This is a genomic window from Micromonospora sp. NPDC047670 (genome assembly GCF_043204915.1).
Taxonomy (GTDB): Bacteria; Actinomycetota; Actinomycetes; order Mycobacteriales; family Micromonosporaceae; genus Micromonospora.
This window is the reverse complement of record NZ_JBIDDA010000004.1, coordinates 1-55282: the sequence shown is the minus strand read 5'-3', so window position 1 is coordinate 55282 and position 55282 is coordinate 1. Positions and strand designations below refer to the sequence as shown.

Here is a 55282-nt window from a genome sequence, read left to right as displayed (position 1 = left end):
GTGATCATTTACGGCAGGCCGTCAGCCTGTGCGGCGCCCCCCTCTTCCGGGGCGGGCGAGCCGGCGCGCGGCGAGCTTCGCCGCCCGGATTTCCCGGGCCGGGCGGGGCGGGTTACCGTTCGTTCAGGTGAAGCCGCGGAGCCGGTGAAAGGGATGCGCTGATGAGCTCTCGTGTTCGGGTCGTCGTCGCCAAGCCGGGCCTGGACGGCCACGACCGTGGCGCCAAGGTCGTCGCGCGTGCCCTCCGGGACGCCGGTATGGAGGTCATCTACACCGGCCTGCACCAGACCCCGGAGCAGATCGTGGAGACCGCGATCCAGGAGGACGCCGACGCGGTCGGGCTCTCCGTGCTGTCCGGGGCGCACATGACGCTGTTCCGGCGGGTGGTGGAACTCCTCGGTGAGCGGGACGCCCGCGACATCGTCGTGTTCGGCGGCGGCATCATCCCCGACGCCGACATCCCCGAGCTCCAGAAGCTCGGCGTCGCCAAGATCTTCACGCCGGGTGCCACCACCGCGTCGATCGTGGAGTGGGTGCGGGAGAACGTCGCCCAGCCGGTCGCCTGACCCGCCGGTGGCCGTCGGCCGGCAGCCCGCGATGCGGGCGTCGGTCGCACCCGGCACGTGTACGCCGGCGGCACGCGCGCGATGCTCGGCGCCGGCGGCGCGCGGCCCCGCGATGCGGGCGGGTGTCCGCGGCCGGTGGCTGTTCCGGGAGACGGGGGAGGGGCCGGACGCACCCCTCACACGTCCGGCCCCTCTATGCACGATGCCCCGCCGCCACCCCTCGACCGACAGGGCATCGGCCGTCTCCCGTCGCCGCGCTGCATCAGCGCTCCGACACCTGACTCAACGACGCCTCGGCGCAGGGGTTACGCGGCCCGGGCAACATCGCCCGGACGGCTGACGTCGGGGCCGGAGTCGCGGAAAGGCAGCGCGGCGCCGCCGGTTGTGCATTACCGCACACCGCGCACCCGCTCGGTTGCCGCCGGTGTCCACCTCGCTAGGCTGCGCCCAATGGCCTGTGTCAAGTGATGACAGGCGTCAAACTGTTTTCCATAACGCTGGTGGCGGCGCGACGGCGCGCCGCGGAGACGGGACGGGACGCGCAAACGTGGACCTGTACGAGTACCAGGGGCGGGACCTGTTCGAGCGGCACGGCTTGCCCGTGCTCGCCGGCGGCGTCGCCACGACCCCGGAGGAGGCCCGCGCGATCGCCGAACGCCTCGGCGGTCGGGTGGTCGTCAAGGCGCAGGTGAAGGTCGGCGGCCGGGGCAAGGCCGGCGGCGTGAAGCTGGCCGAGGGCGCGGAGGAGACGGTGGCCCGTGCCACCGACATCCTCGGCATGGACATCAAGGGTCACACCGTCCACAAGGTCATGATCACGGTGACCGCGGACGTGGCCGAGGAGTACTACTTCTCCTACCTGCTCGACCGGGCGAACCGCACCTTCCTCTGCATCGCCAGCGTCGCGGGCGGTATGGACATCGAGCAGGTCGCCGCCGACACCCCGGAGAAGGTGGTGAAGGCCCCGATCGACGCCAACACCGGCGTCGACGAGGCCAAGGCGCGCGAGATCGTCGCCGCCGCCGGCTTCCCGGCCGAGGTCGCCGACCAGGTCGTCGAGGCGGCCGTGGGCCTGTGGAAGGCCTTCGTCGCCGAGGACGCCACGCTGGTCGAGGTGAATCCGCTGGCCAAGACCGGCGAGGGCAAGCTGCTGCTGCTCGACGCCAAGATCACCTTGGACGAGAACGCCGCGTTCCGGCACCCGGACCACGAGGCGCTGGTCGACCAGGCCGCGGTGGACCCGCTGGAGCAGGCCGCCAAGGAGAAGGACCTCAACTACGTCAAGCTCGACGGCGAGGTCGGCATCATCGGCAACGGCGCCGGTCTGGTCATGTCGACCCTGGACGTGGTCGCGTACGCCGGTGAGCGGCACGGCGGCGTCAAGCCGGCCAACTTCCTCGACATCGGCGGCGGCGCGAGCGCCGCGGTGATGGCGAACGGGCTGGAGATCGTCCTCTCCGACCCGTCGGTCAAGAGCGTCTTCGTCAACGTCTTCGGCGGCATCACCGCCTGCGACGAGGTCGCCAACGGCATCGTGCAGGCGCTGGCCCTGCTCGAGCAGCGCGGCGAGAAGGTCACCAAGCCGCTGGTCGTCCGCCTCGACGGCAACAACGCCGAGGCCGGCCGGGCGATCCTCGACGGCGCGAACAACCCGCTGGTCCAGCGGGTGGACACGATGGATGGCGCGGCCGAGCGGGCCGCCGAGCTGGCGGCTGCGGGGGTCTGACAATGGCTATCTGGCTGACCAAGGACTCGAAGGTCATCGTCCAGGGGATGACCGGTTCCGAGGGTTCCAAGCACACCCGGCGGATGCTCGCCGCGGGCACCAACGTCGTCGGCGGCGTCAACCCGCGCAAGGCGGGCCAGACCGTCGACTTCGACGGCACCGAGCTGCCGGTCTTCGCCAGCGTCGCGGACGCGATGGCGCAGACCGGTGCCGACGTGACCGTGATCTTCGTGCCGCCGCAGTTCACCAAGGGCGCGGTCGTCGAGGCGATCGACGCCGGGATCGACCTGGCCGTGGTGATCACCGAGGGTGTGCCGGTGCACGACACCGCCGCGTTCTGGGCGTACAACGTCGCCAAGGGCGAGCGGACCCGGATCATCGGGCCGAACTGCCCGGGCATCGCCTCGCCGGGCGCCTCCAACGCCGGCATCATCCCGGCCGACATCACCGGCTCCGGCCGGATCGGCCTGGTCAGCAAGAGCGGCACGCTGACCTACCAGATGATGTACGAGCTGCGCGACATCGGCTTCTCGACCTGTGTCGGCATCGGCGGTGACCCGATCATCGGCACCACCCACATCGACGCGCTCGCCGCGTTCGAGGCGGACCCGGACACCGACGCGATCGTCATGATCGGTGAGATCGGCGGCGACGCCGAGGAGCGGGCCGCCGAGTTCATCAAGGCGAACGTGACGAAGCCGGTGGTCGGCTACATCGCCGGCTTCACCGCGCCCCCCGGCAAGACCATGGGGCACGCCGGCGCGATCATCTCCGGCTCCGCCGGCACGGCCGAGGCCAAGAAGAGCGCGCTGGAGGCCGTCGGCGTCAAGGTCGGCAAGACCCCGACCGAGACCGCCAAGCTGATGCGGGAGATCATGTCCGCGGGCTGATCCCGACGTACGACCGGAGGGCCGACCGTTCGCGGTCGGCCCTCAGTCGTTGTAGACCGGGTAGTTGCCGCCGGCCCAGAGGATCCCGCTGCCGATGATGTTGAGCACGCCGAACGCGATCGCCAGCCAGCCGAGCACCGGCGACTTGCCGAAGCGCTTGGCGTCCCGGATCGACAGGTAGCCGAAGACGACCCCCAGGATGCCGCAGCAGAGCAGGCCGAGGACGATGCCCAGGACGCCCCACAGCGTGGTGCGGTCCTGGCCGGCCGCGGGTGGCGGCGGCGGGGGCGGCGGGTACGGAGCGTTCACGGCTTCCCTCCGGGCGTCGGTGCCGCGACTTGGGTCGCGTCCCTGCGCCGAGGCTAGACCGGATCGGGGGCGGGAGACGGTGGATCACGGAACTCGCCGCCGCTCGGGGGCGGTATCGGACTGCCGCCGGGCGCGCGGCATGCCAGAGTAGACCCGATGTCCTCCGTCACCCCTGATCAGCCGAGCCGTCCCGGCGTCGAGGCCGGCACCGACGCCCGGCCGGACACGCCCGCCGGGCGGGGCCGGCGGGTGCCCGCGCCGCGCGGTGGCGAGGCGCCCCGCAGCCGCGCGCCGCTCGCCGTCGCCGCCGGGGTCGCCGCCGGATGGGCGGCGCTCACCTCGTGGCTGCCGGTCGTGGTCGTGCTGGGGCTGTTCCAGCTCAGCGAGGACGCCGCCACCGTGTCGGGAGCGCTCCACGCCGGGCTGGCCGGCTGGCTGCTCGGGCACGGCGTCCCGCTGGAGACCGGCGCCGGCCCGCTCGGGCTGGCCCCGCTGGCACTGACCGCGTTGGTGGTCTGGCGGCTGACCCGCGCGGGCGTGCACACCAGCCGGGCGATCGGCGCGCGCGGTGGGCGGTCGCCCCGGCAGGCGCTCCTCGCCGCCGGCGCGGTCGGCATCGCGTACGCGCTGCTCGGGCTGCTCGCCGCGGTGCTGGTCGGCGCGGGCGGCCTCGCGGTGTCGCCGGTCCGCGCCGGGGTCACCTGTGCGGTCCTCGGCACGCTCGGGGCCCTGGTCGGCTCGGCCCGGACCACCCGCGTCTCCGGCCTGCTCGTCGCGCGGTCCCCGGAGCCGCTGCGCGACGGGATCCGCACGGGGCTGGTCGCCGGCCTGCTGCTGCTCGGCGCGGGCGGCGGGGCGGCGGGGCTCGCCGTGGCGACCGGGGGCGGGGACGCCGCCGACCTGATCGGGGCCTACCGCACCGGGGTCGCCGGGCAGGCCGGGATCACCCTGGTCAGCCTCGCCTACGCGCCCAACGCCACGGTCTGGTCGGCCAGCTATCTGCTCGGCCCGGGTTTCGCCGTCGGCACCGACACGGCGGTCCGCACCAGCGAGGTCTCCGTCGGCGCGCTGCCGGCCGTGCCGCTGCTGGCGGGGCTGCCGCGCGGTCCGGTCGACGGGCTCGGCGCCGGTCTGCTCGCGGTGCCGGTCCTCGCCGGGATGGCGGCGGGCTGGCTGCTGGCACGCCGGCTGCTCCGGCTCGCCGCCGACGACCGGGCGCCGCTGCGCTGGGGCCCGCTGCTCGGGTCGGCGGCACTCGCCGGCCCGGTGGCCGGCGTGCTGCTGGGCGCCGCCGCGGCCGCCTCCGCCGGGTCCCTCGGCGGAGGCCGACTCGCCGAGATGGGACCGGTCGCCTGGCAGGTGGGCGGGGTGGCGACCGCCGTCATCGCGGTGGGCGCGCTGCTGGGTGCCGCCGCGACCCGGGTGCTCGCCCGCCCCGCCCCCCGCTGACCTCCGCGCGTGTCCAACGCGCCGGCTCGATCCCTCTCGCACGCCGAAGGGGCGCCCCGGACGAGCCGGGACGCCCCTTCGCGCGGTGCCGCTCAGGGCTGGTAGGCGACTCCGGCGACCAGCAGGATGATCTGGAGCAGGCCCAGCACGGCGCCGATGCCGCCGCAGATCAGGCCGGCGAGGGCCTGACCCTGGTTGTCGGCCAGCCCCTGGGCGGCCTTCTGCCTGCCCATCCAGCCGGTCACCACCGCGCCGATGCCGAGCGGGATTGCGAGGTAGCAGCAGACCAGCGGGATCGACGCGATGCCGAGGATCATCGACACCAGGCCGAGGGTGTTCTGCTGCTGCCCCGGCCCCTTGCCGGCGAACCCGGCGTTCGGGTACATGGGCGGTGGGTACGCCTGCTGGCCGTACGGATCCTGGTACGGCTGCTGGCCGTACGGCTGGGCGGACGTCGGCTGGCCGTACGGCTGGGCGGACGTCGGCTGGCCGTACGGCTGGGCGGACGGCGGCTGGCCGTAGGGCTGACCCGAGGTCGGGGGCTGGCCGTACGGCTGCCCCGAGGTCGGCTGGCCGTAGGGGTTCTGCGGTGCGGCGTACGGGTCGTTCGGCTGCCCGGAGGTGGGCTGCTGACCGTACGGCGCCGCCGGCGGTGGCGCGTACGGGTCGTGGGGCGGCGCGGTCGGATCCTGGTGCGGCTGCTGACCGTAGGGATCCTGACCGGGGTAACCGGGCTGCATGCGAACTCCTCGTCAGTTCTGTCAGTAGGTGCTGGCCGAGCTGCTACCGCCCACCATCCCGGCGAGGCCACCGAGCAGGCAGCACACCAGAACGATCACATACCAGCTGATGCCGACGATCAGCGCCCACTTGGACCACTTCTTCGACTCGGCGGCGGCGGCCTGGGCTCCGGCGTAGTCGCCCTGCTGGAGCAGCGGGTTCACCTTGGAGGCGTTGATGATGGCCGGAATCGCCAGCGGCCAGAAGAGGAAGATGGCGACGATCGACATCGTCATGTTGTTGTTGATCGGGGGTTGCTGCGGCTGGTATCCGGGCTGCATCTCGGCGTACTCCTCATTCCACTCGGCACCCCTGGGGCGCCGGATCACTGACGGGTGCGGGCCGGACGGGCTGCCGGTCCCGAGCGACCGGCAGCGTACCCGGTTCCGACCAGTCACGTCGTCGGTGAATGTCGCGCTGCCCAGCGATTGGACCCGCCGACCTGCCCGATAGGGTGGCAGGGTGACCGAGCCCGCGTCCGTCGCCCGCATCGTCGTCCTCGTCTCCGGCTCCGGGAGCAACCTGCAAGCACTGCTCGACGCCTGCGCCGATCCGGCGTACGGGGCCCGGGTGGTCGCCGTCGGCGCGGACCGGGACGGCATCGCCGGGCTGGACCGGGCCGCCGCGGCGGGCGTGCCGACCTTCGTCGAGCGCGTCGCCGACCACCCCACCCGCGAGGACTGGGACGCCGCGCTGACCGCCCGCGTCGCCGAGCACCGGCCCGACCTGGTCATCTCCGCCGGTTTCCTCAAGCTTGTCGGCCCGCGCTTCCTGGCGGCCTTCGGCGACCGCTACCTGAACACCCACAACACGTTGCTGCCGGCGTTCCCCGGCATCCACGGCCCGCGCGACGCCCTCGCCTACGGCGTGAAGGTCACCGGGGCCACGCTCTTCTTCGTCGACGCCGGCATGGACACCGGCCCGATCGTCGCGCAGGTCGCCGTGCCCGTACGCGACGACGACGACGTGGAGACGCTCACCGAGCGCATCAAGGAAGCCGAGCGGCACCAGCTCGTCGAGCAGGTGGGCCGCCTGGTCCGCGAAGGTTGGACGATCACCGGAAGAAAGGTCACGGTCCCGTGAGTTCCACTCAGGACGAACGCCGCCCGATCAGGCGGGCGCTGGTCAGCGTCTACGACAAGACCGGCCTGGTCGAGCTGGCCCGGGCCCTGCACGCGGCCGGGGTGGAGCTCGTCTCGACCGGCAGCACGGCCGCCACCATCGCCGACGCCGGGGTGCCGGTGACCCCGGTGGAGACGGTGACCGGCTTCCCGGAGATCCTCGACGGGCGGGTCAAGACGCTGCACCCGAAGGTGCACGGCGGACTCCTGGCCGACCTGCGCAAGGACTCGCACGCCGCCCAGCTCGACGAGCACGGCATCGCGGGGATCGACCTGCTGGTCTCCAACCTCTACCCGTTCCAGGCCACGGTCGCCTCCGGCGCCGGCGTCGAGGAGTGCGTCGAGCAGATCGACATCGGCGGGCCGGCCATGGTCCGGGCGGCCGCCAAGAACCACGCCTCGGTCGCCGTGGTGACCGATCCGGCCGCGTACCCGGCCCTGCTCGCCGCGCTCGACGAGGGCGGCTTCACGCTGGCCCAGCGCCGCGTGCTGGCCGCCCGGGCGTTCGCCGTCATCGCCGAGTACGACGTGGCGGTGGCCGAGTGGTGCGCCACCACGCTGGCGCCCGAGCAGGACGGCTGGCCGGGCTTCGCCGGGCTGTCGCTGCGCCGGCAGGCGGTGCTGCGCTACGGCGAGAACCCCCACCAGGCCGCGGCCCTCTACGCCGACCCGTCCAGCCCGGCCGGGCTCGCCCAGGCCGAGCAGCTGCACGGCAAGGAGATGTCCTACAACAACTACGTCGACGCGGACGCCGCGTGGCGGGCGGCCAACGACTTCGCCGACCAGCCGGCGGTGGCGATCATCAAGCACGCCAACCCGTGCGGCATCGCGGTCGGCGCCGACGTGGCCGAGGCGCACCGCAGGGCGCACGCCTGCGACCCGGTGTCCGCGTACGGCGGGGTCATCGCGGTCAACCGCCCGGTGAGCGTGGAGATGGCGCGGCAGGTGGCCGAGATCTTCACCGAGGTCGTGGTCGCCCCCGGCTACGACGACGGCGCGGTGGAGATCCTGCAGGGCAAGAAGAACGTCCGGCTGCTGCGCGCGCCCGCCTTCGACCCGCTGCCGGCCGAGTGGCGGCAGGTCACCGGCGGCGTGCTGGTCCAGCTGGCCGACCGGATCGACGCCGACGGCGACGACCCGGCCAACTGGCGGCTGGCCACCGGCGAGGCGGCCGACGAGGAGACGCTGCGCGACCTGGCCTTCGCCTGGCGGGCGGTCCGCGCGGTGAAGAGCAACGCGATCCTGCTGGCGAAGGGCGGCGCGACCGTCGGCGTCGGGATGGGCCAGGTCAACCGGGTCGACTCCGCGCAGCTCGCGGTGAGCCGCGCCGGGGCGGAGCGCGCCCGCGGCTCGGTCTGCGCCTCGGACGCGTTCTTCCCGTTCGCCGACGGCCCGAAGATCCTCATCGACGCGGGTGTCCGCGCGATCGTCCAGCCGGGCGGCTCGATCCGCGACGAGGAGGTGATCGCCGCCTGCAAGGAGGCCGGCGTCACCATGTACCTGACCGGCACCCGCCACTTCTTCCACTGACCCCCCACCCTCCCGCCCCCCGCCCCCTGACTCCTGTCGATCTTGCACTCTGTGCCCTGGCGCACCGGCTCGAAGCGGGCAATTCGGGGGCACAAAGTGCAAGATCGCGGGAACGGGTGGGGGCGCGGGGGTGGGGTGGGTCAGGGGAGCGGGCGGAGTTCGGCGAAGTGGCACGCCGAGGGGTGCGGGTCCGCCGCGCGGGGCACCGCGTGGGGCTCCTGGGTGGCGCAGACCTCCTGGGCCTTCCAGCAGCGGGTGCGGAAGTGGCAGCCGCTCGGCGGGTCGGCCGGGCTCGGCACGTCGCCGGTGAGCCGGATCATGGTGCGCTGGTCGCGGGCCTCCGGGTCCGGCACGGGCACGGCGGAGAGCAGCGCCTGGGTGTACGGGTGGGTCGCCCGCTCGTAGATCTCGTCCTCGGTGCCGAGTTCCACGATCTTGCCCAGGTACATCACCGCGACGCGGTCGGAGATGTGCCGGACCACGGAGAGGTCGTGGGCGATGAAGATGTACGACAGGCCGAACTCGTCCTGGAGCTTCTCCAGCAGGTTGATCACCTGGGCCTGGATCGACACGTCCAGCGCCGAGACGGGCTCGTCGCAGACGATGATCTCGGGCCGCAGGGCGAGCGCCCGGGCGATGCCGATGCGCTGCCGCTGACCGCCGGAGAACTGGTGCGGGTACCGGTTGATGTGCTCAGGGTTCAGGCCGACCACGTCGAGCAGTTCCCGCACCCGCTGCCGCCGGCTGCCCTTCGGCGCGGCGTCGGGGTGGATCTCGAACGGCTCGCCGATGATGTCGCCGACCGTCATCCGCGGGTTCAGCGAGGTGTACGGGTCCTGCATGACCATCTGCATGTTGCGGCGCAGCCGACGCAGCTCGGCGCCGGAGGCCCTGAACAGGTCCCGACCCTCCAGCGTGGCCCGGCCCGCGGTCGGCGTCTCCAGCCGCATCAGCAGCCGCGCCAGGGTGGACTTGCCGCAGCCGGACTCGCCGACCACCCCGAGGGTCTCCCCGCGGCGCAGCTCGAAGCTGACCCCGTCGACGGCCTTGACCGCGCCCGTCTGCTTCTGGAACAGCACGCCCTGCCGGATCGGGAAGTGCTTGACGAGGTTGTCGACGGCGAGGATCGTCTCGCCCCGGACCTTGGCCGGGCTAGCGGGCGCTGTCATCACGGACCTCCTGCGCGAAGTGGCACGCGCTGGTCCGGCCGTCGCCGAGGACCAGGTCGTGCGGCACCACGTCCACGCAGACCTGCTGCACGTACGGGCACCGGGGGTGGAAGGGGCAGCCGGACGGGATCCGCATCAGGTTCGGCGGCAGCCCCTTGATGGTGGAGAGCTGCTGACCCCGCACGTCCATCCGCGGGATCGACTCCAGCAACCCCTTGGTGTACGGGTGGGCCGGCGCCCGGTACAGCGAGCGGACGTCGGCGTGCTCGACGATGCGGCCGGCGTACATGACGGCGATCCGGTCCGCGACGCCGGCGACCACGCCGAGGTCGTGGGTGATCAGGATCATCGCCATGTTGAGGTCGCGGCGCAGGTCGGCCAGCAGATCCATGATCTGGGCCTGCACGGTGACGTCCAGCGCCGTGGTGGGCTCGTCGGCGATCAGGACCTTCGGGTTCATGGCCAGCGCCATCGCGATCATCACGCGCTGGCGCATGCCGCCGGAGAACTGGTGCGGGTAGTCGCCGAGCCGGTTGGCGGCGGCCGGGATCCTCACCAGGTCCATCAGCTCGACGGCCCGCCGCCGGGCGTCCGCCTTGGACATGCCCTCGCGCTGGCGCAGCGTCTCGCCGATCTGCCAGCCAACCGGGAAGACGGGATTCAGCGCGGAGAGGGCGTCCTGGAAGATCATTGCGATCTCCTTGCCCCGTACCTGCCGGCGCTGCTCCTCGGGCAGCTTCAACAGATCGCGACCCTGGTAGAGGATCTGGCCGGAGCGGATCACCGCCGGGGGAGTGTCGAGGATGCCCATGATCGCCTGGGCGGTGACCGACTTGCCGGAGCCGGACTCGCCGAGCACGGCGAGGGTCTCGCCGGGATCCAGGTGGTACGAGACCCCGTTGATCACCCTGGCCACGCCCTCGCCGGTGCGGAACTCGATGTGCAGGTCCCGCACGTCCAGCAGGTGCCCGCCCTCGGGCGTCGGGGAGGCCGGCGTCGGTCGGACGGCGGACTGGCTCACTGCGCTCGCCTTTCGCCCGCGACTGCGGGGCTCACCGTGCTCGCTCCTCGCGTTCGCACGTGTTCCTGCCTTTCGTTGACGCCTGCCGGGCCCGCTACGTTCGCTCGCATCGGTCACCGCAGCTTCGGATCGAACGCGTCGCGGATCGCGTCGCCGAGCATGATGAACGCCAGCACGGTCAGCGCGAGGAAGGTCGAGGGGACGACCAGGGGGGTGGCCGACTCCCGCATGTGCACCCGGCCGGCGTCGATGTCGATCCCCCAGGAGATGGTCGGCGCCTTCAGGCCGATGCCGAGGAAGGAGAGCGTCGCCTCGGCGGCGATGAACGAGCCGAGCGCGATGGTCAGCACCACGATCGCCGGGGCGAGCGCGTTCGGCAGGATGTGCCGCAGCATGATCCGGCCGTCGCCGGCGCCCAGCATCCGGGCCGCCGCCACGTAGTCCTGCTCCTTAGCGGTGATCACCGAGGAGCGGATGACGCGGGCGGCGGTGGTCCAGCCGAGGATCGCCAGCACGAAGATCACCGCGCCGATCCGGACCGCGGAGCTGTCGCTGTTCACCCGCTTCAGCAGCACGATCGCGGCGAGCAGCAGCGGGATGCCGAGCACGATGTCGATCACCCGCGAGAGCACCGCGTCGACCCAGCGGCCGAAGTAGCCGGCCAGCATGCCGACGACGAGCGCGATCAGACCGGTGAGCAGCGCGGAGAGCGCGCCGACCAGCAGCGACGCGCGGGCGCCGTGCACCGCCCGGGAGTACGTGTCGCAGCCCTGGAAGTCGTACCCGAAGATCGCCCCGCCGGACGGGCCGGCGTGCTGGCGGGCCAGCACGCAGTCGCGGGGGTCGTTCGCGGTGAACAGGCCGGGGGCGGCGGCCATGGCGGCGACCAGCACCACCAGCAGGAGGCTGATCCAGAAGATCGGGTTGCGGCGCAGGTCGCGCCAGGCGTCGCCGGCCAGGCTGCGCGGCTTCTGCGCCACGCCGACCTGGTTCGGCGCGCCCGGCTCACCGGACGGCCCCCGCCGCGCGGCCTGGTTCTCGCTCGCGGCGACGGTTTCGAAGTCGCTCATGCCCGCACCTCGCCGCGCTCGGCGCCGGCGCGAAACACTGAGCTGCCGATTCGTTCGCTGCGCTGGTTCGGCGCACCCCGTCGCTGCGCTCCGGGGCACGCCGAGCCGCGAAACACTGAGCTACCGATTCGTTCGCTGCGCTGGTTCGGCGCACCCCGTCGCTGCGCTCCGGGGCACGCCGAGCCGCGAAACACTGAGCTACCGATTCGTTCGCTGCGCTCACTCATAGCGGATCCTCGGGTCGAGTACGGCGTACAGGACGTCCACCACCAGGTTGGAGACGAGGTAGACCACGACGAGCACGCTGACGATGCCCACCACCAGCGGGCCGTCCTCCGTGCGGATGCCGCGGAAGAGGTTGAAGCCGACACCGGGGATGTTGAACACGCCCTCGGTGATGATCGCGCCGCTCATCAGGTTGCCCAGCTCGACGCCGAGGAAGGTCACCACCGGGATGAGCGAGTTGCGCAGCACGTGGACGCTGACGATCCGCCGCTTGACGAGGCCCTTCGAGCGGGCGGTGCGGACGTAGTCGGCGCGCAGGTTCTCCGCCACCGAGGTCCGGGTCAGCCGCAGCGCGGTGGCCAGCGAGAGGGAGCCCAGCACGATGCCGGGCAGCAACAGCGCGTACAGGTCGGGGTCGGCCCCGGCGGTGGGCGGGAAGAGTTGCCACTTGACGCCGAGGAGGAACTGCGCGAGCGGAGCGAGCACGATGGTTGGGATGCCGAGCACCAGCAGGGTCAGCAGCAGCGTCGAGTTGTCGAAGATGCTGGCCCGTCGGATGCCGGCGAGCACGCCCGCGGTCACCCCGAAGACGATCGTGACGGCCATGGCGATCAGTGCCAGCTTGACCGTCACCGGCCACGCGGCGGCGAGGATGTCGCCGATGGAGCGACCGGTCAGCGACTGCCCGAGGTCGCCCTGGAGCAGGTTCTTGATGTAGTCGAAGTAGCGGTAGAAGAAGCCGCCGACCCCGGTCTGGTCGAGGTGGAACTTTTCGGTCAGGTATGCCCGCTGTGCGGCTGTGACCGGGCGCTCGCCGGCGAGCGCCTGGATCGGGTCGCCCTGGCCGGCGAACATCAGCGCGTAGACGATCAGCGTGGTCCCGAAGAACGCGAGGACCATCTGGAGCAGACGCCGCAGGATGAAGCGGAACATACTTGGCAGTCTCTCTGAAAAAGTGCGAAGGGGATGGCGGGTCGGGCCACCGTCCGCCGATGGCCCGACCCGACGCGCCGTGTTACTTGACGGCCTCGATCTTCAGCAGGTCGACACGGTCGAAGAGATCCATCTCCACGTTGGTGACCTTGGTCGAGTGGCCGAAGTTGTTCTGGCCGTACCGCAGCGGGATGACCGGCAGGTCCTGCGCCAGCAGGTCCTCCGCCGCCTGGTACTTCTTGATCGCCTCGTCCTCGTTCGCGGCGCTGGCGCCCTCGGCGAGCAGCTTGTCGAAGGCCGGGTTGCGGTAGCCGTAGTAGTTCGACGAGCCGTTGCTGCTGTACAGCGGGCCGAGGTAGTTCTCCATGGACGGGTAGTCCATGACCCAGCCCATCCGGAACAGGCCGACCGGCTGCTTGGCCTTGAGCTTGGTCAACAGGTCCGCGAACTTCGGCTCGGCGGTGCCGACGCAGTCCACGCCCAGGTTGGCCTTGAGCTGGTTGCAGGTCGCGTCGATCCAGTCCTTGTGGCCGCCGTCGCCGTTGTAGGACAGCTCGATCTTCGCCGGGCCGCCCGCGGCCTGGTACAGCGCCTTGGCCTTGGCCGGGTCGAACTCGCCGGCCGCGCCGATGGTGTTCTCGCGGTAGCCCGCGACGACCGGCGAGACGAACGAGCGGGCCGGCTGCTGCGAGTCCTTGAAGATCGACTTGGTGATCTCGTCCCGGTCGATCGCCATCGAGATGGCCTTGCGCACGTCCGGGTTGCTGAATTCCTTCTGGAACGTCGGGAAGGCCAGCACCTGGAGCGACGAGGCGGGGCTCTGCTGGAACCGGTCGCCGAGGTCCGTGGCGGCCGTGGAGAGGTTCTCGGTCGGGATGGTCTTGATGACGTCCAGGTTGTCCGACAGCACGTCCGCGTACGCGGCGGTCGGCTGCTGGTAGATCCGGAACTCGACGCCGGCCACCTTCGGCTTCTCGCCGGGGAAGGCGTCGTACTTCTCGACCTCGACCTTGGCGTCGTGCTGCCAGGTGCCCTTCATCTTGAACGGGCCCTGGCCGACCGGCGCCTGCTCGTACCCCTCGGCCAGCACGCCGGGCGCGGAGAACGCGGCCTTCGGCATGGGGTAGAAGGCGGTGTAGCCGAGCATGGTCTTGAACTCGCTGTACGGCTCGGACAGCGTGACGGTGAAGGTCAGGTCGTCGACCTTCTTCAGGCCGGCGAGCGTCTTCGCCTTCGGTGTCTCGCCCTGCAGGTCCTCGTAGCCGGCGATCTTCTCGAAGAAGTAGCTGGAGTTCTGCCCGTTCGGGGCGTAGGCGCCGTAGTTCCAGGCGTCGATGTAGTTGTCGGCGGTGACCTGCTCGCCGTTGTGGAAGGTGTAGCCGCCCTTGAGCTTGACCGTCCAGGTCGTGTTGTCCTCGGACGTCACCGACTCGGCCGCCACCTCGTACGGCTTGTTGGCCTCGTCGTAGTCGACCAGGGGGCTGAACAGGGCGGCGAGCACCTGCGAGCCGCTCGTCTCGTTGGTGTTGGTCGGCACCAGGTGCTGCGGCTCGGCGATCTCGATCCGCACGGCCGCGTCGGGGTTGCTCTCGCCGGATCCGCCGTCGCCGCCCGAGCCGCAGGCCACCAGGCCCAGGGTCACCGCGAGCGGGAGGGCCGTCCAGGCAGCGAGCCTACGAACACGCATGTAGCCTCCTCATCTCCTCACGCTGCGCAGTCAGACCCGGCGCTGGGTTTACGCTGCGCAACGTTGGGCAACGGTAGGTCGCGGGTCGGCGTTCGACAACGAGCGCGTTGCGAACCGATAACGGAGCCGCCACGGGGGTCTTGCCGCGACGGGTGCTCCCTGCTATGGCTCTCGGGCCCTTCGATGCCGCCTGGCATGCGGGTTCTCCCGGCGCCACGGAGGCTGTCCTGCGCGTTGCGCCCACCCCGTACCGTGTCGTGCCCCGCGTCCGTGGGCTTCCCGCGTGAGTCGCGGCGTCCGGATCCGGGTGTGACCGAACCGGCAGAACATAACTCACAGTGATTAACGGCACGTCACTCTTCGTGATCGAGCGACGGGCTGGCGCAGGTCCCCGGATCACCGGGCGCCGACCGTGAGACGATCTGGGCGTGACGGCGACGCTTCTGGACGGCAAGGCGACCGCGGCCGAGATCAAGGACGAGCTGCGGACGCGGGTCAAGGCACTGGCGGAACGCGGCATCACCCCCGGGCTGGGCACCGTCCTGGTCGGTGCGGACCCCGGCTCGCAGGCGTACGTCAACGGCAAGCACCGCGACTGCGCCGAGGTGGGCATCGCCTCGATCCGCCGGGAGTTGCCGGCCGACGCGACCCAGGAGCAGGTCGACGCCGTGCTCGCCGACCTCAACGCCGACCCGGCCTGCCACGGCTACATCGTCCAGCTGCCGCTGCCGGGCCACCTCGACACCCAGCGGGTGCTGGAGCTGATCGACCCCGACAAGGACGCCGACGGCCTGCACCCGGTCAACCTGGGCCGGCTCGTCCTCGGCTACGACGGCCCACTGCCCTGCACCCCGCGCGGCATCGTCGAGCTGCTCCGCCGGCACGACGTGGCGCTGCGCGGGGCCAAGGTCGCCGTGGTCGGCCGGGGCAACACCGTCGGCCGCCCGCTCGGCCTGCTGCTCACCCGGCGCAGCGAGAACGCCACCGTCACCCTGTGCCACACCGGCACCCTCGACCTGGCCGCGCACACCCGGGCCGCCGACATCGTCATCGTTGCCGCCGGCGTGCCGGGGCTGCTCACCGCCGACATGATCACGCCGGGCGCGGTGGTGGTCGACGTCGGCATCACCCGTGTCATCGGCCCGGACGGCAAGGGCCGCTACACCGGCGACGTCGCCCCCGAGGCCGCCGAGGTCGCCGGCAAGCTCGTGCCGATGCCGGGCGGGGTCGGCCCGATGACCCGGGCGATGCTGCTGACCAACGTCGTGGAGCGCGCCGAGCGCGACTGACCACCCGTCACCGCCGCCCGGAGCCGGACGGCGGTGACGTTCGCCCCATCCCGGCGATGGCCGCCGCCCCTGACCGGATCGGTGCCAGGATGACTGATACCGTCCGGAAAACCGACTGGTAGCAGGGAGTGGGACGACCATGGGTAAGAAGGTCACTGTCGTCGGGGCCGGCTTCTACGGCTCCACCACCGCGCAGCGCCTGGCCGAGTACGACGTCTTCGACACCGTCGTGATCACCGACATCGTGGAGGGCAAGCCCGCGGGTCTCGCCCTGGACCTCAACCAGTCGCGGGCGATCGAGGGCTTCGAGACCAAGGTGGTCGGCGTGACCACGGGCCCGAACGGCGAGGGCTACGAGGCGATCGAGGGCTCGGACGTCGTGGTGATCACCGCCGGCCTGCCGCGCAAGCCGGGCATGAGCCGGATGGACCTGCTGGAGACGAACGCCAAGATCGTCCGTCAGGTCTCCGAGAACGTGGCCAAGTACGCCCCGAACGCCGTCGTCATCGTCGTGTCCAACCCGCTGGACGAGATGACCGCGCTGGCCCAGCTCGCCACGCAGTTCCCGAAGAACCGGGTGCTCGGCCAGGCCGGCATGCTGGACACCGCCCGGTTCACCAACTTCGTGGCCGAGGCGCTGAGCGTACCGGTGAAGTCGGTCAAGACCCTGACCCTCGGCTCGCACGGCGACACGATGGTGCCGGTGCCGTCGAAGAGCACGGTCGACGGCAAGCCGCTGCGTGAGGCGATGCCGGCCGAGCAGATCGAGGAGCTGGTCGTCAAGACCCGCAACGGCGGCGCCGAGGTGGTCGCGCTGCTCAAGACCGGCTCGGCGTACTACGCCCCGTCCGCCGCCGCCGCCCGCATGGCCAAGGCCGTCGCGGAGGACTCCGGCGAGGTCATGCCGGTCTGCGCCTGGGTCGACGGTGAGTACGGCATCTCCGGCGTCTACCTGGGCGTCGAGGCCGAGATCGGCGCCGAGGGCGTCAAGCGGGTCGTCGAGACCGACCTGGACGCCGACGAGCTGGCCAGCCTGAAGGAGGCCGCCGAGGCCGTCCGCGCCAAGCAGGCCGACGTCGCCAACATGTGATCCGCCATCCGTCGAGGGGGGCACGCCGGTCCGCCGGCGTGCCCCCCTCGACGTTGCGCCCTACAGCGCCACGAACGCCTCGCCCAGGTGCGGGGTGGCGAGCAGCGCGGGTCCGCGCGCGACCAGTTCGCGCAACAGCGCAACCCGTGACGCGCGCGCCGCCGCGGCGTCCTCCTCGTGGGCGTACGCCAGCTCGGGGTCGACCAGCTGCACGGCGTGCACCAGCAGGTCGCCGGTGACCAGCAGCCGCTCGTCGCCGACCTCGAGCAGCACCGACTGGTGGCCGGGCGTGTGGCCGGGTGTCGACAGCAGTCGTACCGCCGGGTCGATCCTCTCCTCGCCGTCGAGGACCCGGAGCTGGCCGGCGGCGCGCAACGGCGCGACCAGGCCGGCCGACAGCCCCGGGTTGAGGTGTCCCACGGCGGCCAGCTCGGCCCGCTGGAGCAGGTAGTCGGCGTTCGGGAAGTAGGGCGTGCCCGGCGAGCCGGTGACCGCCCACCCGACGTGGTCGGTGTGCAGGTGGGTCAGCACCACCGTGCGCACGTCGGCCGGATCGATGCCGGCGGCGGCGAGTTCGGCCGGCAGCCGCCCCGGGACCGGCGCCCAGCTCGACGCGGGGGAGCCGGCCGGGCCGATCCCGGCGTCGACCAGGGTCACCGGCCCGTCCCCGGCGCGGATCGCGAAGCTGCGGAACGGCAGCCACCACCGCCCGTCGGCGGTCACCGTGGCCGGATCCCGCCGGTCGGCCGCGCGCCAGTGCTCCGCGGTGGCGGCCGGGAACGCCTCCTCGCGGGGTTGGAAGAACGACCCCTCGCCGTCGGTGAGCGCGGTGACCGTGATAGACCCGAGGGTGCGGCGCGGTGGCATCCGGCGATGGTGCCAGCGCAATCGCGCGCCGCGCATCCCGTTATCCGGCCCGACCGAGGCCGGCTGGGGACTGCCGGCCAGTTTCCAGTACGCTCGTACTGCTTGAGCACGTGTCCCCCGAGAGGAGCGCCGGTCGATGGCGAAGATCAAGGTAAACAACCCGGTCGTGGAGCTCGACGGCGACGAGATGACCCGGATCATCTGGAAGCAGATCCGGGAGCAGCTGATCCTGCCCTACCTCGACGTCGACCTGCACTACTACGACCTGTCGATCCAGCACCGCGACGAGACCGACGACCAGGTCACCGTCGACGCCGCCAACGCCATCAAGGAGCACGGCGTCGGCGTCAAGTGCGCGACCATCACCCCGGACGAGGCCCGGGTGGAGGAGTTCGGCCTGAAGAAGATGTGGCGGTCGCCGAACGGCACCATCCGCAACATCCTCGGCGGCGTCGTCTTCCGCGAGCCGATCATCATGTCCAACGTGCCGCGGCTGGTCCCCGGCTGGACCAAGCCCATCATCATCGGCCGGCACGCCCACGGTGACCAGTACAAGGCCACCGACTTCGTCGTCCCCGGCCCGGGCACGGTGACCATCACCTACACCCCGACCGACGGCTCCGCGCCGGTCGAGATGGAGGTCGCCAACTTCCCCGGCGGCGGCGTCGCCATGGGCATGTACAACTTCGACGAGTCGATCCGGGACTTCGCCCGCGCCTCGATGCGCTACGGCCTGGACCGCGGCTACCCGGTCTACCTGTCGACGAAGAACACCATCCTCAAGGCGTACGACGGCCGGTTCAAGGACATTTTCGCCGAGGTGTTCGAGAACGAGTTCAAGGCCGAGTTCGAGGCCGCCGGCATCACCTACGAGCACCGGCTGATCGACGACATGGTCGCCGCCGCGCTGAAGTGGGAGGGTGGGTTCGTCTGGGCCTGCAAGAACTACGACGGTGACGTGCAGTCCGACACCGTCGCGCAGGGCTTCGGCTCGCTGGGCCTGATGACGTCGGTGCTGATGACCCCGGACGGCCGTACGGTCGAGGCCGAGGCCGCCCACGGCACCGTCACCCGGCACTACCGGCAGTACCAGAAGGGCGAGAAGACCTCAACGAACCCGATCGCGTCGATCTACGCCTGGACCCGGGGCCTGGCCCACCGGGGCAAGCTGGACGGCACCCCGGCGGTGACCGAGTTCGCCAACACCCTGGAGCAGGTCATCATCGACACCGTCGAGGGCGGCCAGATGACCAAGGACCTCGCGCTGCTCATCTCGCGGGACGCCCCGTGGCTGACCACCGACGAGTTCATGAACGCCCTGGACGAGAACCTGGCGCGCAGGCTCTCCGCCTGATCCGCCACCCTGGCGGCACCCGTAGTGGTGCTGCCGCTGCGTCACACCGGAGCCCGCCGGCACCCCGCCGGCGGGCTCCGGCGTTCCCCCATGCGTCCGCCTGCCGCCTCCGCTTCCCCCGCTCCCGCTCCCCGCTCCCCCCGTAGATCTTGGTAAACGGCCCCTATGGGGGCCGATCACCACCAAGATCTACTCCACTGCCCGGGCGGCGTGCGGCGAGGGTCGCGGAGGGAGGGACGAAGGAGAGTGCGAGGGGTCGAGCGGGCGAGGTCGGGAAGGTGTGCAGGTGGTCGGAGTGACCGGGGGTGGAAGCGACGGGGTCGGAGTGGCGGGGTCGGAAGCGGCAGGGTGCGGTGGCAAGGGTGGGCGGGGGGTCGAAGTGGTGGGGGCGGAAGCGGCAGGGCGGAGTGGCAAGGGCGGAAGCGGCGGGGTGGGAGCGGCGGGGCGGGTGGGGGTGGGGAACTGTAGGGCAATCCGAGCAGCCCGGGCTGCGGCGTGTCGGGAGGTGACACGCCGCTGGCGTCACCTACCTCGGCGCGCCTCGTTGACCTGGGTGGACGAGATGCCAGTCGCGTCCAGGAAGGTTGACCGCGGTCGCCTCGCGGCAAGCGTGCCGATCAGCCAGCCTTCCCGGCTGTCGCGCACAGCCAGCCGTCCCTTCCCTGCGGGGGGCCCTGTCCCGGGCCCCCCGCGCCCTGTCCCGGCCCCGTCCCGCGCCCCGCGCCGCACCCCGTCCCGGCCCCCCTCCCGCGCCCCGCGCGCCCGTCCCGGCCCCGTCCCGGCCCGGGCCCCGCGCCCTGTCCGGGGCGCGCCTCGGCCCGGAAGTCGATGTCCGGGTTCGCGCCTCCGGTCACAGGCCGGGATGCCGGCGGCGCGGGCCAGCCGGCGCACCAGCCGGAACACCGGCCGGGCCGCTGGCTGAAGGATCCGTACCGCCACCCCGCGTGCCCGGAGGCCGCCTCAGTGCGGAGGGGTTCGGTGACTCACCCGGCGCGGAGGAGTTCGGCGGCGCGTTCCGGGGCGATGTCGTTGATGAAGACGCCCATGCCGGACTCCGAGCCGGCCAGGTACTTCAGCTTGTCCTTCGCTCGCCGGATGCTGAACAGCTGCAGGTGCAGGTGGCCCAGTTCGCGGTCGACGCGTACCGGGGCCTGGTGCCAGGCGGCGATGTAGGGCATCGGCATGTCGAACAGCCCGTCGAAGCGGCGCAGCACGTCCAGGTAGAGCGGCCCGAAGGCGTCCCGCTCGGCGTCGTCGAGCGCCGGGATGTCCGGCACCGGCCGGTGCGGGGCCACGTGCACCTCGAACGGCCAGCGCGCCGCCGCCGGGACGTACGCCGTCCAGTGCTCGTTGGCGGTGACCACCCGGTCGCCGGCGGCCCGCTCGGCGGCGAGCACGTCGGCGTAGAGGTTGCGCCCGCCGGTGCGTTCCGCGTGCCGGCGGGCGGCGGCCAGCAGCGCCCGGGTGCGCGGCGTCACGAAGGGGTACGCGTAGATCTGGCCGTGCGGGTGGTGCAGGGTCACGCCGATCTCCACGCCCCGGTTCTCGAAGCAGAACACCTGCTCCACCCCGGGCAGCTCGCCGAGCGCCGCCGTACGGTCGGCGAGCGCGTCGAGCACGGTGCGCACCCGGCGCGGCGGGAGGCCGGCGAAGGAGGCGTTGTGGTCGTCGGTGAAGCAGACCACCTCGCAGCGGCCCCGCCCCGGTCGGACCGGCGTGAACGGGGTGATCTCGGCCGGCTCGTCGGCCACCCGGCCGCTCAGCGACGGGAACCGGTTCTCGAAGACCGCGACGTCGTAGTCCGGCGCCGGGATCTCGCTGTGCCGCTCGGCGGTGCTGGGGCAGAGCGGGCACTGGTCGGCCGGCGGGAGGAAGGTGCGGGTCTGCCGGTGCACGGCCACCGCCACCCACTCGTCGGTCAACGGATCGTGGCGCAGCTGCGACGCGGGCGGTGGCGGGGGCAACTCGCGGCGGTCCGGCTGGTCGCGGACGGCGTCGTCCCGCTCGTCGAAGTAGATCAGTTCGCGGCCGTCGGCCAGCTCGATCGCGGTGCGCTTCACCGTGCCACTCCCTCCGTCGTCGCCGTGGCGGCGGCCACCGTGCGGCCGACCGCCCGTTCCCCGTCCGTCGCCGGCACGATCACCAGCTCGCCGACCCGGTCGTCGAGCGCCCGCCGCGCGTCGGGGGGCAACTGGTCGTCGGTGACCAGCACGTGGGCGGCGGAGAGCTCGACGATGGAGGAGATGCCGACCGTGCCCCACTTGGTGTGGTCGGCGAGCACCACCAGCCGGTCGGCGGCGGCCACCAGCGCCCGGTCGGTCTCCGCCTCCATCAGGTTCGGGGTCGTGTAGCCGGCCCGCTCGGTGATCCCGTGCACGCCGAGGAAGAGCAGGTCCAGGTGGAGCGACCGGATCGCGCCGACGGCGAGCGGCCCGACCAGGGCGTCGGACGGCGTACGCACCCCGCCGGTGAGCACCACGGTCTGGTCCGAACGGCCCCCGGCGTGCAGGATCTCGGCCACCGGCAGCGAGTTGGTGACCACCGTCAGGCCCGGCACGTCGACCAGCCGGCGGGCCAGCTCGGCGGTGGTGGTGCCGGCGGAGAGGGCGATCGCGGCGCCCGGGCGGACCAACTCCGCCGCGCGTCCGGCGATGGCCGCCTTCTCCGCCAGCTGCCGCACCGACTTGGCCCGGAATCCCGGTTCGTCGGTCGAGCCGGGGCCGGCGACCGTGGCGCCGCCGTGCACCTTGGCCAGCAGGCCCCGCTCGTGCAGCGCCTCCAGGTCGCGCCGGATGGTCATGTCGGAGACGCCGAACTCGGCGGCCAGCTCGGTGACCCGCACCCCGCCGGTGGCGCGCACGCGGTCCAGGATGGCCGCCTGGCGCTGCTGAGCGAGCATCCGCCACACCTCCGTGCTTCCCGCGCGCTCCCACGCGGTCAAACGTGTTCGAACAAAGATGAACACTAGCGCGTGTGGGCGACCCACGGAAGGAAACGGGTGCGGATCAGATGGACTGGAGCTTGGGCTCGACCCAACCCGTCTCGGTCAGGTGGTGCAGGACGGCCTCGACGGCCTCGTCGACCGTCAGGTCGCTGGTGTCGACGACCAGGTCGGCGTCGGTCGGCTCCTCGTAGGGGTCGTCGATGCCCGTCATCCCCGTGAGCAGGCCGGCCCGGGCCCGGGCGTACAGGCCCTTGCGGTCGCGCTGCTCGCAGACCTCGAGCGGGGTCGCGACGTGCACCAGCAGGAAGCCCGCCCCGGCGGCCAGGGCCATCTCCCGGGCGGTCGCGCGCGCCTGGGCGTACGGGGCGATCGGGCAGCAGATGCCGACGCCGCGGTGCCGGGCGATCTCGGCGGCCACCCAGCCGATCCGCCGCACGTTGAGGTCGCGGTCGGCCTTGCTGAAGCCCAGGCCGGCGGAGAGCTCGCGGCGTACCACGTCGCCGTCGAGCAGCGTGATCGTCCGGTCGCCCTGCTCGCGCAGCGCGTCGGCGAGGCCGCGCGCGATGGTCGACTTGCCGGAGCCGGAGAGCCCGGTCAGGAAGACCACCAGGCCCCGGTGCCGCCGGGGCGGCCGGGCCCGGGCCAGCTCCTTCGCCACCGCCGGCGGGGTGTGCCACTCGGGCAGCGGGAAGCCCCGATCCAGCAGGTCGTCGATCTCCGGCTGGGTCAGCGCCAGGCGCCGGTTGCGGGGCGGGATGTCCTCCCGCCAGCGCCACTGCCCGTCGCGGTTGTCGTAGGCCAGCTCGCGCGGCACCAGCACCCGCAGACCTGCGCCGGAGAGCATCTCGCCGGTGGAGAGGAGGTGCGTCACGCCGTACGCCGCCGACACCCGGGCCCGCAGCAGCGCGTCGCTGATCTCGTCGCGCCGGCGGGACAGCGGCACGGCGACCAGCGTGGCCGGCGGCATCCGGTCCCGGGCGGCGAAGACGGCGCGCACCAGCGCCTCCGGCGGCAGCCCGCCGGTGCCGCCCTCGCCGACGGGGATCATCACCAGCAGGTGGGCGCCGAGCGTCCGGGCTGCGTGGGCGATCTGGGCGAGCTGGGGCCGGTGCAGCGGGCGGTCGGCGACCACCCCGAGCACCCGGCCGGGGGGCAGCAGCGCGCGTACCTCCTCGGGCGTGCGGCGCAGCCGCTGGAACGGGCCGTGGCCGCCGTCGCCGAGCCGGCGGACCGGGCCCCCGACGCCCGCCACCCCGTCACGGACCTGCCAGGCGTCGGCGACCTCCAGCGCCGCGATCGGCGCGCCCTCGCCGTCGGTCAGCACCAGGGCGCGGCGTGCCTCGTCGCGCGGGTCGAGGCCCTGGGCGAGCGTCGAGGGCACCTGGAGCGTCACCGGCACCGGCCACGGGGCGCCGTCGGCGAGCCGGCTCCGGCGGCTGACGGAGACCAGGTCGGCGCGGGTCATGAAGCCGGTCAGCGGGGCGTACGCCCCGGTCAACAGAAGCTCCAGGTCGGCGAGCTCGCCGGGGCGCGGCGTGTACGCCGGCGCGTCCCGGAGCACCTCGTCGGGCAGCACCCAGCTGTTGCTCATCCATCCCCCAACCCACTGACCGGCACACAGTTTCTCAGCCTGTCGGCGATCGGTCGAGAGCGCCACTCCACGCCGTGCGCGCCGACGCGGACGACGGCCGACGGGTCAACGGGGCGCGGCCAGAGGCGCCGCGCCGAACGAGACGGCGAACCGCTTGCACCAGATCGAGACGCTGGTCAGGCCGGTCAGGTCGACACCGGCCGGGATCTCGTACCCCTGGTCGCCCCGGTTGCCCTTGAGCCGGCCCAGCTCGACCCACCGGCCGTCGTCGAAGACCCGCCACCCGGCGGTGCCGGGGCGCACCGGCTGGTCGGTGAGCCAGACCCGCAGGTCCGGGCCGTTGGACGTGGCCAGCCCGACCAACTCCAGCCGGTGCCGACCGTCGGGGGTGCGGACGATCCGGGCGCTGCCGGACGTGTCGTGCTCGTGGGTCACGAACTCGCCCCGGCTGACCAGGACCGGGCCGGTGGGGGTGGTCGCGCCGGTGGTGGAAGCGGTCGGGGCCGGCGCCGGCTCGACGGTCGTGAGCGCCTCGTCGACCTCGGCGTCGGTGACCAGTTTCCACGGCTGGAACCAGTAGAGGCCGAGCGCCGAACCGGCGGCCAGGGCGACGACCACCACCCAGGTCAGCGGCATGCGCAACAAGCGGGTGTGCATGTGGACAGTCTGGCGGCCGGGCCGTCCCCTGTCACCTGGCGCACCGTGTTCGATGTCCTGCCGCCGCCCCCGATCGGCCGCGCGTCGCGAAGTGGCCGGTCGCGTTCCGGCCCGGCCCGGCGCCGCGGGTCAGCGCCGTCTGATCCGGCGCCCGACGGCCCGGCGCAGCCGGTACCAGAGCGCCCGCTCGTCCTCCACCACCGGGACGGCGCCGTCGGCGGTGAAGCGCAGCCGCAGCGGCAGGTGGGCGTCCTCGGCCCATCCGGCGCTGGTCACGCGGACCTTGAGCGTCCAGGTGCCCGTGGTGCGGCCCCCGTTGAGGGCGGCGGCGTCGACCGTGGCGACGGCGCGGTGCAGGAGGTGCCGCTCGCCGGCGGGGCCGGGCACCCAGCGGTGGTCGGCCGTGACCGGCAGGAACACCTCCTCTCTCGTCTCCTGGTGCCGGGCGACGAGGTCGAGCCTGCTGCGGCCGAGGGGGGCCGTCACCTCCCGTAGCGCGGGGTCGAGGCCGTCGACCGGCAGCACCAGGACGTCCCGGTCATCGTCCGAGGCGAAGGTGACGGGCCGGCCGGCCGACTCCAACCGGGCGGAGACGGTGACGGTGAGCGTCGTGCCGGACAGGTCGTGGCGCTCGACGGCGCCGGCGGCGCGGACGCCGGCCTCCCACTCGGCCATCCGACGCAGGTCGGCCGTGCGGCCCTGCTCGAGGAGGTGTGCCAGCACCCGTTGCAGCGGGGGCAGGCCGGCGGCGACGCCGGGCGCGAACCGGTCCCGGATCACCTCCTGGATCTCCCGCACGACCTGCGTCAGCCACTCTTCGGGGGCGTCGAGCATCCGCTTGCCGCGTACCCGGTTGAGCATCTCGTTGCGCAGCCAGCGGCGGTGCAGCCGGTCGCGCAGCGGCCCCGGCTCGGTGTGCGCGTCGACGATGTCCAGCGCCTCCCGCAGGCTGGCGTAGTACTCGGCCGGGTCCAGCCGGGTGGCCGTCACGTTCCCGGCGTCGCCGCGGCGCGCGTGGTGGTAGCAGGTGTAGTCCGACAGCACGCAGGTCCGCCGGGACAGCAGGTACGACCGCACCACCATCCGGTGGTCCTCCAGACGCCGCGGCCAACCCTCCGGGAAGCGCAGCCCGTGCTCGTCGAGGAAGGCGCGGCGGAACATCTTGTGGCAGGTCAGGCTGTCGATCAGCGGCGAGTTGGCCAGGGTGGCGTCGAACCGGTTCCGCCGGAACAGCTCCCGTGGCACGCCGCGCCCGTGCCCGGCCATCCGGCCGATCACGATGTCGGCGCCGTGGGCCCGCGCGCAGTCGTACAGTCGTTCGAGCGCCTCGTCGCCGAGCCAGTCGTCGTCGTCGACGAACACCACGTACTCGCCCCGGGCGTGCGCGACGCCGAGGTTGCGTGGCCGGGACGGCCAGCCCGAGTTCCCGGTGCGCAGCACCCGGAAGTGCGGGTGCTCGGCGGCGAGCCTCTCCAGCCGGGCGGGCGTGTCGTCGGTCGAGCCGTCGTCGACGAAGACCGCCTCGTACTCCGTCGCAGGCAGCGACTGGCGCAGCAGCGAGGCCACGAGACTGTCTAGGTGTGGTCCGCTGTCGTGCGTGGGCACCACCACACTCACCTTGGGCATCGTCGTACCGCCGATCATGCTCTCCCCCGTGGTCGGTCGGCCCCGGCAGGCCCCTCGGCCCGCCCCGGGCAGCGGCGAACCGCTCTAGGGTGGACGCGTCACCCGCCGATCCGGTTGCCCGGATGTTTCGGCGAGGTTCACCCGGCGGGCGCGGACCCTAGGGGGCGCGGGCCGCAAGGATCAGGGGAGCGCCGGGGGCGTGCCGCTGCCCACGGGGGCCCCCGCCTCCTACGCTGGACGTCGTGACACTGATCGCGACCGAGTCGCTGACCAAGACCTACGGGGGTGGGGTCACCGCGCTGGCCGACCTGACCGTCGCGGTCGAGCCGGGGATCATCGGACTGGTCGGCGCGAACGGCGCCGGCAAGTCCACGCTGATCAAGATCCTGCTCGGCCTCCTCGCCCCGACCAGCGGGCAGGTCCGGGTGCTCGGGCTCGACCCGACCGTCGACTCCGCCCGGGTCCGCGCCCGGGTCGGCTACATGCCCGAGCACGACGCCCTGCCGCCGGACCTCTCCGCCGCCGAACTCGTCACCCACCTCGGCCGGATGAGCGGGCTGCCGCGCACCGTCGCCCGGGAGCGGGCCTCGGAGGCGCTGCGGCACGTCGGGCTCTACGAGGAGCGCTACCGCCCCGTCGGCGGCTACTCCACCGGCATGAAGCAGCGGGTGAAACTCGCCCAGGCCCTGGTGCACGACCCCGACCTGTTGCTGCTCGACGAGCCGACCAACGGCCTCGACCCGGCCGGCCGGGACGCCATGCTGGCGCTGGTGCACCGGATCGGCACCGAGTTCGGCATCTCGGTCCTGGTCTGCTCGCACCTGCTCGGCGAGGTGGAGCGGATCTGCGACACCCTGGTCGCCATCGACGGCGGGCGGCTGCTGCGCGCCGACCGCATCTCCGCCATGACCTCGGCCACCGACCTGCTCGCCGTCGAGGTCAGCGAGGGCACCGAGGAGTTGGCCGCTCGGCTCGCCGCGCTGCGCCTGCCGGTACGCCGGGACGGCCGGCTGCTGCTCGTCGAGCTCGCCGACGACGCCACCTACGACCTCATCCTCGGCGCGGTCGCCGAGCTGGACCTGCCGCTGCACCGGCTGGACCAGCGCCGGCACCGGGTGGCCGAGCTCTTCGCCACGAGGGAGCCCAGCCATGCCTGAGCCCACCGGCGTCATCCACGACATCGGATACCAGCGCTACACCGGTCCCCGGCTGGGGCGCCGGCAGGTCTTCGGCGCGCTCTACCTGCACGGTCTGCGTACCGCGTTCGGGTTGGGCCGCAGCGCCAAGGCCAAGATCTTCCCCTGGCTGGTGGTCGGCATCGTCACGCTGGTGGCCGCCGGCGTCACCGCGGTGCGCAGCCAGATCGGCGAGGTGGTGATGACCTACGCCCAGTTCGCCGACAACATGAGCTGGCTGGTCATCTTCTTCGTCGCGGTGGTCGCCCCCGAGCTGGTCTCCCGGGACCTGCGCAGCGGGGTGCTGCCGCTCTACTTCTCCCGGCCGCTGCCCCGGTCGGACTACCCGCTGGCCAAGCTGCTGGCGATGGCGACGGCGCTCTGGCTGCTGCTCGGCGGGCCGCAGCTGGTGATGTTCCTGGGCGCCGCCTTCACCACCGACGCCGGCATGCGCGGGGTGTGGAACGAGCTGCTCGACCTGCTGCCGGGGCTGCTCTACGCCGGGCTCTGGGCGGTGGTCTTCGCCTCGATCGGCCTGCTGGTCGCCTCGCTGACCGGCAAGCGGGCGTTCGCGGCCGGCGGGATCGTGGCGGTGTTCCTGATGACCACGCCGATCGTCGGCACCCTGTCGATCATGCCGTCCCGGGCGGTGAACGAACTGGCCTTCCTCGCCTCGCCGTCGACGCTGGTGGGCGGCGTGGGCACCTGGGCGCTCGGTGACCTGCTGGTGCCCGAGGGCCAGAGCGGAATGCTGATCGGCGACTTCGGCCCGGTCTACGCGGCCGCGGCCGTGCTGCTGGTGGCCGGCTGCGTCGCCCTGCTGCTGCTGCGATACCGGAAGGTGGCCGCCCGATGACCACGACGAGCACCGAACCCGCGACCGGGGCCGCGACCGCCGCCGCCAGCACCCTGGACCTCGCCGGCGTCTCCCGCTGGTACGGCAACGTGGTCGCGGTCAACGACGTCAGCATGCGCCTCGGCCCGGGCGTCACGGGGCTGCTCGGCCCCAACGGCGCGGGCAAGACCACCCTGCTGCACATGATGGCCGGCTTCCTGGCCCCGTCCCGGGGCGCGGTCACCCTCGACGGCCGGCCCACCTGGCGCAACCCGGAGGTCTACCGCCGGCTGGGCCTGGTCAGCGAACGGGAGGCGGTGCACACGTTCCTCACCGCGTACGAGTTCGTGCTGGCCAGCGCGAAGCTGCACCGGCTGCCGGACCCGGAGGCGGCGGCCCGCCGGGCGATCGCCCTGGTGGAGATGGAGGGAGCGCAGGACCGCCGGATCGGCACGTACTCCAAGGGCATGCGGCAGCGCGCCCGGGTGGCCGCCGCGCTGGTGCACGAGCCGCAGGTGCTGCTGCTGGACGAGCCGTTCAACGGGATGGACCCGCGCCAGCGGCTGCACATGATGGAACTGCTGCACCGCCTCGGCGACGCGGGCCGGACGATCCTGTTCAGCTCGCACATCCTGGAGGAGGTCGAGCAGGTCTCCGGCACCGTCCAGGTGATGGTCGCCGGCCGGCTGGCCGCCTCCGGCGACTTCCGCACCATCCGCCGGCTGATGACCAACCGGCCGCACGTGTTCGCCGTCCACTCCACCGACGACCGGGCGCTCGCCGTGGCGCTGATGGCCGAGGCGTCGGTGACCGGCGTGGAGCTGGGCCGCACGGGGCTGACCGTGCGGGCCGGCGACTACGGCGCGTTCACCCGCGCGCTGCCGAAGATCGCCCTGGCGAAGGGCATCCGGGTGCGGCAGCTGGTGCCCGAGGACGAGTCCCTGGAGAGCGTCTTCTCCTACCTGGTGGAGGCCTGAGCATGTCTACCGTTACCTGGATCACCGCGCGGGGGCTGTTCGGGCGTCGCCGCTTCCTTCTGTTGCTGCCGCTTCCCGTGGTGTTGGTGCTGCTCGCCGTGCTCTCCCGCTCGCTCGGGGTGGATCCGGGGGAGTGGGGCCCGCCCGTGCTGGTCGGCCTCGGTCTGGCCGTCGTGCTCCCGGTGGTCTCCCTCATCGTCGGCACCGGCGTGCTGGGGGCCGAGATCGACGACGGCACGGTCGTGCACATCCTGACCAAGCCGCTGCCACGCTGGCAGATCGTGCTGCCCAAGCTGGCCGTGGCCACCGGCGTGAGCGCGGTCACCGTCGCCGTGCCGCTCTACGTCGCGGGCGTGCTGGCCCACTCGGCACGGCTCGGCCTGGCGCTCGCCGCCGCCGCGGCGGTCGGGGCGCTGGCGTACTCGGCGCTGTTCGTGGCGCTGAGCCTGCTCACCCGGCGGCCCGTGCTGCTCGGCCTGGTCTACGTGCTCATCTGGGAGGGCCTGCTCGGCAACTTCGTCAGCGGCACCAAGGTGCTCTCCATCCAGCAGTACGTGATCGCGCTCGCCGACCGGTTGGCGCCCACCGGGCTGCTGGAGACCAGCGTCTCGGTCCCGGTGGCGGCGGTGATGGCCGCGCTGATCAGCGTGGGCTTCACCGTGCTGGCGATCGACCGGCTTCGCTCGTACAGCGTGGCCGGCGAGACGAGCTGACCGGCGCGTGACGACGGCCCGGGCGGCGGGTCCGGCGGCGCGCCGTGGCGCGTCCCGCCGGCCCTCCCGGGCGGCCGGGCGGGCGACGACGCGCGGCGGGCCGCCGCCCGGGCGGTGATGGTAGGGCTGGCCGGATGGACCGGGTCGCGCCCCTGGGCGAGGCTGTGGGCGTGAGTGCGGAAGCGGGTCTGTTGATGTCGCGCGATTCCTACCCCGGTGCCGGCCGGCACCGGATGATCAGCCTGGCGGTGGCCGGGCTGGCGGCGGCGGCGACCACCACTGCCGCCCAGGCCACCGGGCGCTTCCACTGGTGGGCCGGGTTCGTGCTGATCCCCGGCGCGCTGATCGCCGCCGCCGGCGGGCCGCTGCTGGCCCGGGGCGGCGGGCGGGCCTTCGCCGGCTACGTGGTCGCCTGCCTCGGCGCGCTGGTGTTCGCGGTCGGGGCGCTGCTGATGTTCGGCGTGGTCGGCCGGGGCTGGCCCGTCATGGTCATCCTGCCGTGCCTGGCGGTCGCCGGCACCTACCACTGGCGGCTGGTCCACCCGTTGGCACGGGGGCTGCACCGGGCGGTCGCCCTGCTGGCGCTGGCCGGCGCCCTGCTGCTCGGCGGGACGCTGCAACTGACCCGCGTTGACCTGATCGACATCGATGCCGCGCCGATGTGGGGGGCGGTCCTGATGCTGGCCGGGGTGATCGTGCTGGGCAACGCGGTGGAGCTGACCCGGCACCGGATGCCGTACCGCCTCCAGGCGATCACCCTGCTGGTCGGTCCCGCCGTCGTCGGCTTCCTCCTCGGTCTGCGCCTGCTGCGCGGCTGGTGAGCCCGCCGGTGGCGGCGAGGTGGCAGGCCGGGGACGTGGTGGCCTCCCCGTCGTGGGAGACCACCACGTCCCCGCCGTCGTGCGGGTCCTGCCGCCCGGCCGGCCGGGCCCAGCCGGCCGCGGTCAGAAGGCGCAGGCGACCACCAGCTCGGTGGTGCGGTCGGGGAGCAGGTCCAGTTTCGTGATCCGGCCGGCGGCGCGGAGGTCGTCGGCGATCACGGCGAGCTGGTCCAGCAGGGCCGCCGGGCCGAGCGCCTCGGCCAGCGGCACCTCCGCCTTCATCGACAGCTTCCGCTCCGACTTGGCCCGGCGCACCTGGCTGAGCGCGTCGCCGGCCAGCCGCAGCAGCTCCGGCTCGCCCGCGCCCTCGATCGCCCGGCCCACCTCGTGGACGGTCGGCCAGGGCGCGCGGTGCACCGAGCCGTACCGCCACCAGGACCAGACCTCCTCGGTCACGTACGGCAGCACCGGGGCGAACAGCCGCAACTGCACCGAGAGCGCGGTGGCCAGCGCCGCCCGGGCCGAGTCCGCCCCCGGACCGGAGCCGTAGGCGCGCTCCTTCACCAGCTCGATGTAGTCGTCGCAGAACCGCCAGAAGAAGCTCTCCGCGACCTGCAACGCCGCCGTGTGGTCGTACGCCTCCAGCGCGGACGTCGCGGCGGCGACCACGCTGGAGAGCTCGGCGAGCGTGGCGCGGTCCAGCGGCTCGGTCGCCGGGGCGCGCAGGGCGTCGGCGGCGCCCAGCCCGAGGGCGAACTTCGACGCGTTGAGCAGCTTGGTGGCCAGCCGCCGGCCGACCTTGATCTGGGCCGGGTCGAAGGCGAGGTCCATGCCGGGCTTGCCGTTCGCCGCCCAGTACCGCACGGCGTCGGAGCCGTGCTGCTCCAGCAGCGCCATCGGGGTGACCACGTTCCCCTTGGACTTGGACATCTTCTTGCGGTCCGGGTCCAGGATCCAGCCGGAGAGCACCGCGTCCCGCCACGGCAGCACCCCGTGCTCCAGGTGTGCGCGGACCACGGTGGAGAAGAGCCAGGTGCGGATGATCTCCTGCCCCTGCGGGCGCAGATCCATCGGGAAGACCCGGCCGAACAGGTCCGGATCGGTTTCCCACCCGCCCACGATCTGCGGGGTCAGCGACGAGGTGGCCCAGGTGTCGAGCACGTCCGGGTCGCCGACGAAGCCGCCCGGCCGGCCGCGCTGGGCCTCCTCGAACCCGGGCGGGGCGTCGCTGGACGGGTCGATCGGCAGCGAAGACTCGTCCGGCGTGAGAGGGTGGCTGTAGTCCGGCTCGCCAGCGTCGTCGAGCCGGTACCACACCGGCACCGGCACGCCGAAGAAGCGCTGCCGGCTGACCAGCCAGTCACCGGTCAGGCCGCCCACCCAGTGCTCGTAGCGGTGCCGCATGTGCTCCGGCACCCAGCGCAGCTCCCCGCCCCGGGCCAGCAGCTCGTCGCGCAGCCCCGCGTCCCGGCCGCCGTTGCGCAGGTACCACTGCCGCGTCGAGACGATCTCCAGCGGCCGGTCGCCGCGCTCGTAGAACTTGACCGGGTGGGTGATCGGGCGCGGCTCGCCCACCAGGTCGCCGGCGTCGGCCAGCAGCTCCACCAGCGTCCGCCGGGCCCCGTTGACGGTCTGCCCGGCCAGCGCCGCGTAGGGCTGCGCCGGCACCCCGGCGGGCGGCTCCGGCAGCAGCCGGCCGTCCCGGCCGACGACCACCCGGGTGTCCAGCCGCAGCTCCCGCCACCAGGTCACGTCGGTCAGGTCGCCGAACGTGCACACCATCGCGATGCCCGTGCCCTTGGCCGGGTCCGCCAGCGGATGCGCCCGCACCGGCACCTCGACCCCGAACACCGGCGTACGCGCGGTGCCGCCCACCAGGTCGGCGTACCGCTCGTCGTCGGGGTGGCAGACCAGCGCCACGCAGGCCGGCAGCAGCTCCGGCCGGGTGGTGTCGATGAGCACCTCGCGCCCGCCCGGCCCGGCGAACCGCAGCCGGTGGTACGCCCCGGGGCGCTCCCGGTCCTCCAGTTCCGCCTGGGCGACGGCGGTGGCGAAGCCGACGTCCCAGAGCGTCGGCGCCTCCGCCTGGTACGCCTCGCCCCGGGCCAGGTTGCGCAGGAACGCGCGCTGCGAGGTGGCCCGGGCCGCCCGCCCGATCGTCGTGTACGTCAGCGACCAGTCGACGGAGAGGCCGAGCCGCCGCCACAGCTCCTCGAAGACCTGCTCGTCGGCGATCGTCAGCCGCTCACACAGCTCGATGAAGTTCCGCCGGGAGATCGGGGTCGGGTCTCTGCGGGCCGCCTCGTCCACCGGGGTCTGCGGGGCCCGCCAGTCCGGGTCGTACGGCAGCGCCGGGTCGCAGCGCACGCCGTAGACGTTCTGCACCCGGCGCTCGGTCGGCAGGCCGTTGTCGTCCCAGCCCATCGGGTAGAACACCGCCCGCCCGCGCATCCGCTGGAACCGGGCCACCAGGTCCGTGTGCGTGTACGAGAAGACGTGTCCCATGTGCAGCTCGCCCGATACGGTCGGCGGCGGGGTGTCGATCGCGTACACGTCCGAGCGCTCCTTCGAGCGGTCGAACGCGTACGTGCCCTCCTCCTGCCAGCGGCGCGCCCAGGTCTCCTCGAGCCCGTCCAGGGTCGGACGCTCGGGGACGCCGGCGCGGGCCGTCCTCGCCGTATCAGTCATCCGTCGATGGTAGTAGGCAGCGGACAACGGCCGGACCACGGTTTTCCGGCGTGCCACGATGGATTTCGTGCCGACACTCCCGCTGGGCCCCGACGAGCTGCTGACCACCACCCGCTCGGTCCGCAGGCGGCTGGACCTCACCCGGTCGGTGCCGATGGAGCTGGTCCGCGAGTGCCTGGAGATCGCCCTGCAGGCGCCGTCGGGGTCCAACCGGCAGGGCTGGCAGTGGGTCGTGGTCACCGACCCGGCGAAGCGGGACCTGGTCGGCCGGATCTACCAGCGCGCGGCGCACGGCTACCTGGCCTCGGAGGGCTCGGCCGCCCGGCTCTTCGCCGACGACCCGGAGCGGGCCGAGGAGCAGCGCCGGGTGGGGGAGAGCGTGGCCTGGCTCGCCGACCGGATGGGGCAGGTGCCGGTGCTGCTCCTGCCGTGCCTCCAAATCGACGGCGGCGAGCTGCCGGCCGGCAACCAGGCCGGGCTCTGGGGGTCGGTGCTGCCAGCCGCGTGGAGCTACATGCTCGCCGCCCGGGCGCGCGGCCTCGGCACCGCGTGGACCACGCTGCACCTGGCGTACGAGGCGGAGGTCGCCGAGCTGCTCGGGCTGCCCGCGACCGTGCGCCAGGCCGCGCTGATCCCCACCGCGTGGTACACCGGCCAGGGGTTCCGGCCGGCGCGGCGGCAGCCCCTGGACGAGGTCCTGCACGTCGACCGGTGGTGAACCGCCGGCCGGCGCCGCCCGCGACCGGCCCGGGCGGTGCTTCGGCGCGGGGCCGGCCGGGTCAGCGGAGGGCCGGTCCGCTCAGCGGGCCCTTGGTGGCCAGCCGGATCCGCAACCCGCCGTAGGTGCGGGCGTTCGCCCGGTCGAGGATCGTGGAGACCGGGGCGTAGGAGTTCCGCTCGTTCGGGTTGGTGCAGGCGCCCTGCCCCGGGTCGCCGTGCGACAGGATGCCCAGCGCCTTGCCGTCTGCCTCCGTGAAGAGCGGGCCGCCGCTGTCGCCCGGTCGGGCGCAGATGCGCACGTCGATGCCGCCGCTGGTCTTGCCGATGATCTCTCCGCAGCGGGTGCCGGGCAGGTAGCCGGCGCCGGCGCCGGAGTCGACGTACTGCTCGCCGGCCTTCGGCGTGTACGCCGCGCCGGTCGCGCAGACCACCCAGCCGGGCTGGATGGCGCTCCACGGCACGTGCCCGGTGACCGCCACGTCGCCGCTGCCCCGCGTGGCGCACCGCGGGTTGTCGGGCACGCACCAGTAGTTCACCAGGCTGGGCACCTGCGTGGCCCCCACCGGGTACGCCCACCTCCCGATCGCGCCCGCCTGGTACGGCATGATCGCGTAGTCGTACGGGTAGGCGTTCTCGGCCAGGCCCTGCCTCGACGCCTCGACGGTCACCGGCACCTTCGGGCCGAGGAACTGGTGCCAGGTGCGGTCCACCAGTTGGTGCCGCCCGCCGACGACGCAGTGCCCCGCCGTCAGCACGTACGGGTCGCGCAGCCCGACGAGCACGTTGAAGCCCGTCGTGCAGCCGCCGACGGTGCCGTCGTCGCGCGGCACGTCCAGCCGGATGCCGCCGCGCATCGGCGCCTGCGCGCAGTCGCGCGGGTCGCAGGCCTTCTGCACCACGGCGCCGGCGATCCGGGGCCGGGCGCGGGCCGGCACCCCGGCGGCGCGCAGCGCGTCGGCCAGCCGGGGATCGTCGGCGCGGATCCGGTCGCCGGTGAGCACGACCACCTCGTTGGCCCGCTCGTCCACCACCACGTCGGCGCCGGCCGTCGCGTCGAGCGTGGTGGCCAGCCGGGTCGCCGCCTCGGTGAGCTGCCGCAGCGGGTGGCGCACCGGCACGACCCGGATGTGCGCCGCGTCCGGCATGTTGGCCACGATCGCCCGGACCGGCTCGACGCCGGTGGCGGCGACGGTGAGCACGCCCCCGGCGGCCTGGTCCAGCCACATCCCGCCGTACGCGGCGGGGAACTCCGCCGCGAGCGACGCGGCCAGCGGCGCGGACAGCTCCTGGAGCGCGAGCCGCCGGACCGCCTCGTCGGTGTCGACCCGGTAGCGGTCGCGCAGGTAGGAGACGGAGGCGGGGCTGTCCCCGGCGACCTCGGCGGCCGGGCGGGCCCGGAGGGTCACCGCCGCGCCCGGCGTGGCGCCGCCGCCGGGGCGGCCACCGAGCCCGCTGTCCGCGCCGGCCGGCGCGGCCGCCGGGGCCGCGCCGTCACCCGGCGGGACCGGGGTCCCCGCGGCGGTGGGCGTGGCCGGCGCCCGGTCGGTGTCACCGAACGGCATCCCGGCGACCGCCGCCGCACCCACCGCGCAGGCGACGACCACCCCGGCCGCCACCACCCGTCGTCGCAACCGCACCTGGCAACCTCCCCCGTCTCGCCGTCGGGATGGTCGGGGACCGCTCCCGCTCGGCGCGGTGAGTCTAGTGGCACGGTTGATCATCGTGGGCCCCGTGCGGCCGGTCCGTCCACGCCGCCGGACTCACACCAGGGAATCGCGCCACTGCCGGTGCAGGGCGGCGTACCGGCCGCCGGCGGCGGCGAGCCGGTCGGGCGGGCCGTCCTCGACGATCCGGCCGCCGTCGAGCACCAGCACCCGGTCGGCCGTCTCCACGGTGGAGAGCCGGTGCGCGATCACCAGGGCGGTGCGGTCCCGCAGGACGGTGCCCAGCGCGCGCTGCACCAGCCGCTCGGTCGGCACGTCCAGCGAGGAGGTCGCCTCGTCCAGGATCAGCACCGTCGGGTCGGCCAGGAACGCCCGGGCGAACGCGACGAGCTGCCGCTGGCCGGCGGAGAGCCGGCCGCCGCGCCGGTGCACCTCGGTGGCGTACCCGTCGGGGAGGGCCGCGATGAAGTCGTGCGCGCCGATCGCCCGCGCGGCGGCCTCCACGGCGGCGTCGTCGGCGCCCGGCCGGCCGAACCGGATGTTCTCCGCGACGGTGCCGCCGAAGAGATGGGTCTCCTGGGTCACCAGCACGACCGCGCGGCGCAGCTCCGCGTCGGCGACGTCGCGCAGGTCGACCCCGTCGAGGCTGACCGCGCCGGCGAGCGGGTCGTGGAACCGGGCGAGCAGCTTCGCGACGGTCGACTTGCCGGCGCCGGTGGGCCCGATCAGCGCCACGGTCTGCCCGGCCGGGACGGCGAGGTCGAGCCCGGCCAGGATCGGCGCGTCCGGCCGGTAGCCGAAGGTGACCGCGCGGAAGTCGACCGCCCCCCGCCCCGGCCCGCCGGGCAGCGGCACGGGCCGGGCCGGCTCGGCCACCGACGGCCGCTCGTCGAGCACCCCGGCCAGCTTCTCCAGTGCGGCGGTGGCGGACTGCAACGAGTTGTAGAACTGGCTCAGCTCCTGCATCGGCTCGAAGAACCGCCGCAGGTAGAGCAGGAACGCCGCCAGCACGCCGACCTCGGTCGCCCCGCCCAGCACGCGAGCGCCGCCGTAGCAGAGCACCACCGCCACGGTCACGTTGCCGATCACCTTGATCCCCGGCGAGTACGTCGCCATCAGCCGGAACGCCTGCCGGCTCGCCACCCGGTAGTCGTCGTTGACCGTCGCGAAGATCCGCTGGTTGCGCGACTCCCGGCGGAACGCCTGCACCGCCCGGATGCCCCGCATCGACTCCACGAAGTGGACGATGACCAGGGCCATCGCCTCCCGGGTGCGCCGCCACGCGTCGGCCGACGCCCGCGCGAACCAGCGGGACAGCCAGAACAGGAACGGAAACGCGAGCAGGGTCACCGCGGCCAGCGGCAGGTCCAGCCAGAGCAGGATGCCGGCCACCGACAGGATCGACAGCACCGCCAGCACCAGGCCGTCGATGCCGCCGCCGACCAGTTCCCCGATCGCGTCCAGGTCGCTGGTGAGCCGGGAGACCATCCGGCCGGAGGTGTACCGCTCGTGGAACGCCACGGACAGGCGCAGGAAGTGCCCGTACACCCGCTGGCGGAGGTCGAGCAGGACGGCCTGGCCGATCCGCGCGGAGAGGGTGAGGAAGCCCCGGCGGGCCGCGTACTCCACGACGGTGGCGGCGGCGAACGCGGCGGCGACGGCCAGCAGCGGGCCGGGCTCGCCGGCCCGCAGCGGCGCGATCGCGCGGTCGATGCCGAGCATCACCAGGTACGGCCCGGCCATCGCGGCGGCGTTCTGGCCGAGCAGCAGCGCGACGGCCAGCCCGAGCCGGCGCCGGTGCGGGCGCAGCAGGTCGCGCAGCAGCGCCCGGCTGCGGACCCGGAGCCGGGCCACCGCCTCGGGCGCGGTGTCCTCGGCGAGGCTGCGGTCGGCGTCGGGGTCGGTGGCGACGCCGCGCCACCGGGTGAGGTCCGCCCCGCCCGGGTGGGCGGCCCCGCCGGTCACGACCGCACCAGGCCGCGGCCGTCGGGCGGCGCGGGTGCCGCCTCGGCGGAGAGCACCGCGCGGTACGCCGGCACGTCGGCGAGCAGTTCGGAGTGCCGCCCGACGGCGGTGATCCGACCCCCCTGCAGCAGCGCCACCCGGTCGGCGAGGGCGATCGTGGAGGGCCGGTGCACCACCAGCAGGGCGGTGGCGTTGCGCAGCACCCGCTTCAACGCGGCCTCCACCAGCGCCTCGGTGTGCACGTCGAGCGCGGAGAGCGGGTCGTCCAGCGCGAGCAGCGCGGGCCGGCCGAGCACCGCCCGGGCCAGGGCCAGCCGCTGGCGTTGCCCGCCGGAGAGCGACAGCCCTTGCTCGCCCACCCGGGTGGCCAGCCCCCACGGCAGCTCGTACGCGAAGTCCGCCTGGGCGAGCGCGAGGGCGGCCCGGACCTCGTCCTCCCCGGCCTCCGGGCGGCCCAGGGTGAGGTTCTCCCACACGGACATGGAGAACAGCGTCGGCTCCTCGAAGGCGACCCCGACCAGCCGGCGCAGCGAGGACAGCCGCAGGTCACGCAGGTCGTGCCCGTCCAGGGTGATCCGGCCGCCGGTCACCTCCTGCAGCCGGGGCACCAGGGAGAGCAGGGTGCTCTTGCCGCTGCCGGTCGCGCCGACCAGCGCCACGGTCTCGCCCGGCTCGACGGTCAGGTCGACGTCGCGCAGCACCGGCGCCGTGGTCCCCGGGTAGCGGAACGAGACCCGCTCGAAGCGGAGCCGGCCGCGCACCTCGGCGCGACGCAGGGCGACCGCGCCCGGGGCGTCCACGATGGCGGGCGGGGTGTCCAGCACCTCCAGAACCCGGTCGGCGGCGGTCGCCGCCTCCTGGCCGTTGGCGATGATCCAGCCCAGCGACTGCACCGGCCAGATCAGCATCAGCTGGAGGCTGACGAACGCGACCAGCTCGCCGATGGTCAGCACGTCACCGGCGGCGGCCGCCGCGCCGGCCACCAGCACCACGCCCAGGGTCAGGTTCGGCACCAGGTCGAGCAGGGCGGAGGTGCGGGCCAGCAGCCGGCCCTTGCCGACCCCGGTGTCGTGCAGCGCCCGGGCGTCGACGGCGAACCGGGCGGCCAGCTCCGGCCCCCGCCCGTACGCCTTCATGGTGCGCAGCCCATGGGCGGTCTCCTCGACCAGCGTGGCCACGTCGCCCTGCTGGTCCTGCATCCGGCGGGAGGCGGCGTGGTACTGCCGGGCGAAGCGCCGGGTGATCAGGAACAGCGGCACCGCGCTCGCCGCCACCAACAGCCCCAGCGCGGGGTGCAGCCGGATCAGCAGCACCACCACGGCCAGGTAGGTCACCAGGTTGAGCACCAGGAAGAAGAGGCCGAACGAGAGGAACCGGCGCAGCACCGACAGGTCGCTGGTGATCCGGGACAGGAGCTGCCCGGACTGCCACCGGTCGTGGAATCCGGCCGGCAGCCGTTGCAGGTGGGCGTAGACGTCGGCGCGGATCGCCGCCTCGATCCGCATCGAGGACGACGACTGCACCCAGCGCCGGATGAAGATCAGCAGCGCCTCGACCAGGCCGAGCAGCAGCGCCAACCCGGCAAGCCGGAGCAGCCCGGCCGGGTCCTGCCGGGCGACCGGGCCGTCCACCACCCGCTGCGTGACCAGCGGTACGGCGATGCCCGCCCCGGTCGCGGCGAGCCCGGCCAGCAGCAGCCAGCCGAACTCGGCCGCGTGGGGGCGCAGGTAGTGTCGCAGCCGCCAGAGGTTGTGCAGCGGATGCGGGCCGGCCTCGACCCCGGGAGCGGGGTTGCCGTCGCTCTCCGCAGGCACTACCCGACGGTAGCGTCAAACGGGAGCGACGCCGCTGTCAGCTTCCCGTCACGGCCGCTCGTGTCCGAGAAGCCACTTCTTCACCTCCAGCCCCCAGCGGTAGCCGCCGAGCGTCCCGTCGGTGCGCAGCACCCGGTGGCAGGGGACGAAGAGCGCGGCCGCGTTGCGGGCGCAGGCCGCCGCGGCGGCGCGTACGGCCGCGGGACGGCCGGCCAGCCCGGCGTAGGCCGTGTAGGTCACCGGATCGCCCGGCTTCACCTCGCGCAGCACCTGCCAGGCGTGCGCCATGAAGACTCCGCCGGTGTGCTGCTGCACCGGCACGGCGTCGATCGCGGTCAGCTCGCCGTCGAAGTAGGCCGCCACGGCGGCGGTGATCGGGCCCAGGTCGGCCCGGTGCCGCAGCGGAGCCCGCAGCGTCGGGTGCACCAGCGGGAGCAGGTGCTCGGGGTCGTCGGTGAAGCCCGCCGCGCGGACCGCCCCGTCCGGGCCGGCCACGATGCTGAGCGGTCCGGCCGGGGTGTCGATGACGGTGCTGTCGTTCATGCTCATGCTGCTCTCCAAAGTCGGATCACCGCGTACGAGCGCCAGGGGCGCCAGCGGTCGGCGTACGCGCCGAGGGTCTTGGGGTCGTCGGGCAGGCCGAGGGCGGCGGCGCCCCGGCGTACGGCCAGGTCGGTGGGGAGGAGGACGTCCGGGTCGCCGAGGGCGCGCATCGCGACGTAGCCCGCCGTCCACGGCCCGATGCCGGGCAGCGCCAGCAGCCGCCGGACGGTCTCCTCCCGGTCCCCGCCGGGCGCCAGGTCCACCGACCCGTCGGCGACGGCCCCGGCGAGGGCGCGGATCGTCTCCCGCCGCCCCGCCGGCATCCCGAACACCTCGTCCGGCACGCCCAGCACCTCCTCGGCGGTAGGGAAGCCGGTCAGCCACGGCCCCGGCTCGTCGGGGACGTCGGTGGTGGGCGGGCGGAGGTGGTTCAGCAGACGGGTGAGGGTGGTGCGGGCCGAGCGGACGGAGACCTGCTGGCCGACGATCGCACGCAGGGCCATCTCGAAGCCGTCGACCGAGCGGGGCAGGCGGATCCCCGGCTCGGCGGCGACCGCCCCGGCCAGGGCCGGGTCGGCGGCGAGGGTGCCGTCGACGGCGGTCGGGTCGGCGTCGAGGTCGAACAGGCGGCGGCAGCGGGCCACCGCGGGAGCCAGGTCGCGCATGTCGGTCAGCCGCAGGGTCGCCGTCACGTGCCCGTCCGCCGGAGTCAGGGTCACCTCGCCCGCGCCGTGCGGCAGCCGCAGGCCCCGGCGGTACGTCCCGTCGCGCACCTCCTCGACGCCCGGCAGCGCGCGCAGCGCGAGGAAGTCCAGCAGCGCCCCCGCGTGCAGCGGCGGGCGGTACGCGAGCCGCAGCGTGATCGTCCCCGCCCCGCCCGGCGCGGGGAACCGGCCGCGCCGGGCGGCACGCAGTTCGGACGGGGCCGTCCCGTAGACCTCGCGGACCGTGTCGTTGAACTGCCGGACGCTGCCGAACCCGGCGGCGAACGCGATCTCCGCCATGCCCAGGTCGGTGGTCTCGATCAGGGTGCGGGCGGTCTGCGCGCGTTGCGCCCGGGCCAGGGCGAGGGGGCCGGCGCCCATCTCCGCCCGCAGCATCCGGTGCAGGTGCCGTTCGGTGTAGCCGAGCCGGGCGGCCAGCCCCGGGATGCCGTCCCGGTCGACCACCCCGTCGGCGATCAGCCGCATCGCCCGGCCGACCACGTCGGCCCGGACGTCCCACTGGGGGGAGCCCGGGGCGGCGTCCGGCCGGCACCGCCGGCAGGCGCGCAGCCCAGCGCCCTGGGCCGCCGCGGCCGAGGGGAAGAACCGGACGTTCTGCCGCTTCGGCGTCGTCGCCGGGCACGACGGCCGGCAGTAGATCCCGGTTGAGGTCACACCGGTGTAGAACCACCCGTCGAACCGCTGGTCGCGGCTGTCGACGGCCCGGTAGCACCGTTCGAAGTCCAACTCCACGCCACCGATGATGCCCCTGCTCGGCGCCCCCGGCTCGCGGAAATCGGACGCGGTCGTACGGGCGGGAACGGGACGTCGGGCGCCGAAACTGTCGGTTGTGGTCGGTACCGTCCGGCCACCAACTCAAGAAGGGGTGCGGCAATGGCGAGCGTGGCGGGTCGGGAAGCGGCGTCGACACGGGACGGGCACCCCCCGCTGGACGCCGTGGTGGTGCAGGGCTTCTACGACCGGATGCGCGCGGTCGCCCCGGCCGCCGTCGGCGCGATCGAGCGGGACCGGGCCGGCGACCCGGGGCGGGCGTTCGGCGACACCGCCTGCGGCCGGCTGGTGCGCTCGCTGGACGCCGACGGGGTCCGGGCGCTGGGCATGTGGGTGCACCACTGGTGCATGCGCTTCTACGACGACGACACCCGGGTGGCGCTGCGCCTGGTCCGGGAGATCGCCGGCCGCCCCGGGCTGGGCTGGACGGCCGACGAGGTGCGCTGGATGCTTCGCGAGTCGTACGCGGCCGGCCCGGCCGCCGAGGCCCGCTTCACGCTGCCGCTCGCCGCCGCCGGGGAGTTGGCCCCCGGCGCCCTGCGGATCGAGCCGGTCGTCCCGCGCCAGCCCGGCCCCCGCGACTGACCGGCGGCGCCTGCCGGGCAGGATGGGGCGGCGCAGACCCCGACGGAAGGACGACCGTGCCCGCCAGCGAACCGACCATCCTCGCCACCAGCATGGGCCTCTACGCCCCGCGCCGCGAGGGCGAGGCCCGGCGGGTCAACCCGGTGTTCGACCTCGCCGCGGAGTTGGCCGGCGCCGGAGCGGAGCCGAGGATCTGCTTCCTCAACCAGGCCGAGGGGGACCAGCCGACCACGCTGGCCCGGGTCTACGAGGCGTTCGCCGGCAGCCGGTTCCGGATGACGCACCTGGCGCTCTTCCCGATGCCCAACGTCGACGACATCCGCGCCCACCTGCTCGCCCAGGACGTCGTCTGGGTGGGCGGCGGCAGCGTCGCGAACCTCTGCGCGGTGTGGCGGGTGCACGGCCTCGGCGAGATCCTGCGGGAGTGCTGGGAGGCCGGCGTCGTGCTCGGCGGGGTCTCCGCCGGGTCGATCTGCTGGCACGCCGGCGGCGCCACCGACAGCTTCGGCACCACCCTGCGCGGCTTCACCGACGGGCTGGGCTGGCTGCCCTACGGCAACGGCGTGCACTACGACAGCGAGGAGCAGCGCCGGCCGCTGATGCACCGGCTGGTCGGCGACGGCACGCTGCCGACGGCGCACTGCACCGACGACGGCACCGGCCTGCTCTACCGGGGCGAGCGGCTGGTCGAGGCGGTCGCGGACCGCCCGGGCGTCGGCGCGTACGAGGTCAGCCGCGGCCCGGACGGCAACGTGCGGGAGACCCCGATCGGGCCGCGCCTGCTCGGCTGAGCGCCACCGGCGGGGCAGTCGGAGCCTGCCTGCCCGTGGGTGGGGGGCACCGGCGTAAGCTGGCTCGTCGTGAGTCTCACCATCGGCATCGTCGGCCTGCCCAACGTCGGCAAGAGCACCCTGTTCAACGCGCTGACCAAGAACGACGTGCTCGCGGCGAACTACCCGTTCGCCACCATCGAGCCCAACGTCGGCGTCGTCGGGCTGCCGGACGAGCGGCTGCACAAGCTCGCCGAGATCTTCAGCTCGCAGAAGGTGCTGCCCGCCCCGGTGTCGTTCGTCGACATCGCCGGCCTGGTGCGCGGCGCCTCGAAGGGGCAGGGCCGGGGCAACGCGTTCCTGGCGAACATCCGCGACGCCTCGGCGATCTGCCAGGTCGTCCGGGCCTTCTCCGACCCGAACGTGGTGCACGTCGACGGCAAGGTCTCCCCGGCCGACGACATCGAGACGATCAACACCGAGCTGATCCTCGCCGACCTCCAGACGCTGGAAAAGGCGGTGCCGCGGCTGGAGAAGGAGGCCAAGCTCCGCAAGGACCGGGCCGCCGCGGTGACCGCCGCCAAGCAGGCCGTCGAGCTGCTCGACACCGGCGTCACCCTCTACGCGGGCGCCAAGGACGCGGGCATCGAGCTGGAGCACCTGCGCGAGCTGCACCTGCTCACCACGAAGCCCTTCCTCTACGTGTTCAACGTCGACGAGGCCGAGCTGGGCAACGCCGAGTTCCTCGACGAACTGCGCGCCCTGGTCGCCCCCGCCGAGGCCGTCTTCATGGACGCCAAGATCGAGTCCGAGCTGGTGGACCTGCCCGAGGAGGAGGCCCGCGAGCTGCTGGAGTCGATCGGGCAGCCCGAGCCGGGGCTGGACCAGCTCGTCCGGGTCGGCTTCCGCACGCTCGGGCTCCAGACGTACCTCACCGCGGGCCCCAAGGAGGCGCGGGCCTGGACCATCCCGGTCGGGGCGACCGCGCCGGAGGCCGCGGGTGTGATCCACTCCGACTTCCAGCGCGGCTTCATCAAGGCCGAGGTGGTCTCCTACGACGACCTGGTCGCTGCCGGCTCGATGGCTGCGGCCAAGGCGGCCGGCAAGGTCCGGATCGAGGGCAAGGAGTACGTGATGCAGGACGGCGACGTCGTGGAGTTCCGCTTCAACGTCTAAAGCCGGCCGGTCTCCGCAGGGCGGCGGGATGTGCCCGCCACCCGGGGGCGCCGGGTGGCGGGATCGACTACTCAGACAGCGGATCGGGCCCCGGGGACGGCGGCGTACGGGTCAACGGCGTGCCTCCAGGCGGGCGCGCAGGTCCGCGTAGTCGTGGTCGGGGAAGAGGCGCGGGAAGACGTCGAGCATCTCCTGCAGCCCGTCCACGAGCGGGATGAACCCCATGCCGCAGTCCTCCGGCTGGCAGTACAGGTACTGCCAGCCGATGACGCCCTTGGTGACGAGCAGGGTCTCCAGGTAGGCCGGGTAGTCCAGCTCCATGGGGACGACGCCCTGGCGCATGTCGAAGAACCAGATCTCGGGGTCGGCGGTTCCCGGGGTCGCGCGCAGCAGGGCCATACGGCCGGACCCGGTCCGGGGCGTGTCGTCGAAGATTCGCAGATCCTTGAACAGGGAGCGCTCCGCGTCGTCCTCGCCCTTCCAGAACCGCGTCATGCGCAGGTTGCCGACCGCGCTCATGATGTGGCGAAGCTTGAAATCACCGACGAGTGCCGTGCCAGGCCGCCGGGACCGCCAGGCCGCCTCGACAGCGCCGTGGCGGAAGAAGTATTCCTGGATGCGGTGGCTGAGCGGCAGGTCGTAGTCCTCTGCGAGTTCCTCGAACACCTCCTCGGCGACGTCGAGCGCGTGGATGATCTCGTCCATCTGCGCCCGGTGGACTTCGAACTCGATGGTCTCCCCGATCTCCTGGAGGACCCTGGCGCAGCGCGCCTCGAAGGCGTATCGGAATTCGGCGTCGTCGGTGGTCGTCATGCCGCGGGCCGGCTCCCTCATGCTTCCGACCCGCGGCGCGGCTCGCGGGCCTCTTCGCCGAGCGGGGCGCCGCGCCAGTGCCACTGGTCGAGCCGCGGGCGCCCCGGCAGCTCGATCCGGCCGGTGGCCCAGCGCAGCGCGGCCCACGGGTCGACGTCGGTCAGATCCCGCGCCGCCTCCGGAAACAGCCGGGCGAGGACCCGCGCGCACACCTCGCGCGGAGGATCGAGGGCGAGGCCCAGGCCCCGGGCGATGTCGTCGCCGTGCAGCAACGCCTCCGCGCACCCCATGGCGGCGAAGCCCTCCGGATCCGCCCGACCGCTGGGGTGGTAGGCCCGAACGTCCGGCCCGGACGCGCGGACGGTGGCCGCCAGGATGCGGCCACCCGCCTCGGCGAACTCCAGCATCTGCTGGGCGGGAGCGTCCTTGTCGGCGGAGGCCATGAAGCACACGAAGCGCCCCTCCGGCCGGGCCACGAGCTGGCCCGCGAACGACAGCAGGCAGTCGCCGATGTGCTCGGCGGTGTGCCAGCAGTCCCACTCGAGACCGTCGGCCGGCGCGGACCAGTCCAACCCGGTCGCCGGCCGCAGGCTGGCGACGAGGCTGGACATCGTCGCGTCGAGATCGTCGGCGGTGACCGCCATGTCTTCCCCCAAGCTCGCGGGACCGGTGCCGCACCGGCCGCTGGCGACCAGCCTGCCCCACGGGTGTGACATCTCGTTCCCGTGCCGGCCCCGGGTGCTGCCGCACCGACCGGCCGGCCCTGGTCCTCCTCGCGACCGCGAGGAGGACCAGGGTTCCCGTTCAGGTCACTTCGCCCCGGGGGCCGGCACCGCCTTCTCGGCGGCGCGGCTCACCTCTTCCCAGGCCGCCCAGGTCTCCATGCGCCGCTTCGAGATGTCGAAGGCGACGTCGTAGACCATGCTGCCCAGCAGGAGCCGCAGCGGCGGGTCGTCGCTGGCGACCAGTTTCATCACGGCCTCGGCGGCGAGGCGCGGCTCGCTGTCGACCGACCCCTCCGCCCACTGCCTGGCCAGTTCCTCGCGCAGCGGGTCGTAGGCGGGGTTCGGGGTGGCCGTCCTGCTGCTGGTGTAGAGGTCCGTCCAGTAGCCACCCGGCTGGACGATGGTGACCTTCACCCCGAACCGGGCGGCCTCGGCGGCCAGCGCCTCGCTCATGCCCTCCAGGGCGAACTTGCTCGCGCTGTAGAGCCCGGTGCTGGGGAAACCACCGAGGGCGCCGATGCTGGAGATCTGCAAGAGGCGCCCGCCGCTCTGGGCCCGCAGGTGCGGCAGGACGGCCTGGCTGACCCAGAGCGCGCCGAAGAAGTTGAGGTCCAGTTGAGCGCGGGCCTCGGCCTCGGTGAACTCCTCCACCATGCCCATGAAGAGTGCCCCGGCGTTGTTCACGACGACGTCGAGCCGGCCGAAGTGTCGGACCGCCCGGGCGACGACGTCGAAGACCGCCGCCCGGTCCGTGACGTCGAGGCCCAACGCCAGCAGGCGGCCGGGGTGTCGGGCGGCGAGGCCGTCGAGCGGCGTGACGTCACGGGCGGCGCCGACCACCCTGTCACCGGCGGCGAGCGCGGCCTCGGCGAAGGCACGGCCGAGGCCACGACTCGCTCCGGTGATGAACCAGACCCGGGATGCGGCGGTGCCTGAGGCTTCCATGAGAAGTTCCCTCCATAAAGCGAGACGGACCGTCTCGTCTTGTTTACGTGAGTGACCATACCCGACCCGACCCGGTTGTCAAGACGGACCGTCTCGTCTCTTTGCTAAATTTGGGCCCGTGCCGAAGCAGAAGGTCACCCCCGACTCCAGCCGCCGCAGCGAGACGGCGCGGCGGGCCATCCTCGCCGCCGCCCTCGACCTCGTCGGCGAGCTGGGCTACGCGAAGCTCAGCATCGAGGGCATCGCCGCCGCCGCCGGCGTCGGCAAGCAGACCATCTACCGCTGGTGGCCGTCGAAGGGCGCGCTGCTGTTCGACGCCATCCTCGCGCTCGCCACAGACGGGCAGGACGGCCAGAGCGCCGCCCTACCCGACACCGGCGACCTCGCGGCAGACCTGAAGCTGGTCCTGCGGGCCACCGTCGCGGAGTTGAACGAGCCGCGCTACGACCAGCCCATGCGTGCCCTGCACACCGAGATCGTCCACGATCCCGCGCTGGCCGCCGACTATGCGGAGCGGTTGGACGGGCCCATGCGGGAGCTCAAGAAGGAACGCCTGCGCGCCGCCCAGCGCGCGGGGCAACTGGCCGAGGACGTCGAACTCGACGTGGCCGTCGACATGCTGTTCGGACCGGTCCTCAACCGGTGGCTCCAGCGCACCGGCCCACTGACGCCCGAGTACGCCGACCAGGTGGTGGACACGGCGCTGCGCGGTCTGCGGCCACGAGACCGATAGGACCGGGGTCGGCGCAGGGAGCCGCCGAGTCGCCCCTGCCCGTGCGGCCCGACGCCCGTCACTTCCGCTTCGACGAGTTCACGGCCCAGATCGCCACGGCGGCGCAGAGGATCAGGCAACTCAATCCGCCGCAGAGCAGCACGCCGATGGCGAGAAGGCCCGACCCCATGGGGCATGATCCTAAGTGCCGGGTAGGCGAACCGGCGTCCCCGCTCCCGACCGCCGACCATGCTCACCCGCGCTCCGGCCCCGTGCCCGCGACGTCGCCCGTCCCTGCGGCCGCTCCCTCTCGCGGGGGAGCCGGATCCCTCGGTCACGGGAGTGGGACCCCGGCCCGCCGCGGCTACGGTCACCTCCATGGGTGATCAGGTTCGCGTCCGGCGCTGGCCGGCGTACGGGGTGGCGGTGCTGTTCCTCGCGTACGCGATGGGAAAGGCCGTCTTCGCGGCGCAGTCCCGGCTCGGATTTCCGGGCGGCCCGGTCGTGTCGGCCGCCGAGCACGAGAGCTACGCCCGCGACGTCATGGCTGTGGCCACGGCCCAGTGGTCGGCGGCCGCGTCCGGGCTGTTGGCCGCGTGTCTCGCCATCGCCACGGTCACAACGCCGGCGCGCCGGGTGCCGAGGCCCCTCATGCTGCTGGTGCTCGCCGGCATGCTGCTGGCCGGCGGAGCCGGCGCGTCGATCATGGCGGTGGACGGCCTCATCGGCATCGGTGTGGGCTGGCAGTGGTACCACGGGGTCGTCGGGCTCGTCGCGATCGGGCTGCTCCTGGAGATGATCCGGTCCTACGCGAGGTCGACGAGACGTGCCACGGCCTGATCGCACGCGGTGGGGCGCGTACGGGGCGGCGGTGTGCGCCACCGTTTACGGCTCGATGAAGCTCGCGCAGGCGCTGGGCGCCAACGCGCTGGCCGACAAGGACCCGCTCCCGCCGGAACTGCGGGAACGGCTCCTCGCGCGGGATCCGATGTTCGTGGCGAGCCACTGGGCGCTGGCTGCCGCCGCGGTGGTCGGCGTCGTGGTCGCGCTGGCCACGCTACGACCCTGGCGGGCGGCGCCCCCACGTCGCCTGCTGCTCGCGATCGCGTGGACGTTGGGGGTCTTCATGATCGCGCGGTCGATCGGGGTGCTGGGGTTCGGCTTCGTCGGCGACGCGCTGCTGCTGACCGGGGTCCGTCCGCCCCCGGTCGAGCACGCCGCGCTGGCCCGTGAACTGGCGCGGTGGGACCTGTTGCTGTGGTCGCCGTTCTTCCTGCTCTGGGGGGCCTGCTGGACGGCGGTGGGACGGCGGCTGGGCAGCGGGTCGCTTCCCGGCGAACGCCCCGGCGGCCCCCGCCACCGGCTCCCGGCCGGGTGAACCGGAGGCGGCACGGCTCACCCGCCGCCCGTCTGGCCGCGCCCCCACACCTCCCCCTAGACGCCGTGGCGTTCCGCCGCGTACCGCTCCTGCGTGGCGGCCGCGTCGCGCGCGGCGGCGGAGTCCTCCGGCGAGGACAGCCGCCGCCGGTCCCGCCGGCCGACGACGACGAACACCACGACGGCCAGCACCACCAGCACGCCGAGGACGACCAGCACCGTCTCCTCGCGGCAGACGGTACGGCGTCGGCGCCACCGGCGGTGGTCGCGAGCCGCACGCGGGGCCGGTCCGCCCCTACCATCTCCGTCATGATCACTCCGCCGTTGGCGCCCGACGTGCTCGCCCGCTACCCCGGCCTGGAGAAGCTCGGCCGCACGGCCACCCGGCTGCACCCGCGGCCCGGGGCGGTCGCGGCCACCGACAGCCACGTCGGCGGGCCCCTGCTGTGGCCGGCCGACGAGCCCTGGCCCACCTGCGTCACCCCGTACATGGTGCAGGAGGAGGTGCCGATCCCGGTCGAGCTGGTGGCCCGGATGCGGGCGGCGGAGCGCGGGCGCCGGCAGTCGCACATCCTGGCCGAGGGCGAGATCGAGCTGCACCAGGAGATCGCCGCGCTGGTCGGCCCGGGTTTCGTCGGCTGGGGCTCGCGCGGCGGCGGCCCGGTCGTCGGCTACCGGTACGTGCCGCGACCGCATCTGACGCCCAATCCGATGATGGCGCTGGCGCAACTGCGCGCGCAGGACGTACCCGACCTGCCCCGGCCCGGTGGGGCCGACCTGTTGCAGGTGTTGTGGTGCCCGTTCGAGCACTCCGCGGGCCCGTGGGGGCCGACGGTGGAGCTGCGCTGGCGGCGCGAGGCGGACCTGACCGACCTCCTCGCGGAGCCGCCGCGCGGCGAGGTCGGCACCGACGGGTACGTGCCCCGGCAGTGCCGGCTGCACCCGGAGCAGATCGTCGAGTACCCGTACCCGGAGGAGCTGCCGGAGGGCCTGCGGAGGCTGGTCGACGAGCAGGACGAGGAAGGTGGCGACGACGACGAGGACTACGTCGACACCTTCATGGCGCCCGGCTGGAAGGTCGGCGGCTACGCCGACTGGAGCCTCACGGACCCGCACCCGACACCGTGCCCCCGTTGTGCCGGCCCCACCACGTTGGCCCTCGTCATCGACTCCTCCGAGCGGGGCACCGGGCGGTGGCAGCCGACCCGGGCGGACGGCGAGCCCGACCACGACCCGTACGAGCCGACCGGGGTGGTCGTCGGCCGGCACGGCGCGCTGCGCGTCTTCGTGTGCCTGAGCTGCCCGGACGTGCCGTTCCTGCTCAACCAGCAGTGAGGAGTGACCATGCCGCCGGCACGCTACTGGTCGGCGTTCCGGTGGGAGAACGAGCACGTCGAGCGCGGCCGGCCGCTGTCCGAGCCGCCCCGCGACACGCTCGTGGTGATCAAAGAGGTGCGTTGGCGTTCGTGGTGTTCCGCTCCCGGAGCAGCGAACGCGCCGCCCGTGACGGCGGTGGGGTCAACTGGCGGGGCGGGTCAGTTCGATCTGGTCGCCGGCCAGCACCTCCGTGGTGCCTCCCGGATGGCGGACCTCCAGCACCGGCACGCCCTCGTCGAGCTGCATGCTCCGCCGCTCCGCGCCCGTGGGCATCCGCGCGATCACCGTTCCGCCGGGCACGAGTTCGACGGTTTCGCGCCGTGGGGTCTCCCGGACCCGAGTACCGCGTCGGCTCGTGCTGACCAATCCCTCGGACCGCAGGATCCCGATCGCCATGCGGACAGCGTCACGCCCGATGCCGTACTCCTGGGTGAGCCTCGCCTCGCTGCTCAGGACGGAGCCCGCCGGCAGCTGTCCCGACTCGATCTGCTGTCGCAGCAGGTCGGCCAACTGAACGTAGACCGGCGTGTGCGAGCGCGGATCGATGGTCATGCCCCAAGCCTTGTGCCCTCGTCGCCACGACCTCTTGTGGCTATATAGCTACATGGCCTTGATGGGTGGTAGCTACTTCGCTAGTCTCCCTGTCACCGGACCGAAGTCGCTTCTTGTTCCTTCGGCAGAGAGGCAGGCCACGATGCGCCCGATGTACCCGCCAGTCGGAGGTCACTGCTGATGAGAGCTGCCCGGGAGCGCTTCGTCATCCACCTGCCGGTGGTCACGAGGGATCTGCTCTCCGCCGTACGCCTGGCTCGGGTCGTGGCGCGGTGGGCGAGCGTGCTCGCCCAGACCGACCCCGGCGAGACGACGGTGTCCGCCGAGGACGCGCAGCACCTGCGGCACCGGGTCTTCTGTGACACGCTGCTGCCCGACGGCCGGCGCTGCCTGCTCCGGGCCGACCACGACGGGCCCTGCACCCGCCGCCCGGCGGGATTCTGAGATCGCCGGTCGCCGGGGTGTCCGGAATCGGGCCGCCCGTTCGTCACCCTGGTGAGAACCCGACACCGAGGAGCGCGGCAAATGAAGTTCCTGATGTTCGTCTGCACCGACAGCGAGCCGGACACCGACCAGACCGACTGGCCCGACATCGAGGCGTGGGTCGCGGAGAACGACGCCCGCGGCCGGCGGCTGACGGGCGACGCCCTCGCGGCGACGACGGCGGCCACCACGGTCCGCGTCCGCAACGGGGAGCTGCTGGTCTCCGACGGCCCGTTCGCCGAGACCAAGGAGGTGATCGTGGGCTTCGACCTGCTGGAGTGCGCCGACCTGGACGAGGCGATCGAGGTGGCCCGCGCCCATCCGATGGCCCGCGAGGGGCGGCTCGAACTCCGCCCGATCGTCGACCTGAATGGCTGACGCCGGCGTCGACGACCGGCTCGCGGCGGCCGTCGCCGCCGCGAGCCGCGAGTCGTACGCCGGGATCGTCGCGGCGCTGATCCGGGTGACCGGCGACTGGGCCCTGGCCGAGGACTGCGCCCAGGAGGCGTTGACGCTCGCGCTGACGCGGTGGCCGGCGGACGGGGTGCCCGCCAACCCGGGCGGCTGGCTGATGACGGTGGCCCGCAACCGCGCGGTCGACGTGCTGCGGCGCGCCTCGGTGGAGCGGCGCAAGCTGCGTGAGCTGGCCGCGCTCACGCCGACCGGCCCGGCGCCGGGACCGGCGGGGGAGGGGGAGATCGTGGACGACCGGCTGCGGCTCGTCTTCACCTGCTGCCACCCCGCCCTGTCCCTGGAGGCGCGGGTCGCCCTGACGCTGCGTACGGTCTGCGGGGTGCCGACCGCGGACATCGCGCGGGCCTTCCTGGTCACCGAGTCGACCATGACGCGACGGTTGACCCGGGCCAGGACGAGGATCGCCACCGCCGGCATCCCCTACCGGGTGCCGACCGGCCCGATGCTCGCCGAGCGGCTCCCCGGCGTCCTCGCCGTGCTGTACCTGCTCTTCACGCGGGGCTACGACGCCGACGGCGAGCCTGCCTTCGCCGACGAGGCGATCCGCCTGGCGCGGCTGCTCGACCGGCTGATGCCGGCCCAGCCCGAGGCGGCCGGCCTGCTGGCCCTCTTCCTGCTCCAGCACTCCCGGCGGGAGGCCCGCCGCGACCGTGACGGCAACCTGCTCACCCTCGACCGGCAGGACCGATCGCGTTGGGACCACGCCGCGATCGCCGAAGGGCTCGCCGTGCTGGCGCGGGCCGCTCCGGACGGCCCGTACGCCCTCCAGGCCCGGATCGCCGCGTGCCACGCCACCGCCGCGTCGGTCGAGGCCACCGACTGGGTCGCGATCGCCGAGGCGTACGACCGGCTCGCCCGGTCGCAGCGGTCACCGGTGATCGAGTTGAATCGCGCCGTCGCGCACGGCTACGCGCACGGGCCGGCGGCGGGGCTGGTGTTGCTCGCCGCCGCCCGGGCCGGTGGGGCGCTGGACGGCTACCCCCTCGCCGTCGCCGCCGAGGCCGAGCTGACCGCCCGGCAGGGCGACCGCGACCGGGCCGCCGCACTGTTCCGGCGGGCCGCCGACGCGCACTCCGGGGCGGAGCGCCGCGCCCTGCTGGAGCGCGCCGACCAGCTCAGCTGATGTGGTGCAGGATCACGTTGTGCACATGGTGGCTCTTCTGGGCGCCGCGGAACTCCACCTCGTAGGTGTGCGTGCCGACGTGGATCGCGATCGCGCCGGTGGAGAAGAACGAGCCGCCCCAGGACTTGTTGCTGACCACGCTGACGCTGGTGATCTTCGAGTACGGGATGCTGGTGATGGCGTACCGCTTGCCGACGAAGGAGCGGTCCTGGATGATCACGCGCCGGTCGGTCAGGCCGATGAAGCCGGTGCCCGTGCCGACGGCGTCGTAGACGGCGATGATCTGTTCTCCCTGGAGCAGACCGCTCTGGATCTGCTGGAACTGCTCCTTGCGGTCGTACGTCGCGTTGGCCATGCCCCTCACGGTAGGCAGGCCGCGCCAACCCCAAGATCATCTGTGCCGGGAGTCGACGTGCGGCGCGCGACGACGAGGAACTCGCCGTCGCCCCGGCCCACCGGCTCCCCGCCCCAGCCGCCGGACACCCGCTCGACCGTGAACCCGGCGGCGCGCAGCGACACCCGCAGCTCCTCCTCGGTGCGGAAGCGCAGGGTGGCCGAGCTGAGCAGTTCCTCGCCGTCGGCGAACAGGTAGTGGTGGGTGTAGCCGACCACGCCGCCCGCGACGGCGGTCACCTCCGTCCACGCCCGCACCACGTCACCGTCCGGCAGCGTGATCAGGCGCCGCGAGTCGACCGGGTTCCAGCGTTCCCACCGTCGGTCCGCCGGGTCGCGCGAGTCGAACGCCAACCGGCCGCCGGGCACCAGCGCCCGGGCCAGGTCGGCGAGGGTACGCGCCCACTCGGCGTCGTCCACGAAGAACTGCGCGACGTGGCTGGTCATCACCGCCACGTCGAACGATCGGCCCGGCAGCGCGGCGGAGGTGCCCTCGATCCAGGTCACCCGGTCCGCGCCCGGTCTGGCGCGGGCGGCGGCCAGCGACGGGCCGGCCGGGTCGACGCCGGTGACGGTGTGGCCCGCGGCGGCCACGCCGAGGGCGAGCCGACCGGTGCCGCAGCCCAGGTCGAGCACCCGGACGGCCGGCGTCTCGTCGACCAGGGCGAGGAACCAGTCGTCGTCGCGTGCCCAGGGGCACTCGGCGTCGTAGACCCGGACCAGCCGCGGATGGTGGAACTCGCCGTGCCTCATCGGGGCGGATCATGCCATCCGGCGCACACGACGACGACCCCGTGGCGGGTCAGCGTCCGTTCGCTTCGGTCGCGGCCCGGACGAACTCCAGGACCCGGGCCGTGGTGTTGCTCTCCCGCCAGACCAGGCCGCGCCGGATCGGCGGCGCGTCGCGGATCGGCACGTAGGCCACGTCGGGGCGCGGGTAGTAGCGCCTGGTGTGCTCGCCCACCGGGAGCACGCCCCGCCCCATCGCGACCAGCGTCAGCATCTCCGAGAAGGTGTTGCCGATCGGTCCCTTCGGCACCGGCCGCCCCGACGGGGTGCGCTCGGGCGTGCGGTCGCGCTTGAACTCCGCCGAGGTCACCGCCGGGTACTGCACCACCGGATGGTCGCCGAGCACCTCCAGGGTGACGGACTCCTTGCCGGTCAACGGGTGCCCCGCGGCCACCGCGAGCACCCGGTCCTCCTCCAGCAGCGCCGGCCCGCAGGCCATCCCGTCGAAGGGGTACGCGGCCATCAGGATGTCGATCGAGCCGTCGACCAGGCTCTGCCGGGAGTTGAAGAGCTGGACCTCGTGCACCTCGACCTGGCAGTCGGGGTGGCGTTGCGAGAAGAGGGCGACGGCCTTGAGTAGCGTCGGCGCGGTCCACTCGCCGAGGAAGGCGACCCGCAGCAGCCCGGTGACGCCGCGGCCCGCCTCGACGGCCCGGCGTACCGCGTCGTCCATGCCGGCGACCAGCGGCGCCAGGTCGTCGGCGAGTTGCCGGCCGATCGGGGTGAGCTGCACGACCCGGCTGGTGCGGGCGAACAGCGGGGCGCCGATCCGGCGTTCCAGCTTCTTGATCACGTGGCTGATCCGCCCGGTGGTGACCCGCAGGCGCTCGGCCGTCCGGCCGAAGTGCAGCTCCTCGGCGAGCGTCAGGAAGGTCTCAAGCTCGTGGCGTTCCAGCACGTTGCGTCCCGTCGTTGAATCCGGATCAACGATCGTAGTGTGATCGGGTCTTGGTCGGCGTGGCCGGTCGGCCGATCGTGAAGGCATGGAAAAGACGACAGTCACCGACTACCTGGCCGGCCTCGACGCCCCACCGCGGGAGATCGGCCGGACGCTCCTCCCCGTCATCAATTCGGCGCTCGTCACCGACTGGCTGCGCCAGGCCCACGACCTGGAGGCGAAGTGAGCGCGGTGCGGGTCACGGGTTTCGACCACCTGGTGTTGAACGTCTCCGACGTCGAGCGGGCGTTGGACTTCTACTGCGACGTGCTGGGCCTGGCCCCGGTGCGGGTCGACGAGTGGCGGGCCGGAAAGGTCCCGTTCCCCTCGGTACGGATCAACACGGGGACCATCATCGACCTCGTCCGCCGCGACCGGGGCGAATCCAACGTGGACCACTTCTGCCTGGTGGTCGAGCCCCTGGACTGGCAGCGGATCGTCGACTCGGGCGTGTTCACGGTCCTGGAGGGGCCGGTGGGCCGGTTCGGCGCGCGCGGCAGCGCCACCTCCCTCTACGTGCGGGACCCGGACGGCAACTCCGTGGAACTGCGCTGGTACCCCCAGGACGTCGAATAGCCGTCCGGCGCGACAAGCCCCGCCGGCGCGACGGCCGGCGGGGCTTGTCGGGGGGGGGGGGGGGGGGGGGGGGGGGGGGTTGGGGTTGGGGCGGGGGGGGGGGGGGGGGTGGGGGGGGGGTGTGGGGGGGTGGGGGGGGGGTTTGGGGGGTTTGGGTGTGCGGGTGTCGG

The 55282-nt window shown here is 73.4% G+C and carries 55 protein-coding genes and 1 pseudogene; 28 read left to right on the top strand and 28 right to left on the bottom strand.

The annotated features are described in order from the left end of the window. Positions 1–161 precede the first annotated feature (161 nt). The 3 genes from ACGF7U_RS11330 (at position 162) to sucD (ending at position 3182) form a co-directional block, all read left to right on the top strand. Complete coding sequence (locus ACGF7U_RS11330; RefSeq protein WP_350684229.1) at positions 162–566, top strand: cobalamin B12-binding domain-containing protein; 405 nt, start codon at positions 162–164, stop codon at positions 564–566. Positions 567–1113: 547 nt separating this feature from the next. Further along, positions 1114–2292 carry an ADP-forming succinate--CoA ligase subunit beta gene (sucC, locus tag ACGF7U_RS11325; protein WP_393105414.1) on the top strand — a complete coding sequence of 393 codons (1179 nt, stop codon included), beginning with the start codon at positions 1114–1116 and terminating at the stop codon, positions 2290–2292. Between the two features lie 2 nt (positions 2293–2294). Beyond that, positions 2295–3182: a succinate--CoA ligase subunit alpha gene (sucD, locus tag ACGF7U_RS11320; protein ID WP_091102932.1), complete on the top strand. Its 888-nt coding sequence runs from the start codon at positions 2295–2297 to the stop codon at positions 3180–3182. A 42-nt stretch (positions 3183–3224) separates the two neighbouring features. Here the strand turns inward: sucD and ACGF7U_RS11315 are convergent, their stop codons facing one another. After that, positions 3225–3491, bottom strand: a complete 267-nt coding sequence (locus ACGF7U_RS11315) for a hypothetical protein (protein WP_393105412.1) — start codon at positions 3489–3491, stop codon at positions 3225–3227. A 156-nt stretch (positions 3492–3647) separates the two neighbouring features. Between ACGF7U_RS11315 and ACGF7U_RS11310 the strand changes: the two genes are divergently transcribed. Continuing rightward, positions 3648–4940, top strand: coding sequence for a DUF6350 family protein (locus ACGF7U_RS11310; protein ID WP_393105410.1), 1293 nt, complete (start codon positions 3648–3650; stop codon positions 4938–4940). A 92-nt stretch (positions 4941–5032) separates the two neighbouring features. Here the strand turns inward: ACGF7U_RS11310 and ACGF7U_RS11305 are convergent, their stop codons facing one another. Both ACGF7U_RS11305 and ACGF7U_RS11300 read right to left on the bottom strand, forming a co-directional pair. Beyond that, positions 5033–5680, bottom strand: a complete 648-nt coding sequence (locus ACGF7U_RS11305) for a DUF4190 domain-containing protein (RefSeq protein WP_393105408.1) — start codon at positions 5678–5680, stop codon at positions 5033–5035. Between the two features lie 21 nt (positions 5681–5701). Then, positions 5702–6001, bottom strand: coding sequence for a CD225/dispanin family protein (locus ACGF7U_RS11300; protein WP_393105406.1), 300 nt, complete (start codon positions 5999–6001; stop codon positions 5702–5704). 181 nt (positions 6002–6182) lie between these two features. Between ACGF7U_RS11300 and purN the strand changes: the two genes are divergently transcribed. Further along, positions 6183–6803 carry a phosphoribosylglycinamide formyltransferase gene (purN, locus tag ACGF7U_RS11295; RefSeq protein ID WP_393105404.1) on the top strand — a complete coding sequence of 207 codons (621 nt, stop codon included), beginning with the start codon at positions 6183–6185 and terminating at the stop codon, positions 6801–6803. After that, the gene (gene purH / locus ACGF7U_RS11290; RefSeq protein WP_393105402.1) at positions 6800–8371 is read left to right on the top strand and encodes a bifunctional phosphoribosylaminoimidazolecarboxamide formyltransferase/IMP cyclohydrolase; all 1572 of its coding nucleotides are present in this window, start codon (positions 6800–6802) and stop codon (positions 8369–8371) included. Before purN ends, purH begins: the two co-directional genes overlap by 4 nt. 140 nt (positions 8372–8511) lie before the next feature. Here the strand turns inward: purH and ACGF7U_RS11285 are convergent, their stop codons facing one another. The 5 genes from ACGF7U_RS11285 to ACGF7U_RS11265 form a co-directional block, all read right to left on the bottom strand. Then, the gene (locus tag ACGF7U_RS11285) at positions 8512–9540 is read right to left on the bottom strand and encodes an ABC transporter ATP-binding protein (protein ID WP_393105400.1); all 1029 of its coding nucleotides are present in this window, start codon (positions 9538–9540) and stop codon (positions 8512–8514) included. Further along, positions 9524–10561 carry an ABC transporter ATP-binding protein gene (locus tag ACGF7U_RS11280; RefSeq protein WP_393105398.1) on the bottom strand — a complete coding sequence of 346 codons (1038 nt, stop codon included), beginning with the start codon at positions 10559–10561 and terminating at the stop codon, positions 9524–9526. Before ACGF7U_RS11280 ends, ACGF7U_RS11285 begins: the two co-directional genes overlap by 17 nt. A 113-nt stretch (positions 10562–10674) precedes the next feature. Then, the gene (locus ACGF7U_RS11275) at positions 10675–11631 is read right to left on the bottom strand and encodes an ABC transporter permease (protein ID WP_393105396.1); all 957 of its coding nucleotides are present in this window, start codon (positions 11629–11631) and stop codon (positions 10675–10677) included. 219 nt (positions 11632–11850) lie between these two features. Continuing rightward, positions 11851–12789: an ABC transporter permease gene (locus ACGF7U_RS11270; protein WP_393105394.1), complete on the bottom strand. Its 939-nt coding sequence runs from the start codon at positions 12787–12789 to the stop codon at positions 11851–11853. An 82-nt stretch (positions 12790–12871) separates the two neighbouring features. Then, entirely contained in the window at positions 12872–14476 is a 1605-nt protein-coding gene (locus tag ACGF7U_RS11265) for an ABC transporter substrate-binding protein (protein WP_393105392.1), read from the bottom strand. A gap of 428 nt (positions 14477–14904) precedes the next feature. Between ACGF7U_RS11265 and ACGF7U_RS11260 the strand changes: the two genes are divergently transcribed. Further along, complete coding sequence (locus tag ACGF7U_RS11260; RefSeq protein ID WP_393105390.1) at positions 14905–15765, top strand: bifunctional methylenetetrahydrofolate dehydrogenase/methenyltetrahydrofolate cyclohydrolase; 861 nt, start codon at positions 14905–14907, stop codon at positions 15763–15765. Between the two features lie 139 nt (positions 15766–15904). Beyond that, complete coding sequence (locus ACGF7U_RS11255) at positions 15905–16855, top strand: malate dehydrogenase (protein WP_091102982.1); 951 nt, start codon at positions 15905–15907, stop codon at positions 16853–16855. 60 nt (positions 16856–16915) lie between these two features. On the opposite strand, the gene ACGF7U_RS11250 is transcribed toward ACGF7U_RS11255, so the two are convergent. Then, positions 16916–17722, bottom strand: a complete 807-nt coding sequence (locus tag ACGF7U_RS11250; protein ID WP_393105388.1) for an MBL fold metallo-hydrolase — start codon at positions 17720–17722, stop codon at positions 16916–16918. Between the two features lie 136 nt (positions 17723–17858). Here ACGF7U_RS11250 and ACGF7U_RS11245 point away from each other — a divergent pair, with 136 nt between their 5' ends. Continuing rightward, the gene (locus ACGF7U_RS11245; RefSeq protein ID WP_393105386.1) at positions 17859–19076 is read left to right on the top strand and encodes an NADP-dependent isocitrate dehydrogenase; all 1218 of its coding nucleotides are present in this window, start codon (positions 17859–17861) and stop codon (positions 19074–19076) included. A gap of 983 nt (positions 19077–20059) precedes the next feature. Here the strand turns inward: ACGF7U_RS11245 and galT are convergent. From galT to ACGF7U_RS11220, 5 genes are all read right to left on the bottom strand, one after another. Beyond that, on the bottom strand, positions 20060–21136 hold the full coding sequence (galT, locus tag ACGF7U_RS11240) for a galactose-1-phosphate uridylyltransferase (protein ID WP_393105384.1): 1077 nt from the start codon (positions 21134–21136) through the stop codon (positions 20060–20062). Further along, positions 21133–21975: a DeoR/GlpR family DNA-binding transcription regulator gene (locus ACGF7U_RS11235; RefSeq protein WP_393105382.1), complete on the bottom strand. Its 843-nt coding sequence runs from the start codon at positions 21973–21975 to the stop codon at positions 21133–21135. Before ACGF7U_RS11235 ends, galT begins: the two co-directional genes overlap by 4 nt. 106 nt (positions 21976–22081) lie before the next feature. Beyond that, complete coding sequence (gene cysC / locus ACGF7U_RS11230) at positions 22082–23611, bottom strand: adenylyl-sulfate kinase (protein WP_393105380.1); 1530 nt, start codon at positions 23609–23611, stop codon at positions 22082–22084. A gap of 105 nt (positions 23612–23716) precedes the next feature. Further along, entirely contained in the window at positions 23717–24268 is a 552-nt protein-coding gene (locus tag ACGF7U_RS11225) for a DM13 domain-containing protein (protein WP_393105378.1), read from the bottom strand. A gap of 129 nt (positions 24269–24397) precedes the next feature. Further along, positions 24398–25894, bottom strand: a complete 1497-nt coding sequence (locus tag ACGF7U_RS11220; RefSeq protein WP_393105376.1) for a glycosyltransferase — start codon at positions 25892–25894, stop codon at positions 24398–24400. A 242-nt stretch (positions 25895–26136) separates the two neighbouring features. Here ACGF7U_RS11220 and ACGF7U_RS11215 point away from each other — a divergent pair, with 242 nt between their 5' ends. From ACGF7U_RS11215 to ACGF7U_RS11195, 5 genes are all read left to right on the top strand, one after another. Then, on the top strand, positions 26137–27051 hold the full coding sequence (locus ACGF7U_RS11215) for an ABC transporter ATP-binding protein (RefSeq protein ID WP_393105374.1): 915 nt from the start codon (positions 26137–26139) through the stop codon (positions 27049–27051). Continuing rightward, positions 27044–27925, top strand: coding sequence for an ABC transporter permease (locus tag ACGF7U_RS11210; RefSeq protein WP_393105372.1), 882 nt, complete (start codon positions 27044–27046; stop codon positions 27923–27925). The genes ACGF7U_RS11215 and ACGF7U_RS11210 overlap by 8 nt, the downstream gene beginning before the upstream one ends. Then, complete coding sequence (locus ACGF7U_RS11205; RefSeq protein ID WP_393105370.1) at positions 27922–28881, top strand: ABC transporter ATP-binding protein; 960 nt, start codon at positions 27922–27924, stop codon at positions 28879–28881. Before ACGF7U_RS11210 ends, ACGF7U_RS11205 begins: the two co-directional genes overlap by 4 nt. A 2-nt stretch (positions 28882–28883) precedes the next feature. Then, on the top strand, positions 28884–29594 hold the full coding sequence (locus ACGF7U_RS11200) for an ABC transporter permease (protein WP_393105368.1): 711 nt from the start codon (positions 28884–28886) through the stop codon (positions 29592–29594). Between the two features lie 170 nt (positions 29595–29764). Next, positions 29765–30415: a hypothetical protein gene (locus ACGF7U_RS11195; RefSeq protein WP_393105366.1), complete on the top strand. Its 651-nt coding sequence runs from the start codon at positions 29765–29767 to the stop codon at positions 30413–30415. Between the two features lie 123 nt (positions 30416–30538). Here the strand turns inward: ACGF7U_RS11195 and valS are convergent, their stop codons facing one another. Continuing rightward, a complete protein-coding gene (gene valS, locus ACGF7U_RS11190; protein ID WP_393105364.1) occupies positions 30539–33103 on the bottom strand; it encodes a valine--tRNA ligase in 2565 nt (854 codons plus the stop codon). Positions 33104–33161: 58 nt separating this feature from the next. Between valS and ACGF7U_RS11185 the strand changes: the two genes are divergently transcribed. Continuing rightward, the gene (locus ACGF7U_RS11185) at positions 33162–33821 is read left to right on the top strand and encodes a nitroreductase family protein (protein WP_393105362.1); all 660 of its coding nucleotides are present in this window, start codon (positions 33162–33164) and stop codon (positions 33819–33821) included. Between the two features lie 61 nt (positions 33822–33882). Here ACGF7U_RS11185 and ACGF7U_RS11180 read toward each other — a convergent pair whose 3' ends face one another. The 5 genes from ACGF7U_RS11180 to ACGF7U_RS11160 form a co-directional block, all read right to left on the bottom strand. After that, positions 33883–35460: a trypsin-like serine protease gene (locus ACGF7U_RS11180; protein ID WP_393105360.1), complete on the bottom strand. Its 1578-nt coding sequence runs from the start codon at positions 35458–35460 to the stop codon at positions 33883–33885. Between the two features lie 123 nt (positions 35461–35583). Further along, positions 35584–37452: an ABC transporter ATP-binding protein gene (locus tag ACGF7U_RS11175; protein WP_393105358.1), complete on the bottom strand. Its 1869-nt coding sequence runs from the start codon at positions 37450–37452 to the stop codon at positions 35584–35586. Beyond that, entirely contained in the window at positions 37449–39266 is a 1818-nt protein-coding gene (locus tag ACGF7U_RS11170; protein WP_393105356.1) for an ABC transporter ATP-binding protein, read from the bottom strand. Before ACGF7U_RS11170 ends, ACGF7U_RS11175 begins: the two co-directional genes overlap by 4 nt. A 48-nt stretch (positions 39267–39314) precedes the next feature. Further along, on the bottom strand, positions 39315–39815 hold the full coding sequence (locus tag ACGF7U_RS11165) for a methylated-DNA--[protein]-cysteine S-methyltransferase (protein ID WP_393105354.1): 501 nt from the start codon (positions 39813–39815) through the stop codon (positions 39315–39317). Next, positions 39812–41266: an AlkA N-terminal domain-containing protein gene (locus ACGF7U_RS11160; RefSeq protein WP_393105352.1), complete on the bottom strand. Its 1455-nt coding sequence runs from the start codon at positions 41264–41266 to the stop codon at positions 39812–39814. Before ACGF7U_RS11160 ends, ACGF7U_RS11165 begins: the two co-directional genes overlap by 4 nt. 141 nt (positions 41267–41407) lie before the next feature. Between ACGF7U_RS11160 and ACGF7U_RS11155 the strand changes: the two genes are divergently transcribed. The 3 genes from ACGF7U_RS11155 to ychF all read left to right on the top strand — a co-directional run bounded on the left by ACGF7U_RS11155 (position 41408) and on the right by ychF (position 43836). Further along, on the top strand, positions 41408–41890 hold the full coding sequence (locus ACGF7U_RS11155; protein WP_393105350.1) for a hypothetical protein: 483 nt from the start codon (positions 41408–41410) through the stop codon (positions 41888–41890). Positions 41891–41946: 56 nt separating this feature from the next. Further along, positions 41947–42681: a Type 1 glutamine amidotransferase-like domain-containing protein gene (locus tag ACGF7U_RS11150; RefSeq protein ID WP_393105348.1), complete on the top strand. Its 735-nt coding sequence runs from the start codon at positions 41947–41949 to the stop codon at positions 42679–42681. Between the two features lie 69 nt (positions 42682–42750). Beyond that, on the top strand, positions 42751–43836 hold the full coding sequence (gene ychF, locus ACGF7U_RS11145; protein ID WP_393105346.1) for a redox-regulated ATPase YchF: 1086 nt from the start codon (positions 42751–42753) through the stop codon (positions 43834–43836). A 111-nt stretch (positions 43837–43947) separates the two neighbouring features. Here ychF and ACGF7U_RS11140 read toward each other — a convergent pair whose 3' ends face one another. The 3 genes from ACGF7U_RS11140 to ACGF7U_RS11130 form a co-directional block, all read right to left on the bottom strand. Next, positions 43948–44649, bottom strand: a complete 702-nt coding sequence (locus ACGF7U_RS11140; RefSeq protein ID WP_393105344.1) for a hypothetical protein — start codon at positions 44647–44649, stop codon at positions 43948–43950. A gap of 17 nt (positions 44650–44666) precedes the next feature. Continuing rightward, on the bottom strand, positions 44667–45293 hold the full coding sequence (locus tag ACGF7U_RS11135; RefSeq protein WP_393105342.1) for a hypothetical protein: 627 nt from the start codon (positions 45291–45293) through the stop codon (positions 44667–44669). A gap of 165 nt (positions 45294–45458) precedes the next feature. Continuing rightward, positions 45459–46319: an SDR family oxidoreductase gene (locus tag ACGF7U_RS11130; protein ID WP_393105340.1), complete on the bottom strand. Its 861-nt coding sequence runs from the start codon at positions 46317–46319 to the stop codon at positions 45459–45461. A gap of 118 nt (positions 46320–46437) precedes the next feature. Here ACGF7U_RS11130 and ACGF7U_RS11125 point away from each other — a divergent pair, with 118 nt between their 5' ends. From ACGF7U_RS11125 to ACGF7U_RS11115, 3 genes are all read left to right on the top strand, one after another. Further along, positions 46438–47052, top strand: a complete 615-nt coding sequence (locus tag ACGF7U_RS11125; protein ID WP_393105338.1) for a TetR/AcrR family transcriptional regulator — start codon at positions 46438–46440, stop codon at positions 47050–47052. Positions 47053–47409: 357 nt separating this feature from the next. After that, positions 47410–47871 carry a hypothetical protein gene (locus ACGF7U_RS11120; protein ID WP_393105336.1) on the top strand — a complete coding sequence of 154 codons (462 nt, stop codon included), beginning with the start codon at positions 47410–47412 and terminating at the stop codon, positions 47869–47871. Positions 47872–47902: 31 nt separating this feature from the next. Further along, positions 47903–48409 carry a DUF3995 domain-containing protein gene (locus ACGF7U_RS11115; protein WP_393105334.1) on the top strand — a complete coding sequence of 169 codons (507 nt, stop codon included), beginning with the start codon at positions 47903–47905 and terminating at the stop codon, positions 48407–48409. A gap of 56 nt (positions 48410–48465) precedes the next feature. Here the strand turns inward: ACGF7U_RS11115 and ACGF7U_RS11110 are convergent, their stop codons facing one another. Next, the gene (locus ACGF7U_RS11110) at positions 48466–48627 is read right to left on the bottom strand and encodes a hypothetical protein (protein WP_393105332.1); all 162 of its coding nucleotides are present in this window, start codon (positions 48625–48627) and stop codon (positions 48466–48468) included. Between the two features lie 90 nt (positions 48628–48717). On the opposite strand from ACGF7U_RS11110, the gene ACGF7U_RS11105 reads away from it, so the two are divergent. Further along, positions 48718–49743, top strand: coding sequence for a hypothetical protein (locus ACGF7U_RS11105; protein WP_393105330.1), 1026 nt, complete (start codon positions 48718–48720; stop codon positions 49741–49743). A gap of 24 nt (positions 49744–49767) precedes the next feature. After that, positions 49768–49866: pseudogene (locus tag ACGF7U_RS11100) on the top strand (pyridoxamine 5'-phosphate oxidase family protein); the annotation flags it as partial. Between the two features lie 60 nt (positions 49867–49926). Here ACGF7U_RS11100 and ACGF7U_RS11095 read toward each other — a convergent pair. Then, positions 49927–50337, bottom strand: a complete 411-nt coding sequence (locus ACGF7U_RS11095) for a GntR family transcriptional regulator (RefSeq protein ID WP_393105328.1) — start codon at positions 50335–50337, stop codon at positions 49927–49929. Positions 50338–50517: 180 nt separating this feature from the next. Between ACGF7U_RS11095 and ACGF7U_RS11090 the strand changes: the two genes are divergently transcribed. From ACGF7U_RS11090 to ACGF7U_RS11080, 3 genes are all read left to right on the top strand, one after another. After that, positions 50518–50781: a hypothetical protein gene (locus ACGF7U_RS11090; protein ID WP_393105326.1), complete on the top strand. Its 264-nt coding sequence runs from the start codon at positions 50518–50520 to the stop codon at positions 50779–50781. Positions 50782–50862: 81 nt separating this feature from the next. Beyond that, positions 50863–51198, top strand: a complete 336-nt coding sequence (locus tag ACGF7U_RS11085) for a YciI family protein (protein ID WP_393105324.1) — start codon at positions 50863–50865, stop codon at positions 51196–51198. Then, entirely contained in the window at positions 51191–52417 is a 1227-nt protein-coding gene (locus ACGF7U_RS11080) for an RNA polymerase sigma factor (protein WP_393105322.1), read from the top strand. The genes ACGF7U_RS11085 and ACGF7U_RS11080 overlap by 8 nt, the downstream gene beginning before the upstream one ends. On the opposite strand, the gene ACGF7U_RS11075 is transcribed toward ACGF7U_RS11080, so the two are convergent. From ACGF7U_RS11075 to ACGF7U_RS11065, 3 genes are read right to left on the bottom strand one after another with little or no spacing between them, the layout of a single operon-like run. Beyond that, on the bottom strand, positions 52410–52772 hold the full coding sequence (locus ACGF7U_RS11075; protein WP_091103067.1) for a PH domain-containing protein: 363 nt from the start codon (positions 52770–52772) through the stop codon (positions 52410–52412). The two genes, ACGF7U_RS11080 and ACGF7U_RS11075, sit on opposite strands and share 8 nt — an antisense overlap. A 5-nt stretch (positions 52773–52777) precedes the next feature. After that, entirely contained in the window at positions 52778–53563 is a 786-nt protein-coding gene (locus ACGF7U_RS11070) for a class I SAM-dependent methyltransferase (RefSeq protein WP_393105320.1), read from the bottom strand. Positions 53564–53612: 49 nt separating this feature from the next. Beyond that, positions 53613–54497 (bottom strand): LysR family transcriptional regulator, encoded by an 885-nt coding sequence (locus ACGF7U_RS11065; protein ID WP_393105318.1) that lies wholly within the window; start codon positions 54495–54497, stop codon positions 53613–53615. A gap of 85 nt (positions 54498–54582) precedes the next feature. On the opposite strand from ACGF7U_RS11065, the gene ACGF7U_RS11060 reads away from it, so the two are divergent. Both ACGF7U_RS11060 and ACGF7U_RS11055 read left to right on the top strand, forming a co-directional pair. Beyond that, positions 54583–54723, top strand: a complete 141-nt coding sequence (locus tag ACGF7U_RS11060) for a hypothetical protein (RefSeq protein WP_393105317.1) — start codon at positions 54583–54585, stop codon at positions 54721–54723. Then, complete coding sequence (locus ACGF7U_RS11055; protein WP_393105315.1) at positions 54720–55112, top strand: VOC family protein; 393 nt, start codon at positions 54720–54722, stop codon at positions 55110–55112. The genes ACGF7U_RS11060 and ACGF7U_RS11055 overlap by 4 nt, the downstream gene beginning before the upstream one ends. Positions 55113–55282: the final 170 nt, after the last annotated feature.

Excerpts from the sequence above, each read along its gene's own strand:
- ACGF7U_RS11305 (WP_393105408.1), bottom strand. The coding sequence starts at position 5,680 with ATGCAGCCCGGTTACCCCGGTCAGGATCCCTACGGTCAGCAGCCGCAC.
- ACGF7U_RS11105 (WP_393105330.1), top strand. The coding sequence starts at position 48,718 with ATGATCACTCCGCCGTTGGCGCCCGACGTGCTCGCCCGCTACCCCGGC.
- ACGF7U_RS11310 (WP_393105410.1), top strand. The coding sequence starts at position 3,648 with ATGTCCTCCGTCACCCCTGATCAGCCGAGCCGTCCCGGCGTCGAGGCC.
- ACGF7U_RS11165 (WP_393105354.1), bottom strand. The coding sequence starts at position 39,815 with ATGAGCATGAACGACAGCACCGTCATCGACACCCCGGCCGGACCGCTC.
- sucD (WP_091102932.1), top strand. The coding sequence starts at position 2,295 with ATGGCTATCTGGCTGACCAAGGACTCGAAGGTCATCGTCCAGGGGATG.
- ACGF7U_RS11080 (WP_393105322.1), top strand. The coding sequence starts at position 51,191 with ATGGCTGACGCCGGCGTCGACGACCGGCTCGCGGCGGCCGTCGCCGCC.
- ACGF7U_RS11060 (WP_393105317.1), top strand. The coding sequence starts at position 54,583 with ATGGAAAAGACGACAGTCACCGACTACCTGGCCGGCCTCGACGCCCCA.
- ACGF7U_RS11275 (WP_393105396.1), bottom strand. The coding sequence starts at position 11,631 with ATGAGCGACTTCGAAACCGTCGCCGCGAGCGAGAACCAGGCCGCGCGG.
- ACGF7U_RS11285 (WP_393105400.1), bottom strand. The coding sequence starts at position 9,540 with ATGACAGCGCCCGCTAGCCCGGCCAAGGTCCGGGGCGAGACGATCCTC.
- ACGF7U_RS11130 (WP_393105340.1), bottom strand. The coding sequence starts at position 46,319 with ATGGAAGCCTCAGGCACCGCCGCATCCCGGGTCTGGTTCATCACCGGA.
- ACGF7U_RS11135 (WP_393105342.1), bottom strand. The coding sequence starts at position 45,293 with ATGGCGGTCACCGCCGACGATCTCGACGCGACGATGTCCAGCCTCGTC.
- ACGF7U_RS11300 (WP_393105406.1), bottom strand. The coding sequence starts at position 6,001 with ATGCAGCCCGGATACCAGCCGCAGCAACCCCCGATCAACAACAACATG.
- ACGF7U_RS11235 (WP_393105382.1), bottom strand. The coding sequence starts at position 21,975 with ATGCTCGCTCAGCAGCGCCAGGCGGCCATCCTGGACCGCGTGCGCGCC.
- ACGF7U_RS11140 (WP_393105344.1), bottom strand. The coding sequence starts at position 44,649 with ATGACGACCACCGACGACGCCGAATTCCGATACGCCTTCGAGGCGCGC.
- valS (WP_393105364.1), bottom strand. The coding sequence starts at position 33,103 with ATGACTGATACGGCGAGGACGGCCCGCGCCGGCGTCCCCGAGCGTCCG.
- ACGF7U_RS11205 (WP_393105370.1), top strand. The coding sequence starts at position 27,922 with ATGACCACGACGAGCACCGAACCCGCGACCGGGGCCGCGACCGCCGCC.
- ACGF7U_RS11185 (WP_393105362.1), top strand. The coding sequence starts at position 33,162 with ATGGATTTCGTGCCGACACTCCCGCTGGGCCCCGACGAGCTGCTGACC.
- ACGF7U_RS11245 (WP_393105386.1), top strand. The coding sequence starts at position 17,859 with ATGGCGAAGATCAAGGTAAACAACCCGGTCGTGGAGCTCGACGGCGAC.
- ACGF7U_RS11220 (WP_393105376.1), bottom strand. The coding sequence starts at position 25,894 with ATGCCCAAGGTGAGTGTGGTGGTGCCCACGCACGACAGCGGACCACAC.
- ACGF7U_RS11200 (WP_393105368.1), top strand. The coding sequence starts at position 28,884 with ATGTCTACCGTTACCTGGATCACCGCGCGGGGGCTGTTCGGGCGTCGC.
- ACGF7U_RS11090 (WP_393105326.1), top strand. The coding sequence starts at position 50,518 with ATGAGAGCTGCCCGGGAGCGCTTCGTCATCCACCTGCCGGTGGTCACG.
- ACGF7U_RS11250 (WP_393105388.1), bottom strand. The coding sequence starts at position 17,722 with ATGCCACCGCGCCGCACCCTCGGGTCTATCACGGTCACCGCGCTCACC.
- ACGF7U_RS11155 (WP_393105350.1), top strand. The coding sequence starts at position 41,408 with ATGGCGAGCGTGGCGGGTCGGGAAGCGGCGTCGACACGGGACGGGCAC.
- ACGF7U_RS11265 (WP_393105392.1), bottom strand. The coding sequence starts at position 14,476 with ATGCGTGTTCGTAGGCTCGCTGCCTGGACGGCCCTCCCGCTCGCGGTG.
- ACGF7U_RS11070 (WP_393105320.1), bottom strand. The coding sequence starts at position 53,563 with ATGAGGCACGGCGAGTTCCACCATCCGCGGCTGGTCCGGGTCTACGAC.
- ACGF7U_RS11270 (WP_393105394.1), bottom strand. The coding sequence starts at position 12,789 with ATGTTCCGCTTCATCCTGCGGCGTCTGCTCCAGATGGTCCTCGCGTTC.
- ACGF7U_RS11210 (WP_393105372.1), top strand. The coding sequence starts at position 27,044 with ATGCCTGAGCCCACCGGCGTCATCCACGACATCGGATACCAGCGCTAC.
- ACGF7U_RS11095 (WP_393105328.1), bottom strand. The coding sequence starts at position 50,337 with ATGACCATCGATCCGCGCTCGCACACGCCGGTCTACGTTCAGTTGGCC.
- ACGF7U_RS11255 (WP_091102982.1), top strand. The coding sequence starts at position 15,905 with ATGGGTAAGAAGGTCACTGTCGTCGGGGCCGGCTTCTACGGCTCCACC.
- ACGF7U_RS11225 (WP_393105378.1), bottom strand. The coding sequence starts at position 24,268 with ATGCACACCCGCTTGTTGCGCATGCCGCTGACCTGGGTGGTGGTCGTC.
- ACGF7U_RS11330 (WP_350684229.1), top strand. The coding sequence starts at position 162 with ATGAGCTCTCGTGTTCGGGTCGTCGTCGCCAAGCCGGGCCTGGACGGC.
- ACGF7U_RS11120 (WP_393105336.1), top strand. The coding sequence starts at position 47,410 with ATGGGTGATCAGGTTCGCGTCCGGCGCTGGCCGGCGTACGGGGTGGCG.
- ACGF7U_RS11075 (WP_091103067.1), bottom strand. The coding sequence starts at position 52,772 with ATGGCCAACGCGACGTACGACCGCAAGGAGCAGTTCCAGCAGATCCAG.
- cysC (WP_393105380.1), bottom strand. The coding sequence starts at position 23,611 with ATGAGCAACAGCTGGGTGCTGCCCGACGAGGTGCTCCGGGACGCGCCG.
- ACGF7U_RS11085 (WP_393105324.1), top strand. The coding sequence starts at position 50,863 with ATGAAGTTCCTGATGTTCGTCTGCACCGACAGCGAGCCGGACACCGAC.